This window comes from Sphingomonas degradans (assembly GCF_053502645.1).
This window is the reverse complement of sequence record NZ_CP177172.1, coordinates 111,757-168,204: the sequence shown is the minus strand read 5'-3', so window position 1 is coordinate 168,204 and position 56,448 is coordinate 111,757. Positions and strand designations below refer to the sequence as shown.

General features: G+C 67.2%; 52 protein-coding genes (2 of these 52 cut by a window edge). 32 read left to right on the top strand and 20 right to left on the bottom strand.

The annotated features are described in order from the left end of the window. Window positions 1-868 carry the 3' portion of a peptide MFS transporter gene (locus tag ACG3SL_RS00805; RefSeq protein WP_448663249.1) on the top strand. The gene continues 728 nt to the left of window position 1, outside the view, so the window shows 868 of its 1,596 coding nt (coding positions 729-1,596); its start codon lies beyond the left edge, outside the window; the stop codon is at window positions 866-868. Window positions 869-950: 82 nt separating this feature from the next. Here ACG3SL_RS00805 and ACG3SL_RS00800 read toward each other — a convergent pair whose 3' ends face one another. The 3 genes from ACG3SL_RS00800 to acs form a co-directional block, all read right to left on the bottom strand. Next, window positions 951-1,082: a hypothetical protein gene (locus tag ACG3SL_RS00800; RefSeq protein ID WP_448663248.1), complete on the bottom strand. Its 132-nt coding sequence runs from the start codon at window positions 1,080-1,082 to the stop codon at window positions 951-953. Window positions 1,083-1,235: 153 nt separating this feature from the next. Next, window positions 1,236-3,296: a M13 family metallopeptidase gene (locus tag ACG3SL_RS00795; protein ID WP_448663247.1), complete on the bottom strand. Its 2,061-nt coding sequence runs from the start codon at window positions 3,294-3,296 to the stop codon at window positions 1,236-1,238. Between the two features lie 70 nt (window positions 3,297-3,366). Beyond that, window positions 3,367-5,304 (bottom strand): acetate--CoA ligase, encoded by a 1,938-nt coding sequence (acs, locus tag ACG3SL_RS00790; protein WP_448663246.1) that lies wholly within the window; start codon window positions 5,302-5,304, stop codon window positions 3,367-3,369. 191 nt (window positions 5,305-5,495) lie between these two features. Between acs and ACG3SL_RS00785 the strand changes: the two genes are divergently transcribed. The 4 genes from ACG3SL_RS00785 to ACG3SL_RS00770 are packed head-to-tail and all read left to right on the top strand — an operon-like array spanning window position 5,496 to window position 10,287. Next, window positions 5,496-6,974, top strand: coding sequence for an efflux transporter outer membrane subunit (locus tag ACG3SL_RS00785; protein ID WP_448663245.1), 1,479 nt, complete (start codon window positions 5,496-5,498; stop codon window positions 6,972-6,974). Beyond that, window positions 6,964-8,382 (top strand): efflux RND transporter periplasmic adaptor subunit, encoded by a 1,419-nt coding sequence (locus ACG3SL_RS00780; protein WP_448663244.1) that lies wholly within the window; start codon window positions 6,964-6,966, stop codon window positions 8,380-8,382. Before ACG3SL_RS00785 ends, ACG3SL_RS00780 begins: the two co-directional genes overlap by 11 nt. Continuing rightward, window positions 8,327-9,082: an ABC transporter ATP-binding protein gene (locus tag ACG3SL_RS00775; RefSeq protein ID WP_448663243.1), complete on the top strand. Its 756-nt coding sequence runs from the start codon at window positions 8,327-8,329 to the stop codon at window positions 9,080-9,082. The genes ACG3SL_RS00780 and ACG3SL_RS00775 overlap by 56 nt, the downstream gene beginning before the upstream one ends. Beyond that, a complete protein-coding gene (locus ACG3SL_RS00770; RefSeq protein WP_448663242.1) occupies window positions 9,082-10,287 on the top strand; it encodes an ABC transporter permease in 1,206 nt (401 codons plus the stop codon). Before ACG3SL_RS00775 ends, ACG3SL_RS00770 begins: the two co-directional genes overlap by 1 nt. Before the next feature lie 19 nt (window positions 10,288-10,306). Here ACG3SL_RS00770 and ACG3SL_RS00765 read toward each other — a convergent pair whose 3' ends face one another. Beyond that, a complete protein-coding gene (locus ACG3SL_RS00765; RefSeq protein ID WP_448663241.1) occupies window positions 10,307-10,903 on the bottom strand; it encodes a nucleotidyltransferase family protein in 597 nt (198 codons plus the stop codon). Further along, complete coding sequence (locus ACG3SL_RS00760; protein ID WP_448663240.1) at window positions 10,890-11,804, bottom strand: XdhC family protein; 915 nt, start codon at window positions 11,802-11,804, stop codon at window positions 10,890-10,892. Before ACG3SL_RS00760 ends, ACG3SL_RS00765 begins: the two co-directional genes overlap by 14 nt. A gap of 57 nt (window positions 11,805-11,861) precedes the next feature. On the opposite strand from ACG3SL_RS00760, the gene ACG3SL_RS00755 reads away from it, so the two are divergent. Together ACG3SL_RS00755 and ACG3SL_RS00750 are read left to right on the top strand one after the other, a co-directional pair. Continuing rightward, the gene (locus tag ACG3SL_RS00755) at window positions 11,862-12,935 is read left to right on the top strand and encodes a glycerophosphodiester phosphodiesterase (RefSeq protein ID WP_448663239.1); all 1,074 of its coding nucleotides are present in this window, start codon (window positions 11,862-11,864) and stop codon (window positions 12,933-12,935) included. Next, window positions 12,935-13,207, top strand: a complete 273-nt coding sequence (locus ACG3SL_RS00750; protein WP_448665205.1) for a hypothetical protein — start codon at window positions 12,935-12,937, stop codon at window positions 13,205-13,207. Before ACG3SL_RS00755 ends, ACG3SL_RS00750 begins: the two co-directional genes overlap by 1 nt. On the opposite strand, the gene ACG3SL_RS00745 is transcribed toward ACG3SL_RS00750, so the two are convergent. The 6 genes from ACG3SL_RS00745 to ACG3SL_RS00720 are packed head-to-tail and all read right to left on the bottom strand — an operon-like array spanning window position 13,186 to window position 19,022. After that, window positions 13,186-13,923: an esterase/lipase family protein gene (locus ACG3SL_RS00745; protein ID WP_448663238.1), complete on the bottom strand. Its 738-nt coding sequence runs from the start codon at window positions 13,921-13,923 to the stop codon at window positions 13,186-13,188. The two genes, ACG3SL_RS00750 and ACG3SL_RS00745, sit on opposite strands and share 22 nt — an antisense overlap. After that, window positions 13,920-14,894, bottom strand: a complete 975-nt coding sequence (locus tag ACG3SL_RS00740; RefSeq protein ID WP_448663237.1) for a 50S ribosomal protein L11 methyltransferase — start codon at window positions 14,892-14,894, stop codon at window positions 13,920-13,922. The genes ACG3SL_RS00745 and ACG3SL_RS00740 overlap by 4 nt, the downstream gene beginning before the upstream one ends. Then, window positions 14,894-15,601: a hypothetical protein gene (locus ACG3SL_RS00735; protein ID WP_448663236.1), complete on the bottom strand. Its 708-nt coding sequence runs from the start codon at window positions 15,599-15,601 to the stop codon at window positions 14,894-14,896. Before ACG3SL_RS00735 ends, ACG3SL_RS00740 begins: the two co-directional genes overlap by 1 nt. Beyond that, entirely contained in the window at window positions 15,591-16,289 is a 699-nt protein-coding gene (locus tag ACG3SL_RS00730; protein WP_448663235.1) for an SDR family NAD(P)-dependent oxidoreductase, read from the bottom strand. The genes ACG3SL_RS00735 and ACG3SL_RS00730 overlap by 11 nt, the downstream gene beginning before the upstream one ends. Window positions 16,290-16,327: 38 nt before the next feature. Continuing rightward, window positions 16,328-17,683, bottom strand: coding sequence for a methyl-accepting chemotaxis protein (locus ACG3SL_RS00725; RefSeq protein ID WP_448663234.1), 1,356 nt, complete (start codon window positions 17,681-17,683; stop codon window positions 16,328-16,330). Between the two features lie 13 nt (window positions 17,684-17,696). Beyond that, window positions 17,697-19,022, bottom strand: coding sequence for a methyl-accepting chemotaxis protein (locus ACG3SL_RS00720; RefSeq protein WP_448665204.1), 1,326 nt, complete (start codon window positions 19,020-19,022; stop codon window positions 17,697-17,699). A gap of 203 nt (window positions 19,023-19,225) precedes the next feature. On the opposite strand from ACG3SL_RS00720, the gene sdhC reads away from it, so the two are divergent. From sdhC to sdhA, 3 genes are read left to right on the top strand one after another with little or no spacing between them, the layout of a single operon-like run. Continuing rightward, window positions 19,226-19,648, top strand: coding sequence for a succinate dehydrogenase, cytochrome b556 subunit (sdhC, locus tag ACG3SL_RS00715; RefSeq protein WP_448663233.1), 423 nt, complete (start codon window positions 19,226-19,228; stop codon window positions 19,646-19,648). After that, the gene (sdhD, locus tag ACG3SL_RS00710) at window positions 19,641-20,030 is read left to right on the top strand and encodes a succinate dehydrogenase, hydrophobic membrane anchor protein (RefSeq protein ID WP_448663232.1); all 390 of its coding nucleotides are present in this window, start codon (window positions 19,641-19,643) and stop codon (window positions 20,028-20,030) included. Before sdhC ends, sdhD begins: the two co-directional genes overlap by 8 nt. Continuing rightward, on the top strand, window positions 20,030-21,832 hold the full coding sequence (sdhA, locus tag ACG3SL_RS00705) for a succinate dehydrogenase flavoprotein subunit (RefSeq protein WP_448663231.1): 1,803 nt from the start codon (window positions 20,030-20,032) through the stop codon (window positions 21,830-21,832). The genes sdhD and sdhA overlap by 1 nt, the downstream gene beginning before the upstream one ends. A 269-nt stretch (window positions 21,833-22,101) precedes the next feature. Here sdhA and ACG3SL_RS00700 read toward each other — a convergent pair whose 3' ends face one another. Continuing rightward, window positions 22,102-22,404, bottom strand: a complete 303-nt coding sequence (locus ACG3SL_RS00700; protein WP_448663230.1) for a HigA family addiction module antitoxin — start codon at window positions 22,402-22,404, stop codon at window positions 22,102-22,104. After that, the gene (locus tag ACG3SL_RS00695) at window positions 22,404-22,691 is read right to left on the bottom strand and encodes a type II toxin-antitoxin system RelE/ParE family toxin (protein ID WP_448663229.1); all 288 of its coding nucleotides are present in this window, start codon (window positions 22,689-22,691) and stop codon (window positions 22,404-22,406) included. Before ACG3SL_RS00695 ends, ACG3SL_RS00700 begins: the two co-directional genes overlap by 1 nt. A 119-nt stretch (window positions 22,692-22,810) precedes the next feature. Here ACG3SL_RS00695 and ACG3SL_RS00690 point away from each other — a divergent pair, with 119 nt between their 5' ends. The 13 genes from ACG3SL_RS00690 (at window position 22,811) to ACG3SL_RS00630 (ending at window position 36,213) form a co-directional block, all read left to right on the top strand. Further along, window positions 22,811-23,788, top strand: a complete 978-nt coding sequence (locus tag ACG3SL_RS00690; RefSeq protein ID WP_448663228.1) for a C13 family peptidase — start codon at window positions 22,811-22,813, stop codon at window positions 23,786-23,788. Window positions 23,789-23,822: 34 nt separating this feature from the next. After that, entirely contained in the window at window positions 23,823-24,410 is a 588-nt protein-coding gene (locus ACG3SL_RS00685) for an ATP-dependent Clp protease proteolytic subunit (protein WP_448663227.1), read from the top strand. A 101-nt stretch (window positions 24,411-24,511) separates the two neighbouring features. Further along, the gene (locus tag ACG3SL_RS00680; protein ID WP_448663226.1) at window positions 24,512-25,294 is read left to right on the top strand and encodes a succinate dehydrogenase iron-sulfur subunit; all 783 of its coding nucleotides are present in this window, start codon (window positions 24,512-24,514) and stop codon (window positions 25,292-25,294) included. Next, on the top strand, window positions 25,291-25,749 hold the full coding sequence (locus tag ACG3SL_RS00675) for a PaaI family thioesterase (protein ID WP_448663225.1): 459 nt from the start codon (window positions 25,291-25,293) through the stop codon (window positions 25,747-25,749). The genes ACG3SL_RS00680 and ACG3SL_RS00675 overlap by 4 nt, the downstream gene beginning before the upstream one ends. Then, window positions 25,746-26,858: a cell division protein ZapE gene (gene zapE, locus ACG3SL_RS00670; protein ID WP_448663224.1), complete on the top strand. Its 1,113-nt coding sequence runs from the start codon at window positions 25,746-25,748 to the stop codon at window positions 26,856-26,858. Before ACG3SL_RS00675 ends, zapE begins: the two co-directional genes overlap by 4 nt. Window positions 26,859-27,035: 177 nt before the next feature. Beyond that, window positions 27,036-27,998, top strand: coding sequence for a malate dehydrogenase (gene mdh, locus ACG3SL_RS00665; RefSeq protein ID WP_448663223.1), 963 nt, complete (start codon window positions 27,036-27,038; stop codon window positions 27,996-27,998). Window positions 27,999-28,002: 4 nt separating this feature from the next. Then, window positions 28,003-28,569: a hypothetical protein gene (locus ACG3SL_RS00660; protein WP_448663222.1), complete on the top strand. Its 567-nt coding sequence runs from the start codon at window positions 28,003-28,005 to the stop codon at window positions 28,567-28,569. Beyond that, window positions 28,566-29,456 (top strand): succinate--CoA ligase subunit alpha, encoded by an 891-nt coding sequence (sucD, locus tag ACG3SL_RS00655; RefSeq protein WP_448663221.1) that lies wholly within the window; start codon window positions 28,566-28,568, stop codon window positions 29,454-29,456. Before ACG3SL_RS00660 ends, sucD begins: the two co-directional genes overlap by 4 nt. Window positions 29,457-29,560: 104 nt before the next feature. Next, the gene (locus tag ACG3SL_RS00650; protein ID WP_448663220.1) at window positions 29,561-32,494 is read left to right on the top strand and encodes a 2-oxoglutarate dehydrogenase E1 component; all 2,934 of its coding nucleotides are present in this window, start codon (window positions 29,561-29,563) and stop codon (window positions 32,492-32,494) included. A gap of 1 nt (window position 32,495) precedes the next feature. After that, the gene (gene odhB, locus ACG3SL_RS00645) at window positions 32,496-33,698 is read left to right on the top strand and encodes a 2-oxoglutarate dehydrogenase complex dihydrolipoyllysine-residue succinyltransferase (RefSeq protein ID WP_448663219.1); all 1,203 of its coding nucleotides are present in this window, start codon (window positions 32,496-32,498) and stop codon (window positions 33,696-33,698) included. Between the two features lie 112 nt (window positions 33,699-33,810). After that, a complete protein-coding gene (locus tag ACG3SL_RS00640) occupies window positions 33,811-34,086 on the top strand; it encodes a GIY-YIG nuclease family protein (protein ID WP_448663218.1) in 276 nt (91 codons plus the stop codon). Between the two features lie 172 nt (window positions 34,087-34,258). After that, the gene (lpdA, locus tag ACG3SL_RS00635; protein ID WP_448663217.1) at window positions 34,259-35,653 is read left to right on the top strand and encodes a dihydrolipoyl dehydrogenase; all 1,395 of its coding nucleotides are present in this window, start codon (window positions 34,259-34,261) and stop codon (window positions 35,651-35,653) included. Between the two features lie 197 nt (window positions 35,654-35,850). Beyond that, a complete protein-coding gene (locus ACG3SL_RS00630) occupies window positions 35,851-36,213 on the top strand; it encodes a DUF2314 domain-containing protein (RefSeq protein ID WP_448663216.1) in 363 nt (120 codons plus the stop codon). Between the two features lie 644 nt (window positions 36,214-36,857). On the opposite strand, the gene ACG3SL_RS00625 is transcribed toward ACG3SL_RS00630, so the two are convergent. Then, a complete protein-coding gene (locus ACG3SL_RS00625) occupies window positions 36,858-37,514 on the bottom strand; it encodes a YoaK family protein (protein WP_448663215.1) in 657 nt (218 codons plus the stop codon). 78 nt (window positions 37,515-37,592) lie between these two features. Between ACG3SL_RS00625 and ACG3SL_RS00620 the strand changes: the two genes are divergently transcribed. After that, window positions 37,593-38,231, top strand: coding sequence for a trimeric intracellular cation channel family protein (locus tag ACG3SL_RS00620; protein WP_448663214.1), 639 nt, complete (start codon window positions 37,593-37,595; stop codon window positions 38,229-38,231). 5 nt (window positions 38,232-38,236) lie between these two features. Here the strand turns inward: ACG3SL_RS00620 and ACG3SL_RS00615 are convergent, their stop codons facing one another. From ACG3SL_RS00615 to sppA, 4 genes are all read right to left on the bottom strand, one after another. Continuing rightward, on the bottom strand, window positions 38,237-38,542 hold the full coding sequence (locus ACG3SL_RS00615) for a YdeI/OmpD-associated family protein (RefSeq protein WP_448663213.1): 306 nt from the start codon (window positions 38,540-38,542) through the stop codon (window positions 38,237-38,239). A gap of 45 nt (window positions 38,543-38,587) precedes the next feature. After that, window positions 38,588-38,959: a hypothetical protein gene (locus tag ACG3SL_RS00610; protein WP_448663212.1), complete on the bottom strand. Its 372-nt coding sequence runs from the start codon at window positions 38,957-38,959 to the stop codon at window positions 38,588-38,590. A gap of 62 nt (window positions 38,960-39,021) precedes the next feature. Then, entirely contained in the window at window positions 39,022-39,582 is a 561-nt protein-coding gene (locus ACG3SL_RS00605; protein WP_448663211.1) for an N-acetyltransferase family protein, read from the bottom strand. Further along, window positions 39,579-41,474 carry a signal peptide peptidase SppA gene (sppA, locus tag ACG3SL_RS00600; RefSeq protein WP_448663210.1) on the bottom strand — a complete coding sequence of 632 codons (1,896 nt, stop codon included), beginning with the start codon at window positions 41,472-41,474 and terminating at the stop codon, window positions 39,579-39,581. The genes ACG3SL_RS00605 and sppA overlap by 4 nt, the downstream gene beginning before the upstream one ends. Before the next feature lie 211 nt (window positions 41,475-41,685). Here sppA and groES point away from each other — a divergent pair, with 211 nt between their 5' ends. The 3 genes from groES to pepF all read left to right on the top strand — a co-directional run bounded on the left by groES (window position 41,686) and on the right by pepF (window position 45,723). Next, on the top strand, window positions 41,686-41,973 hold the full coding sequence (groES, locus tag ACG3SL_RS00595) for a co-chaperone GroES (protein WP_315589311.1): 288 nt from the start codon (window positions 41,686-41,688) through the stop codon (window positions 41,971-41,973). 75 nt (window positions 41,974-42,048) lie between these two features. Next, window positions 42,049-43,695: a chaperonin GroEL gene (gene groL, locus ACG3SL_RS00590; protein ID WP_448663209.1), complete on the top strand. Its 1,647-nt coding sequence runs from the start codon at window positions 42,049-42,051 to the stop codon at window positions 43,693-43,695. Between the two features lie 171 nt (window positions 43,696-43,866). Next, the gene (pepF, locus tag ACG3SL_RS00585) at window positions 43,867-45,723 is read left to right on the top strand and encodes an oligoendopeptidase F (RefSeq protein ID WP_448663208.1); all 1,857 of its coding nucleotides are present in this window, start codon (window positions 43,867-43,869) and stop codon (window positions 45,721-45,723) included. A 46-nt stretch (window positions 45,724-45,769) separates the two neighbouring features. Here the strand turns inward: pepF and ACG3SL_RS00580 are convergent, their stop codons facing one another. Further along, complete coding sequence (locus ACG3SL_RS00580; protein WP_448663207.1) at window positions 45,770-46,813, bottom strand: mannose-1-phosphate guanylyltransferase/mannose-6-phosphate isomerase; 1,044 nt, start codon at window positions 46,811-46,813, stop codon at window positions 45,770-45,772. Between the two features lie 179 nt (window positions 46,814-46,992). Here ACG3SL_RS00580 and ACG3SL_RS00575 point away from each other — a divergent pair, with 179 nt between their 5' ends. The 5 genes from ACG3SL_RS00575 to ACG3SL_RS00555 are packed head-to-tail and all read left to right on the top strand — an operon-like array spanning window position 46,993 to window position 54,699. Further along, window positions 46,993-48,381, top strand: coding sequence for a TIGR03013 family XrtA/PEP-CTERM system glycosyltransferase (locus tag ACG3SL_RS00575; protein WP_448663206.1), 1,389 nt, complete (start codon window positions 46,993-46,995; stop codon window positions 48,379-48,381). Then, the gene (gene prsK, locus ACG3SL_RS00570; RefSeq protein WP_448663205.1) at window positions 48,382-50,436 is read left to right on the top strand and encodes an XrtA/PEP-CTERM system histidine kinase PrsK; all 2,055 of its coding nucleotides are present in this window, start codon (window positions 48,382-48,384) and stop codon (window positions 50,434-50,436) included. After that, the gene (gene prsR / locus ACG3SL_RS00565; RefSeq protein WP_448663204.1) at window positions 50,433-51,785 is read left to right on the top strand and encodes a PEP-CTERM-box response regulator transcription factor; all 1,353 of its coding nucleotides are present in this window, start codon (window positions 50,433-50,435) and stop codon (window positions 51,783-51,785) included. The genes prsK and prsR overlap by 4 nt, the downstream gene beginning before the upstream one ends. Next, window positions 51,769-53,847, top strand: a complete 2,079-nt coding sequence (locus tag ACG3SL_RS00560; protein WP_448663203.1) for a tetratricopeptide repeat protein — start codon at window positions 51,769-51,771, stop codon at window positions 53,845-53,847. Before prsR ends, ACG3SL_RS00560 begins: the two co-directional genes overlap by 17 nt. 42 nt (window positions 53,848-53,889) lie before the next feature. After that, the gene (locus ACG3SL_RS00555; protein ID WP_448663202.1) at window positions 53,890-54,699 is read left to right on the top strand and encodes an ATP-binding protein; all 810 of its coding nucleotides are present in this window, start codon (window positions 53,890-53,892) and stop codon (window positions 54,697-54,699) included. Window positions 54,700-54,931: 232 nt separating this feature from the next. Here the strand turns inward: ACG3SL_RS00555 and ACG3SL_RS00550 are convergent, their stop codons facing one another. Further along, window positions 54,932-56,448: the 3' portion of an ABC-F family ATP-binding cassette domain-containing protein gene (locus ACG3SL_RS00550; RefSeq protein ID WP_448663201.1), read on the bottom strand. 268 nt of this gene lie beyond the right edge of the window; only the last 1,517 of its 1,785 coding nucleotides appear in the window; its start codon lies off the right edge, out of view — the gene reads right to left on this strand; its stop codon occupies window positions 54,932-54,934.

The following is a 56,448-nucleotide window of genomic DNA, read 5'->3' as shown; positions in this document are numbered from 1 at the left end:
CGTCGTGGTCGGCATTTCATGGTTGCTGATCCGCGACGAAAGCACGGTGGGGACGCTGCTGCTCGCCTGTTTCGGCATCACTTTCCTCTACATCTTCTATCGCGCGCTGTTCACCCTGCCCAAGGTCGAGCGCCACCGCGTCTTCGCCGCGCTGTACCTGATCGCGATCTGCCCGCTGTTCTGGGCGCTGTTCGAACAGGCGGGCTCGTCGCTCAACGTGTTCACCGACCAACGCGTGGATCGCCATTTCCTGGGCTGGGAAATGCCCGCCTCGTGGTTCCAGTCGGTCAACAGCTTCTGGATCATCACGCTGGCGCCGTTGTTCGGGATGCTGTGGGTGTGGCTGGGCAAGCGCGGGCTGGAACCCAGCGCGCCGCTGAAGTTCGCACTCGGCCTGATCCAGGTCGGGCTGGGCTTTGTCGTGCTGGTGCTCGGTGCCGGACAGAACGGGGCGATGACGCCGATGCTGTTCGTCATCCTGCTCTATCTGCTCCACTCGACGGCGGAACTCTGCTTCTCGCCCGTGGGGCTTTCCAGCATGACGCGGCTGTCGACGGGGTCGATGGTCGGGCTGATGATGGGCACCTGGTTCCTGTCGACCGCGGCGGGCAATTTCCTGGCCGCGCAGATCGCGCAGGCCACCGGGGGCGAGGGTGCCGGACCCGACCGCGTGCTCGAAGTCTATTGGTCGATCGGCTGGTACATCATCGTCGTCGGCGTGATCGCCGTGCCGGTCAGCTGGCTGGTCGCGCGGCTGATGCATCTCGACACGATGGGTCGGGACGAGGCCGGTCATGGACTGGCCGGCGAAGCACAACTCGCCGAGCCGGCGGCGCCCGGCATGCACCCGGAGCGCGAGCGGAAATAGGTCCGCTCCCGCCGCCCAACGAAAAGGGGCGCCGCACACATCGTGCGGCGCCCCTTTTTCATGCCCTTGGGGCAGGGGTGCGTCAGGCCGCGAGCGGCAGCGCGATGTGGTGGTTGTCGACGGCGGGCGCGGACACCTTCGCGGCGGCAACCGGCGCGACGATCGCGGCCTTCTGGCGGCGATAGGAGACGAACAGTGCGATCAGAGAGAACATGGCAACCTCGCAAACGGACAGGATTTGCTGCAATGCAGCATTCACCCTCCATCTGGGTCGGAGTTGCGCTTGTTGCAACTGCAAGGGGCTTCCCCCGCGATTGCGTGAAACGAAACCGAAAAGGGGGAGCATCGCTGCTCCCCCTCGTCGAAATCACCAGATGTGCACGCGCTTTTCGGGCGGCAGGTACAGCGCGTCGCCCGGCTTGATGTTGAACGCCTTGTACCAGGCATCGACGTTGCGGACGATGCCGTTGACGCGGAACACCGCCGGGCTGTGCGGATCGGTCAGCAATTGCTGGACCAGCGCATTGTCGCGCACCTTGGTCTGCCACGCCTGGGCATAGGCAAGGAAGAAACGCTGGTCGCCGGTAAGCCCGCCGATCACCTTCGCCTTGCCATGCTTCGCCTGATAGCGCTGGTACGCGCCGTAAGCCGCCTCGACGCCACCCAGGTCGCCGATATTCTCGCCCAGCGTCAGCGCGCCCTTGATATGCGTGCCGGGCAAGGGCTCATAGGCGTCGTACTGGCCGGAGAGCGCGGCGGTCCGTTGCTTGAACGCAGTCTTGGCGGCGTCGGTCCACCAATCCTCGAACTTGCCGGTCGGGCCGAACTGCGCGCCCTGATCGTCGAAGCCATGCCCCATTTCGTGCCCGATGATCGCGCCGATCGCGCCGTAGTTCACCGCCGGATCGGCATTGGGATCGAAGAAGGGCGGTTGCAGGATCGCCGCCGGGAACGTGATCTGGTTCGACAGCGGGTTGTAATAGGCGTTCACGGTCTGCGGCGTCATTTCCCACAGCGTGCGATCGACCGGCTTGGGGAAGCGTTCCAGCTCCAGCTTGTGCTCGAATTCGCCCGAGCGCATGACGTTGCCGAGCACATCGCCACGATCCACCTTGAGCGTGCCATAGTCGATATATTTGTCCGGGTGCCCGATGCGCGGCTCGAACGCTGCCAGCTTGACCAGCGCCGCCTTTTTGGTCGCCGGGTCCATCCAGGTCGAGGCCGAGATGCGTTCCTGATACGCATCGCGCAGATTCTCGATCAGCTCGCCCATCTGCTTCTCGGCGGCCGGCGGATAATATTTGGCGACATAGATCGCCCCCACCGCCTCGCCCAGCGCGCCGTTGACCAGTTGGACGCCGCGCTTCCAGCGATCGCGCTTTACCTGCACGCCGCTCAGCGTCTTCGAATAGAAATCGAAGCGGGCGTCGTCGAACGCCTTGGGCAGATATTGCGCGTGGTCGCTGACGAAGCGATACGCCAGATAGTCCTTCCAGGTCGAAAGCGGTGTAGCGACCAGGATCTTGCCCATCGCGCTGACCGCCGTGTTCTGGGTCATCAGCACCGTCGGCGAGGAGTCGAGCCCCGCCGTCTTGAGCATCAGCGCCCAGTCGAACTCGGGCGCCTTGGCCTTCAGCCCTGCCAGCGTCTGCGGATCGTTGAGCTTGGCGATGTCGCGGCTCTGCTCGGGCGACCACTGGTCCTTGGCCATCGCGGTTTCCAGCGCGACGATCGCGTCGGCCTTGGCGCTGGCATCGGGGATACCGGCAAGTTCCTGGATGTGCTGGACATAGGCGCGATACGCCTTGCGGAAGGCGACGTACTTCTCCGCCGGCAGCAGATAATAGTCGCGCGGCATGCCCAGCCCGCCCTGGCCCGTCACGGCGGTATAATGCGTCGGGTCGGCGAGACCGGGCGACACGCCCAGCTCGATCGGCGAAGCATAGCCGGTGGTGGCGAACAGCACCTGGAGCGCCGCCAGATCGTTCACGGCGGCGATGCGGCCCAGATAGGGCTTGAGCGGCGCGGTGCCGCGCGCCTCGATCCCGGCCTCGTCCATCCAGCTGGCATAGAAATCGCCGACCTGCTTGCCGCCCGCGCCATAGCTGGCCGGATTCTTCGCCATATCGTCCAGGATCGCGCGGACATTAGCCTCGGCCTCGACGCTCAGCAGCACGCCGAACCCGGCCGATGCACGATCGGGCGCGATCTGGACGCGATCGGCCCAGCCGCCATTGGCATAGGCCCAGAAATCGTCACCCGGCTTCACGCTGGGCTTTTGCGATGTCAGGTCGACGCCGAAGCTGCCATAGCGCGGCGCGCCCGGCGCCGTTGCGGGGGCGGGCGCCTGGGCCTGCGCGAATGCGGGGGCAGCGCCGATCGACAGCGCGGCACCGCCGGCGAGCAGCAGGAACTTCTTGAACGGCATGGGAGGGAGCCTTCTGATACAGTGTATCACTGGACCATAACGCCCTCTCCAACCTACCGCAATCGCCAACTCACCCCACGCGATTGGCGACCAGGTCGTCCACCACCGACGGATCGGCCAGCGTGCTGGTATCGCCCAGGCTCGACACATCGCCCTCGGCGATCTTGCGCAGGATGCGGCGCATGATCTTGCCGCTGCGCGTCTTGGGCAGGCCGGGGGCGAATTGCAGCGCGTCGGGCGTCGCGATCGGCCCGATTTCGTGGCGCACCCAGTCGCGCAGTTCCTTGCGCAACGCCTCGGACGGCACTTCGCCTGCGTTCAGCGTGACATAGGCATAGATGCCCTGCCCCTTAATGTCGTGCGGCATCCCGACCACTGCCGCCTCGGCCACCTTGGGGTGGAGCACCAGCGCGCTTTCGACTTCCGCCGTCCCCATCCGGTGACCGGACACGTTGATGACGTCGTCCACGCGGCCCGTGATCCAGTAATAGCCATCGGCATCGCGGCGGCAGCCGTCGCCGGTGAAGTATTTGCCGCGATAGGTGGTGAAATAGGTCTGGAAGAACCGCTCATGGTCGCCCCACACCGTCCGCATCTGGCCGGGCCAGCTGCGCGCGATGCAGAGGTTGCCGTCGGTCTCGCCGTGCAGGATGTTTCCCTCCGCATCTACGATCTGCGGGTCGACGCCGGGCAGCGGCAGCGTTGCCGAGCCCGGTTTCAGCGCGGTCGCCCCCGGCAGCGGCGCGATCAGCGCGCCCCCGGTCTCGGTCTGCCACCAGGTATCGACGATCGGGCACCGCCCCTCGCCCACCACGTCGTGATACCAGCGCCACGCCTCCGGGTTGATCGGCTCGCCCACGGTGCCCAGCAGCTTGAGCGACGCGCGCGACGTTTTTGCGACAAATTCGTCGCCATCGCGCATCAGCGCGCGCAGCGCAGTGGGGGCGGTGTAGAGAATCTCCACCTTGTGCCGGTCCACCACTTGCCAGATGCGGCTGGCGTCGGGCCAGTTGGGCACGCCTTCGTACATCAGCGTCGTCGCGCCGTTCGCCAGCGGGCCATAGACGATATAGCTGTGCCCGGTGACCCAGCCGATATCCGCCGCGCACCAATAGACCTGGCCGGGCCGATAATCGAACACCAGTTCGTGCGTATAGCTGACCCACAACAAATAACCGCCGCTGGTATGCAGCACGCCCTTGGGCTTGCCGGTCGAGCCCGAGGTATAGAGGATGAACAGCGGGTCCTCCGCGTTCATCGGTTCGGGCGGGCAATCGGTGGAAACCAGTGCCGCTGCCTCGTGATACCAGACGTCGCGGCCCGGCTGCATCGCCACGGCGCCGCCGGTCGCCTGGACCACGATCACCTTCTGCATCGCCGGCGCGTGCTGTTGCGCGGCATCGACATTGGCCTTGAGCGGCACCGTCTTGCCGCCGCGCCGCCCCTCGTCCGCCGTGATGACCACGCGCGAATCGCAATCGGTGATGCGTCCCGCGAGAGCTTCGGGCGAAAAGCCGCCGAACACCACCGAATGCACCGCGCCGATCCGTGCGCAGGCCAGCAGCGCGAACGCCGCCTCGGGGATCATCGGCATATAGATCGTGACGCGGTCGCCCTTCGCCACGCCCTGCGCCTTGAGCACATTGGCGAAGCGGCAGACTTCTTCGTAGAGCTGGAGATAGGTGAAGCTGCGCGGCGCCTCGTCCGGGGCATCGGGTTCCCACAGGATCGCGACGTCGTTACCCCGGCTGGCCAGATGGCGATCGATGCAATTGGCCGACACGTTCAGCGTGCCGTCGGCGAACCAGTTGATGTGGAAATCGGCCTCGTCGAACGACCAGTCGCCGGCCAGTTCGGGGCGCTTGATCCAGTCGAGCCGCCGCGCCTGTTCCAGCCAGAAGCTGCCCGGATCGGCGAGGCTGCGGCCATGGAGCTGGGCATATCCGTCCGCATCGACGCGGGCGTGGCGGGCCCATTCCTGGGGGACGGGATACAGACTGTCGGACATCATGCTCTCCAAAAACGCTTCCCGCGGCGGCGTTCTGCGCCGTCCGCCGGATTCGGCGCCTGTCTAGGACCGCGCGGCGCGGCTGCGCAAGCGAGGCCGGGGAACAAATCTTGCCCCCACGCAGCCCCTTGCGACATTTTGCGACATTATAATGCTGGAACTCGTTGCGCGCCCGGACCATTCAATGCGCCATGCGTTGCCGCCCCTCCCCCCTGATCCTGTCGCTCACGCTGCCCCTGGCGGCGTGTGCGGCCGGCCCGGACTATCACCCCCGCACTGCGGCCCAGCTCGGCGTGCCTGACAGCTACTCGGTCCCCGCCGACCAGCGCGCCCGCGACGATCTGCGCCTGTGGTGGCGCAATTTCGACGATCCGGTGCTCGGCGACCTGGTGGAGCGCGCACAGGCGGCGAACCTGGACGTGGCACAGGCCGTCACCCGGCTGCGCCAGGCGCGCGAATCGCTGGTGCAGCAGCGCGCGTCGCTGTTCCCGTCGCTCAGCGCATCGGGCAGCGCGAACCGCAACGAGCCGATCCGCGGCGGATCGACCAACATCACCCTCGCCGACGGCACCGTGACGTCGTTCTCGCAGGGGGCGACCAACAGCTTCTCTCTGTCCGGCACCGTCAATTATCAGGCGGACATCTTCGGCGGGGTGCGGCGCGGCGTCGAATCGGCGCGGGCAAGCTATGCGGCTTCGGGGTTCGACTATGCCTCGGTGCTGATCTCCGTAGAGGCGGAGACGGCGCGCAACTATGTGCTGGCGCGGCTCGCCCAGACCCAGCTGGCCAATGCCCGCGACACGCTGCGCATCCAGGACGACAATCTCCAGATCGCGCAGTGGCGGGTGCAGGCGGGGCTGGTGACGTCGATCGACGCCGAACAGGCCCGCGCCCAGCGCGCCCAGACCGCCGCGACCATCCCCTCGCTGGAGGCGAGCTACAACAGCTCGGTCTCGCGGCTCGGGGTGCTGACGGGCCAGGCCCCCGGCGCACTGAAGGGATTGCTGGAGGCACCGCGCCCGATCCCGCGCGGCCCCGCATCGGTCGCCGCCGGCATCCCGGCAGAGGCGCTGCGCCAGCGTCCCGACATCCGCTCCGCCGAACGCAACCTCGCCGCCGCCAGCGCGCGGATCGGCGTGGCAAGCGCGCAGCTATATCCCGCGCTGTCGATCGGCGGCAGCATCAGCGCGAGCAGCAGCGCGCTCGAATCGATCTTCGACGTCATCACCGGGCGGCTGTTCGGCAACATCGCCCAGACGCTGTTCGACGGCGGGCGCCTGCGCAGCCAGGTCCGCACGGCGGAGGCGGCCGCCGACAGCGCCTTCATAACTTATAAGCAGACCGTTCTCACCTCGCTCGAGGATATCGAGAACGCCGTGGTCGCACTCCAATCGGCACAACAGCGCGAGACGCAGTTCCGCATCGCGCTCGATGCATCGTCCAACCAGGCGCTGCTCGCGCGGATGCAATATCGCTCGGGCCTCACCGATTTCACGACGCTGAACCAGGCGGAAGCGGGATTGCTTTCGGCGCGTAACGGCCTGTCCCAGGCCCAGTCCGACCAGTCCACTGCCCTGATCCAGCTCTATCTGGCACTGGGCGGCGGCTGGGATTCCAGCGTCACTCCCCAGGCACCCTCCACTTCAGGCAGCACCGCCGATGGCAACTGAACCGACTGCAAACCTCGACGAATTCCTCGGCACGCCTGCGCGGCCCTGGTGGCGGCGCTATCTCAAATGGCTGCTGGTGGCACTCGGCGTGCTGCTCGCCGCGCTGCTGGTGTGGAAGCTGGTGTTCGGCGCCACCACGGTCACGCAATATGCGACCGAAGAGGCCCAGCGCGGCAACCTGACCGTCACGGTCGCGGCGACGGGCAAGCTCGCGCCGACCAACCAGGTCGATGTCGGCTCCGAACTGTCGGGGCTGGTCGAGAAAGTCACCGTCGACGTCAACGACCGCGTGGTGAAGGGCCAGCCGCTGGCGGTGCTCGACACCTCGCGCCTCGACGATGCGATCACCCAGAGCGATGCGGCGCTGAACGCCAATATCGCCCAGGTGGCACAGGCGCAGGCGACCGTCGCCGAATCGCAGGCCCAGCTCGCCCGGCTTGAGGAAGTGCGGCGCCTGTCGGGCGGCAAGGTTCCGGCGGAAACCGAACTCGCCACCGCGCGCGCCACCGTCCAGCGCTCGGTCGCGGCACTGCGCGCGGCGCAGGCCAATGTCGTGTCCGCGCGCGCCGCGCTCTCCTCGAACCAGACGCAGCGGTACAAGGCGGTCATCCGCTCGCCCGTGGACGGCGTCGTCCTGGCGCGGACGATCGACGAGGGGCAGACCGTGGCCGCATCGTTCAACACCCCCACGCTGTTCGTCATCGCCGAGGACCTGTCGGCGATGCAGCTGGAGGTCGCGATCGACGAGGCCGATGTCGGCTCGGTCAAGCAGGGGCAGATCGCCAGCTTCACCGTCGATGCCTTTCCCGGCAAGACCTTCCCCGCCACGATCACGCGCGTCGATCTCGGCTCGAACCTGTCGGCGTCCAGCTCGAGCAGCACGACCAGCACGACGACGAGCAGCCAGGTCGTATCCTATGCGGCACGGCTCAGCGTCGCCAATCGTGACCAGCAATTGCGCCCCGGCATGACCGCGACGGCAGAAATCGTCACCAAATCGCGGCCCAACGTTCTGCTGGTGCCCAATGCCGCGCTGCGCTTCACGCCTGCGGTACCGGAGGCGAAGGGATCTCCCTCCGCCGGGGGGGGCGGCATCACCGGATCGCTGATGATGCGCCGCCCGCGTGGCAGCAGCGGCGCCGACAAGACCGCGACCACGTCGCGCGGCGCGGGCCAGACGCTCTACGTGCTCGGCGACGATGGCCAGCCCCGGGCGGTGCAGGTGACGATCGGCGACACCAACGGCACCGTGACCGAAATCACCGGCGGCGAGCTGAAGCCCGGCATGAAGGTCATCACCGGCCAGCTCGCCAGCGGCAGCGGCCCGCGCAGCGGCCAACGCCGTCAGGGCGGTGGCGCAGGCAACAGCGGCGCAGGCGCCGGTGGAGGCCAGCGTGGCGGACAATGACGCGCCGATCATCCGCCTGCGCAACGTCACCAAGGTGTATGGCGAGGGCGCAACCCAGTTCCAGGCGCTGAAGGGGATCGACCTCGACATCCATGCCGGCGATTTCGTCGCCGTCATGGGCCCCTCGGGCTCGGGCAAGTCGACCACGATGAACATCCTGGGATGCCTGGACGTGCCCAGCGGCGGCGAGTTCCTGTTCAAGGGCGTGCATGTCGAACGGCTCGACCGCGACCAGCGCGCGCTGCTGCGCCGCAAATATCTCGGCTTCGTGTTCCAGGGGTTCAACCTGCTCGCGCGCACCACGGCGCTGGAGAATGTCGAGCTGCCGCTGCTCTATCGCGGCGACGCGAAGAAGGCGCGGCGCGATGCGGCGATGGCCGCGCTCGACAAGGTCGGACTGGCGAAATGGTGGGACCACACCCCCGCCGAGCTTTCGGGCGGCCAGCAACAGCGCGTCGCCATCGCCCGCGCGATCGTGACGAGCCCCGACGTGCTGCTGGCGGACGAACCGACCGGCAACCTCGACAGCGAACGCTCGGTCGAGATCATGCGGCTGCTGACCGATCTCAACCAGACCAGCGGGATCACCGTGCTGATGGTCACGCATGAGCCCGACATGGCGGCATTCGCGCGCACCCTCGTCCATTTCAAGGACGGGCTGGTCGAGCGGATCGACTCGAACGTGACGGAGCCCGCCTGATGCTCGGCACCACTTTCCTCCTCGCCGTGCGCTCGATCTTCCGGCACAAGCTGCGCTCATTCCTGACGACGCTGGGCATCATCATCGGCGTCGCCGCCGTGGTGGCGATGGTCACGCTGGGCAAGGCGACCACTGCCGCCGCGCAGCAACAGGTCGCGAGCCTGGGCACCAACATCCTCCAGATTCGCCCCGGCCAGGGCTTCGGCCGCGGCGGCGGCGGCCCGCGCCCGCCCGATTTCGAGGAAGCCGACGTCACCGCGATCGCCGATCAGGTCGCCGGCGTCACCGCCGTCGCGCCCCAGGCACAGACCACCGGCACCGCGATCTATCAAGGCGCCAACTGGTCCACGACGATCAACGGCACCACCAATGCCTTTTTCGGCGTCCAGCCCTGGCCACTGACGGGGGGACGCATCTTTTCCCGCGAAGAGGAACAGGCGGGCAAGGGCGTGTGCATCATCGGCAACACCGTGCGCACCAACCTGTTTCGCGGCGGCGATGCCGTGGGCCAGCGGATGCGGATCAACGGCATTTCGTGCGACATCATCGGCATGCTCTCGACGCGGGGCCAGGGCGGCTTCGGCGACCAGGACGATGTGGTGCTGATGCCGATCAAGCAGGTCCAGCGCCGCTTCACCGGCAACCGCGACATCCGGCTGATGCTGGTCGGCTTCGACCCGGCCTATGACAGCACCCAGGTCCAGGCATCGATCACCCAGGTGCTGCGCGAGCGGCGCAACATCACCGGCGGCAAGCAGGATGATTTCAACATCTTCGACACCGCGCAGATCAGCGCGACGCTGACCGGAATCACGACGCTGCTGACTTCGATCGTCACCGCCGTGGCCGCGATCAGCCTGGTCGTGGGCGGCATCGGCATCATGAACATCATGCTGGTCTCGGTGACCGAGCGCACGCGCGAAATCGGCATCCGCCTGGCGATCGGCGCGGTGGCGAGCGAAGTGCTGATGCAGTTCCTCACCGAAGCCGTGGTGCTGTCGTGCCTTGGCGGGCTGGTGGGGCTGGTGGTGGCGCAGCTGGTGGTGCTGGGCCTAGCGCCGCTGATGCAGGTGCCATGGATGTTCGAACCGCAGATCAACGTCATCGCCTTTGCGGTGTCGGCGCTGATCGGCGTGGTCTTCGGCTATTTCCCCGCGCGCCGCGCCGCCGGGCTCAATCCGATCGACGCACTGCGGCACGAATAGGCACGGCGACGGTTCCGCGTCAGGAACCGTCGCTGCGCACCCCATACAGCCTGCGCAGCGCGGTCAGATCCTCGCGCGTGTCGATGTCGACCAGTTCCGCCGGGCTCGCCACCACGTGCCGGCCGCGCAGGATCAGGTCGCGCGCGCCGGCATCGCCCTTGAGCGCGAGCAGCGCGTCGAACTGGTCGCTGCCGAACAGCGCCGGCGGCATCGGGCGCACCCCGTCGCTCGATGCCACGATCGTCGCGGCGCCATGGTCGGCATCGAACATCCGATAGATATGCGCCGCCGTCACGCGCGGCATGTCCGCCAGCACGACCAGCACGCCCGCCGCCCCCGCTGCGCGCGCCGCCTCGACGCCGCAGCACAGCGACCGCGCCTGCCCGAGCGACGGATCGGGATTCTCGATCACCCGATACCCGCGCGCCCCGAAATCCAGCGTCGTGCCGGACACGATCGCGATCCGGGTCAGGAACGGCATCTTCTCCAGCGTGGTGACGACATGATAGGCCAGCGGCTTGCCAAGAAACGGCTCCGCCAGCTTGTCGGCATCGGCAAAGCGCAGCGATTGCCCCGCCGCCAGCAGTACGAGCGCGACTGTCTCAGGCGTCAACATGAAAGCGCCGTACCATGGATGCGGCGATCGACAGCGCGATTTCGGCCGGGCCGATCGCGCCGATGTTGAGCCCCGCCGGTCCTTCGATCCGCGCAAGATCCTCCGCCGCCACCCCCTGCGCCGCCAGCCGCTCCAGCCGCGCCGCCTGGCTGCGCCGCGATCCCAGCGCCGCGACATAGCGCGTGGGGTGCGCCAGCGCCGCCAGCAGCGCGGCATCGTCGATCTTGGGATCATGGCTCAGCGTCACCACCGCCGTCGCGCGATCGGGGCGCAGTGCGGCCACGGCCTCGTCGGGCCAGCGATCGTCGAGCGTAACGCCGGGAAAACGCTCAGGCGTCAGGAAGCGCGCGCGCGGATCGATCAGCACCGTCGCGATTCCCATCTCGCGCGCCAGCCCCGCCAGCGTCTGGGCAATCTGCACCGCGCCGACGATCAGCAGCCGGCGCGGCGGATCATAGCGATTGACGAATCCGCCTTCGTCCGCCGCGACGCTCCGCCCGCTCGCAAGGTCGGTCGCCACGTCGAACGGCGTACCCGCCGCGCGCGCCACCGCGATCGCATCGAACAAGGCGGGATCAAACCCCGCCGCCGATACCGGCTGGACCAACACCGAGATCTGGCCGCCGCACGGCAACCCGACTTCCCACGCTGCGGCATCGGCGATGCCATAGTCCTTCACTACGGCAGGCGCGCCGGCGATCACGTCGGCGGCGGTCGCCAATATGTCGGTCTCGACACAGCCGCCCGACACCGATCCCTCGAACCGGCCATCGGCATGGACCAGCATGTGGCTGCCGCGCGGTCGCGGGGCCGATCCCCAGGTCGACACCACCGTCGCGAGCGCCATGGGCGCGCCGCGCCACGCCTGGGCCGCCGCAACCACGCTGTCATTTTCCGCCACGCTTCGCCTCGCTACCGTAATATCCGTGCCCTAACCGCCTACCGCATGGAGAGTTTCATGACGAGATCGTTGCTGGGTTTGGCGCTGGTTCTGCTATCGGGCTGTGCAGGCGTGCAGGAGAGAAAAATGTCGGAGGCCAACCCGGTGATCGTCATCGCGCATCGCGGCGCCAGCGGCTGGCGGCCCGAACATACGTTGCTGTCCTATGCTCTGGCGATCGAGCAGGGCGCCGACTTTATCGAGCCCGATCTGGTGCAGACCAAGGACGGCGTGCTGGTCGCCCGGCACGAAAACAACATCGCCGACACCACCGATGTCGCGGCGCATCCCGAATTTGCGGATCGCCGCACGACCAAGACGATCGACGGCCAGACGATGACCGGCTGGTTCACCGAGGATTTCACGCTCGCCGAGCTACGCACGCTGCGTGCGAAGGAACGGCTGCCCAAATTCCGCCCGGGCAACACCGCCTATGACGGCCAGGCCCCGATCCCGACGCTGGACGAGATCATCGCGCTGGCGAAAAAGGCGACGGCGGAAACGGGCCGCACCATCGGCATCTACCCCGAGACCAAGCACCCCAGCTATTTCGCCTCGATCGGCCTCCCGCTCGAAGCGCGGCTGGTCGACACGCTCAAGGCGGCCGGCTGGGACCGCGCCGATGCGCCGGTGTTCATCCAGTCGTTCGAAGTGGATAACCTCAAGCAGCTCAGGACGATGACCAGGGTGCGGCTGATCCAGCTGCTCGCGTCGGAAAGCGGCCCGGCCGATCATGCCGCGCCCAGCTATGCGGCGATGGTCACCCCCGATGGGCTGCGCGCGATCGCCGACTATGCCTATGGCATCGGCCCCGACACGGCGATGATCCTGCCCGCCTCGGGCACCCCCACGACGCTGGTCGCCGATGCCCATGCCGCCGGACTCAAGCTCCACCCCTGGACCTTCCGCGCAGAGAATTTCTTCCTGCTCCCGCCCTATCGCGTCGAAGGCGGGCCTGCGGTCCATGGCCGGCTGGCGGAAGAGATCGAACGCTTTATTGCGCTTGGCGTCGATGGTTTCTTCACCGATTACCCTGATATTGGCGTAGCGGCCCGCGCAGCGGCGCAGGCCGGGGGTGGAGAAACGAAATGATGCGCAAAGTGTTGATACCCCTCGTCGCGCTGCTGCCGCTGCTCGCGGGCGGGTGCATCGTCAAAGCGGCGGCGGACGTCGTCACGCTGCCGGTGCGCGCAGGCGCCAAGGCGGTCGATTGGACGACGACCAGCCAGGACGAAGCCGATCGCAATTACGGCCGCAAGATGCGCAAGCAGGAGGCGGAGGACGGCAAGGCGCGCCGCAAATACGAAAAGGAATGCCGCAAGCGCGGCGGCGATTGCCCGCCCTATTCCGGCGACCCGCGCTGATCCGCCAGCAGCGCGGCCACTGCGCGTAGGGTCTCGGGCTTCATCTGGACGAACAAATGGCTGCTGCGGATCTCGATCGCGCGGCAATCGCCACCGTCGGGCTCGCGACAGATCAGCCCGTTGACCAGCCCGTCGCTGCGGCTCCACAGCGCCGCCGAGGGCACGGGCAGCGGGCGCGCCGCCTCGGCCAGCCGCTGCGTCACCGCCGCATCGCTGATCCGCTCGCCGGTCAGCCACTGGAACTGGCGCCACACATTGGTCGCGGTGGGCGATCCGGCAAAGGGCGAGCTGATCGTGATGACCTGTCGCACCATGTCCGGGTGCCGGTGCGCGACGATCCGCGCCATGATTCCGCCCAGCGACACGCCGATCAGCGTCAGCGGCACGCCCATTTCGGCATGGACTTCGGCAACCCGCGCGAACAGCCGCGCGCCGTCGCCACCAATCGTCCGCGCGCCCAGATTGCGCCCCAGCCCCCAGCCGATGGCGCGATAGCCCAGCCCGTTCAGATAGCGCCGCAGCACCAGGTTCGAACGATCGGTGTTGAACAGTCCCGGCAGCACCATCACCGGCCGACCGTCGCCGCGCGGCGCATCCTGCAATCCGCGCCATCCGATCGCGAGCCGACCCAGCCCCCACGCAGCGCGCGGCCATTCGGCGAGCAGCGCCAGCCCCGGCGGCGGCAGGTCCGCGCGGGCCGGGACGGGCAGCTTCACCAGCTGCCGAAGCCCGGCGCCTCGCCCTTGCCCCGGCTCGGCCGCGTCACCCGCTCGGCGCCATAGCGCGCGCGCTTGACCAGCCGCAGCGTCGGCCAATGCCCGCGATCGAGCCGCCCGGCGAGCCGCAGCCCCTGCCGGCGATAGGCCTGCGCCACAGCGTCCGCCTGCCCTTCGAGCAGCCCCGCGAGGATCAGCGTGCCCCCTTCGGCCAGCGCCATGCCCACGGTCGGCGCCAGCTCGATCAGCGGCCCGGCCAGGATATTGGCGATGATGAGGTCATAGGGCGCGCGCCCGATCAGCAGCGGATGCTCCAGCCCCGGCGCGGCAGCCAGCGCCAGCTGGTTCGCGCCTTCGCCCAGCGCCACGCCGTTGATCGCGGCATTTTCCTCCGTCACCGTGATCGATCGCGGATCGATGTCGGATGCCGTGGCGTATGCGCGCGGCCACAAATACATCGCGGCAAAAGCGAGCAGCCCGGTGCCGGTGCCAAGGTCGAGCAGGTTGCGCACCACCGCGCCCCGGTCCTTCAGCGCGCCCAGCGTGAGCAGGCAGCCCGACGTCGTCTCGTGCGTGCCGGTGCCGAACGCCAGCCCCGCGTCGATGCGGAATGCCTTGGCGCCTTCGGGCACGGCGCCCTTGTTGGTCGCGGTGTGGACATAGAAGCGCCCGGCATGGACCGGCTCGATTCCCGCCTGGCTCAGCGTCACCCAATCGGCATCGCGGATGCGCTCCGCGACCAGCTTCGAGCCCGCCGCACTCGGCACCAGCGCGGCCACCGCAGCCAGCGCCGCGCTGTTGGGCTTGCCCTCGAAAAACGCCTCCAGCTGCCAGCTGTCGGGATCGTCCTCGACCCGCTCGCTGGTCATCAGCACCGGCAGGGGCGTGATCTCCGCCAGCGCGGGATCTTCGAAATCGAGCGCTTCGGCCTCTGCACGGGTACAGGGGAGCGTGAGTTTCCAACTAGCCATTATCCGATATCCACTGTCTGCGCGGCGACCGACTTGAGCGTGGGCAGGTCGATCGCGCGGTACTGAAGTCTTTTGCCCTGCCGCATCAGAATGCCCATGCGCGTCGGGCTCTGCATCCACAGCCGGTCGAGCCCGTCGATACTTTTGAGTACGAACGCCTGCTGCCCTGTGCGCAGGTCGCCGATCAGCACGTCCTGCGATTTGCGGTCCAGCGCATCGACGACCAGAACGACATAGGCGCGCGGCGGCACCACCGGCTTGCCGCCGTCGGCGGGGTTTTCGCTTGCGACCGTATAGTCGCCCCGGATGGGCTCTTCCGGCCCCTCCAACGCGGGAAGATAATAGCGCGCGGCGATGTGGCGGCTATTGTCGGCAAGGAGCTTGCGGTTCGCGCCCGTGGTCTTGTCTAGCAGGACGACATTGCGTGCGTCGGTGTCCTGACCGCCGGAATAAGGCCCGCCGCTGCCACGCCGGACCGACGCCTCGGTCGCGATGACGATCTCGCTCAGTGGCGTTCCCGCAAGCGCGTTGACCTCGGCCACCGCAAACTGCTCGCCGGGAGTCTTCGCTTCGACCGGCGCGGGGTCAGGCGTACGCCCACCTGCGAGCCGCGTCACCGAAACCGCCAGAAAGAGCACCGCGCCCGCTGCCAGCAAGCCCAGCACGGCAAGTCCCCAGAGAAGGATGCGGCGGGCGCTAGCGGACATAGCTCGCACCATTGATGTCCAATACTGCGCCCGTCATCGATGCTGGCGCCTCCAGCGCGCAGAAGCGGGCCAGTGTCGCGATCTCCGCAGGCTCGGCAACCCGGCCCAGCGGGATGTCGGCGAGCAGCTTGTCGCCGCCGCGGCTCTCCAGATAGTCCTCGGCCATGCCGGTCATGGTGAAGCCCGGGCAGATCGCAAAGGCCAGGATGCCGTCGCGGGCATAGCCGCGCGCGATGCTCTTGGTCATCGCCACCATTCCCGCCTTGGACGCGGCATAATGCCAGTGCGCCGGGCTGTCGCCGCGATAGGCTGCGCGGCTGGCGATGTTGACGATGCGGCCCGGTCGGCCTTCGGCCTGCCAATGGCGCACCGCGAGCCGGCACAGCTCCGCCGACGCGGTCAGGTTGATCCGCAGCGTGCGCTCCCATGCCGCGACCCAGTCGCCATGGTCCATGTCGAGCGGCGCCGCCTCGAACACGCCGGCATTGTTGACCAGCACATCGATCCGCCCGTCCAGCGCCGCCAGCGCCTGGTCCCACAATGCCTGCGGCGCGGCGGGATCGGCGAAGTCCGCCGCGATCCCGCTCGCGGTGCCGTGGCCGATCAGGCGCACCCCGTCACCGCCCAGCGACTGCGCGATCGCCGCGCCGATGCCCCGGCTGCTGCCGGTCAAGAGAATATGCGTCATTCCCCTTCCCTAGCCCAGCCGGGCAGCCAGCGGAAGGATCAGGCGGCGACGGTATTCGAGAAGGCCTCGGCAGCACCGTGGAGCTGGTGCAGCCGCTCGTCGACTTCGGTGACTTCGCGTTGCAGCGTGTCGATCTCGCTCGCCACGCTCTTGGTATCCTCGCGGATCGCGGCGATGGTCAGCGACATCGAATCGGCGGCGAGCGCGGTTTCGTCCACTGCTGCCGTGATCGCGGTCACGGTCTGCGCCTGCACTTCCATCGCCCCCCGGATCCGGTTGGCGCTTTCCTGCACTTCCGCCACGGTCGCGCGGATCGAGGCGTTGGTCTCCACCGTGCTGCGCGTGGCCGACTGGATCGCCGCGATCTTGGCGGCGATATCGTCGGTCGCGCGCGCGGTCTGGCTCGCCAGGCTCTTCACTTCCTGCGCCACCACGGCGAATCCGCGCCCGGCATCCCCCGCCCGCGCCGCCTCGATCGTGGCGTTGAGCGCCAGCAAGTTGGTCTGCCCGGCAATGTCGCGGATGAGCCCCAGGATCGATTCGATCGACTTGGCATGGTCCGACAGCATTTCCGACATGCCGACCGCAGCCCCCGCCTGACCCGAGGCCCGCGTCGCGATTTCGGCGGCAGCCTCCACTTCGTTGCGCGCATCCTCGATCGCGCGGATCAGCCCGGCGGCAGTATGCGCCGCCTCGCGCATGGCAACCGCAGACTGTTCGGCGGCGGCGGCGACTTCGCTCGTCTTGCCCAGCATGCCCCGCGCCGAACTCGACGCGCCCTGCGCCTGCACGCGGATGCGGTTGCCCAGCGCAGTGGCGCCGTGAATCGATTCGGCGATGCTCGCGCGGAACTGGTCCGCGCGCTCCTGGCGCTCGGCCACCACTTCGGCGGCGTCGCGCGCCTCAAGGTGCCCGGCCATCAGCTCGACTTCGGCCATCGCGACGCGCTGGACGATATCGCACAGCCGCGCCAGCCGCTCGGGCTGGTCCGAAAGCTGCTCGGCCAGCGCGCGCATCGTCGCGCTGTGCGCGTGGGCGAACGTGGCGATGATCGGGGGCAGCGGAATGCCGGCATTGTGCGTCATCGCGGCAAAGCTGCACACCATGTCGACCCATTGCTCGGTGAACGCATGGGCATATTTTATCTCGCCATAGCGGGCGCTCAGCTGGATATGCTCTTCGCTGCGGAAGCGGTCGCGCAGCGGCAGGCTGGCGGGCATTTCCAGGAAGCGCGCGGCCATCGTTCGCGCAATCGCTTCCTGTCGCCCCGCCATCAACGTGGCGATCTCTGCGCAGCCGGACAGCAACGCGCCGTCCCAGTCATAGTCGCGCCGATGCATGTCGATCGAACGGCCGTCGCCGCTCCAATGCCCGGTTGCGCGTGCGATACTCATGTCGGTTCCTTGGTTACGCTGCTACTTTCGCCACGAAATCGCTGGCGCTGCCCTTTAGTGCGCCCAGCTGGCCGTCGAGCGCGGCAAAGCCCTGGCCGACGCGATCGATCTCGCTCGCGACGCTTTCGGTATCCTCGCGGATCGCCCCGATCGTCGCCGACATCGAATCGGCGGCGAGCGCGGTTTCGTCCACTGCCGCGGTGATCGCGGTCACGGTCTGCGCCTGCACTTCCATCGCCACGCGGATGCGGTTGGCGCTTTCCTGCACTTCGGACACGGTCGCGCGGATCGAGGCATTGGTTTCCACCGTCGATCGCGTGGCCGACTGTATCGCCGCAATCTTGGCGGCGATATCGTCGGTCGCGCGCGCGGTCTGGCTCGCCAGGCTCTTCACTTCCTGCGCCACCACGGCGAATCCGCGCCCCGCATCGCCCGCCCGCGCCGCCTCGATCGTCGCGTTGAGCGCCAGCAAATTGGTCTGCCCGGCAATATCGCGGATGAGGCCCAGGATCGATTCGATCGACTTGGCATGGTCCGACAGCATTTCCGACATGCCGACCGCAGCCCCCGCCTGACCCGAGGCCCGCGTCGCGATTTCGGCGGCGGCTTCCACTTCGGTGCGCGCATCCTCGATCGCGCGGATCAGCCCGGCGGCGGTGTGCGCCGCCTCGCGCATCGCCACGGCGGACTGTTCGGCGGCAGCGGCGACTTCGCTGGTCTTGCCCAGCATGCCCCGCGCCGAGGCCGAGCTATGCACCGCCTGCACGCGCAACTGGTCGCCCTCGCGCGATGCACGCTCCACCGTCGCGCCGATCGAGTCGTGGAATTCCAGCGCCAGCCGGTCGCGCGCCACCCGCGCGCTGTGCTCGCGGTACAGGTTGTAGATTTCGACTGTAATGTCGCTCTCCAGCGCCGAGAGTCGCATCAGCGTGTCGATCAGCCCCGCCAGCCGCTCGCTTTCGCGGCCGACGCGCCGGAACAGCACGTCCAGTGCCGCGCGGTCACTCGCGTTGATCATCGACAGCAGCGCCATCGGCGGAATGTCGGCGGCATAGGCCGCCGCGACCGAGCGCTCGATCGATTCGATCCAGGCATTGCCCAGCGTATCCAGGAACCGGTCGCGCAGGAACACGACTCCGACATCGACCATCTTGTCATTGTCGGCGGTGGCCCAACTGCGCTGGTCGGCGAAACAGCGCTGCCATTGCTGCCAATAGGCGTCGGAAACCCCGCGAATCTCGGGCTCCAGCGCGTCCCACACCTCGCGGCTGGACTGGACGAGCAGCCCGTCGAAATCGAACACCCGCAACCGGGCGCGCACGTCGATCCGCGCGCTCATCGTGCCGGGTACCGGCAGGTCCTTGGTCGATGCCACCGTCTGGAAACCCCCTGTGCAGCCCGGAGAAAACGGGCCGATCCTGTTGCGCAGCTATGCACCGAAGTGGTTAAGGCGAAGTTAGACACCGTGACTGCGTGAAGCATCCGACTTGCATCCCTGCGCCGCAGGGCTAAGGAAGCCGCGTCGACCCGAAAGGAACGCCCTTGGCAAACGTGCGCAAACCTGCGCGACCCCTGTCGCCGCATCTCTCGATCTGGAAATGGGGCCCCTCGATGGTGGTCTCGATCCTTCACCGCGCCACCGGCTCCGGCATGGCAACGGTGGGAACCGTCCTGTTCGTCTGGTGGCTGAGTGCGCTTGCATCCGGCGCGCCTGCCTATGACGCGTTCGTGGACCTGTTCACGCTCAAGTCCGGCGCGCTCAACATTCCGGGCTATATCCTGGGAATCGGGCTCAGCTTCGCCTTCTTCCAGCACATGGCGTCGGGCGTGCGGCACCTGTTCCTCGATGTCGGCGCGAATTTCGAGCTGGGCGGCAACAAGCGCACGGCGATCGCGACCATCGTGTTCTCGGTGCTCGCCACGGTGGGCTTCTGGATCGTCCTTCTGGAGAAGAGCAATGGGTAACGGTACCGAACTCGGCCGTGTCCGCGGGCTCGGCTCGGCGCATCACGGCGCCGAGGGCTGGTGGCATCACAAGATCAGCGCCGGATCGAATCTGGTGCTGGTGCTGTGGTTCCTCGCCTCGATCGCGCTGCTGCCGGCCTATGACTATGCCACGATCTCTGCCTGGATCGCGCAGCCGCTGGTCGCGGTACCGCTGATCCTGCTGGTCGTCAGCGTCTTCTATCACTTCCACCACGGCCTGACCGTCGTGATCGAGGATTACCAGCATGGCGAATCGCGCCTCGTGCTGACGGTCCTGCTGAAGTATTTCACCATCGCTGCGGCCACGCTGGCGATCTTCTCGATCCTCAAGGTGGCATTCACTGCCGGAGCTGTCGCCTGATGCCGACCGCGTACAAGATCATCGATCACACCTATGATGCCGTCGTCGTCGGCGCCGGCGGATCGGGCCTGCGCGCCACGATGGGCTGCGCCGAAGCCGGCCTGCGCACCGCGTGCATCACCAAGGTGTTCCCCACCCGCAGCCACACCGTGGCGGCACAGGGCGGCATCGCCGCCAGCCTGGGCAACAACACGCCCGATCACTGGTCGTGGCACATGTTCGACACCGTCAAGGGCTCCGACTGGCTCGGCGACCAGGACGCGATCGAATATATGGTCCGCGAGGCACCGCAGGCGGTGTACGAGCTGGAACATGCCGGCGTGCCGTTCAGCCGCAACGACAATGGCACCATCTATCAGCGCCCGTTCGGCGGCCATATGCAGAACATGGGCGAAGGCCCTCCCGTGCAGCGCACCTGCGCCGCGGCGGACCGCACCGGCCACGCGATGCTCCACGCGCTGTACCAGCAGAGCCTGAAGTACGACGCCGACTTCTATGTCGAATATTTCGCGCTCGACCTCATCATGGAAAATGGCGAGTGCCGGGGCGTGATCGCGCTGTGCATGGAAGACGGCTCGATCCACCGTTTCCGCAGCCATGCCGTGGTGCTCGCCACCGGCGGCGGCGGGCGTGTGTACCAGTCGGCGACGTCGGCGCACACCTGCACCGGCGACGGCAACGGCATGGCCCTGCGCGCAGGCATCGCGCTCCAGGACATGGAGTTCGTCCAGTTCCACCCGACCGGCATCTACGGCGCGGGCGTGCTCATCACCGAGGGTGCGCGCGGCGAAGGCGGCTACCTGACCAATTCCGAGGGTGAGCGCTTCATGGAGCGCTATGCTCCCTCGGCCAAGGACCTTGCCAGCCGCGACGTCGTCGCGCGTTCGATGGCGATGGAAATCCGCGAAGGGCGCGGCGTCGGCAAGGAGAAGGATCATATCTTCCTTCACCTCAACCATATCGACCCGAAGATCCTGGCGGAGCGCCTGCCCGGCATCACCGAGACCGGCAAGATCTTCGCCGGCGTCGACCTGACCCGCCAGCCGCTGCCTGTGGTCCCGACCGTGCACTACAACATGGGCGGCATCCCCACGAACTATCACGGCGAAGTCGTCCACAACAAGGACGGCAACCCGGATACCGTGATCCCCGGCCTGTTCGCCGTGGGCGAAGCGGCCTGCGTGTCGGTGCACGGCGCCAACCGCCTCGGCTCGAACTCGCTGATCGACCTTGTCGTGTTCGGCCGCGCCACCGGCCTGCGCCTCAAGGAGATCATCAAGCCCGGCACGGCGCACAAGCCGCTGCCCAAGGGTTCGGAAGAGTTCGCGCTCGGTCGCCTCGATCACTTCCGCCACGCAGCGGGCGGCACGCCGACCGCACAGCTGCGCGCCGAAATGCAGAAGACGATGCAGCGCCACTGCGCCGTGTTCCGCGACAGCGCGCTGCTGAGCGAAGGCGTCACCGAAATGGACCGCATCTATGCCGGTTTCCAGGACGTGCGCGTCACCGATCGCTCGCTGATCTGGAACACCGACCTGGTCGAGACGCTCGAACTCGACAATCTGATCGGCCAGGCCGTGGTGACGATCCGCAGCGCCGAGAACCGCAAGGAAAGCCGCGGCGCCCATATGCACGAGGACTTCCCCAACCGCGACGACGCGAACTGGATGAAGCACACCGTGACGACGTTCGACGGCTGGGGCGGCAAGGGCGGCACCACCGCGATCGACTATCGCCCGGTGCACGACTACACGCTGACCGACGAGATCGAGTACATCAAGCCGAAGAAGCGGGTGTATTGATGAAAGCGAGCCATTGTTTTTGGGTCTATGACAACTGGACCAGAAACAAGGCTCGCGTTCATTATTCGACGTGTAGCTATTGCAACGACGGGCGTGGCATTCACTCGAATCCAAGTGGCAAAAATAGTACCTGGCACGGCCCGTTTGAAACTATTGAGGAAGCCGATCATAAGGCGACGTCGTTGCGCAGAACAATTACGGACCGATGTTGTGCATGTAATCCCGGGTAGGGCGCGGCCCACGGCTATCGTCGAGGTATCGGCGTAGCGTTACGCCGCGTCCCGGAACCGCTCTACGCGAATCTCGTCCTCATGCGCGCGTGCCTGCGCCAGTTCGTGCGCGACCTGCATCCGCAGCAGCGTGTCGGCCTTTACGCCAAACGCCTTTTCAAACCGGATCGCCATGTCGGCGGAAAGCCCTGCGCGGGCATTCAATAATGCGCTCATCGCCTGCCGAGTCACGCCCAGATGCTGCGCCGCCTCGGTTACGCTCAGTCCGTGCGCCTCGACGATTTCCGCGCGCAACCATGCGCCGGGATGCAGGGCGAAGGCGGGAGACAGGGTGATGGCCATCAGTGGTAATCCTCCAGGTCGAGTTCGGCGATGCCGCCATCCTCGGTCACGCGGAATGTCATCCGCCAGTTCTTTGTAACCGTCAGCGACCAAAACCCTGCCCGATCGCCGGTCAGCCTATGAGCGCCCCAGTTGGGCGGCACGTGTAGTTCCTCCGCCGCATCGATGGCCGCCAGGAACGCGATCATTCTGCGCAACCGTTCGACCAGCTTTGCGTCCAGCCCCCGCGGCTGCCCGGTTTCGACGAAATGACGCAACGCCTTGTGCCGGATGCCGTCGATTCGCATCGGGGCACCATATATGCGCGCTTCGTAAAGCGCAACGCGACACTAGACAGGGGAGCCCGCTTGACTCCCCCGCCGCACCCGCGAAACTGGGCCCAGAACATAGCGGGGGTCCATCGCCGATGCGTTTCGCCTTTGTCCTTGCCGGCTGGTGCGCTGCCGCGTTCCTGGCCCTGCCGGCTGCGGCGCAGATACGGCATACGAAGGACTGGCCGAACCTCACCACCGGCGACACACCCGGAGAGATGCGCGAGTCGATCGCCGCCGGTCCCCAACTGGAGACAGGGCGCACGCCGCAATGGCTGCTCGAGGACCATCGCCGCCGGGCCCGCGCGTTCGCTGCGCTGCTGCCCCAGCGCAAGGGCGTGGTCGACGCCTATGTCGTGTCGATCGCGCTCGACAGCGATCCCGTGTTCGGCCGCGAGGCGCGCGAGGCGGGCAAGGTGCTCGCCCGGCGCTACGACGCGGTCGGTCGCACGCTGGTGCTCGGCAGCCCCACTGGTCCCGGTGCCACCGACGCGCTCCCCAATGGCAGCCTCGAGTCGCTCGCACTGGCGCTGGCGCGAGTCGCGGAAGTGATGGACCGGACGGAGGACGTGCTCGTGCTGTACGTCACCAGCCATGGCGCAAAGATCGGCATCGCCTATCACGATGGCGACCAGGGCTATGGGATGCTCCCGCCCGTGCGACTGGCGGCCATGCTCGACGGGCTGGGCATCCGCAACCGGGTGCTGTTCCTGTCCGCCTGCTATTCGGGCATCTTCATCCAGCCGCTGTCGAACGACACGAGCGCGATTCTCACGGCGGCGTCGTCGGACCGCACGTCGTTCGGGTGCCGGGCGGAGAATGACTGGACCTTTTTCGGCGACGCGATGGTCAACCACGCGCTGCGCAAGCCGCAGCCGCTGGACGCGGCGATCGTCGAGGCGCGCGACCTGATCAGCGGCTGGGAACTCAGCGGCAAGCTCACGCCCTCCGATCCCCAGGTGGCGATCGGCGCGGGCATGGCCCCTATCCTCGCCGCGCTGGAGGCGCGGATGCCCGCCACTGCGACCCCACCCGTCGGCGCACCGGCGACCGACGCGCTGGGCGCGCCATAGGGAACCAGCGCTCCGGCGAGGGGTTGCGCAGGCCATGACCGACTCCACCGCCTCGTCCGAAAGCCGCGCCACGCGCTATCCGCTGCTGTCGATGCCGCACGTCCTGCTCCACGGCACCGTGGACCACGAAATGTATGCCGATTTCCGGCGCCAGCTGGCGGCAGCCCCTGCCGAGGGGACGCTGGTCGTGTCGATCTCGACGCTGGGCGGCGACCCCGAAGTCGCCCGGCTGATGGGCGACGACCTGCGGCTGCTGCGCGACTATACCGGGCGCGAGATGCTTTTCCTGGGCAAGGTCGCGGTCTATTCGGCGGGCGCGACGTTCATGGCCAGCTTTCCGGTCGACAAGCGTTTTCTCACGCGCGGCACGCGAATCATGGTCCACGAACGCATCCTGACCAAGGACATCGCGCTGTCGGGCCCGCTCAAGTCGGTGATCGCCAGCCTCAAGGCCAATCTCCACGAAATCGAGCATTCGATCCGCATCGAAGAGGAAGGGTTTCGCGATCTGGTCGCCGGATCGACGATACCGTTCGAGGAAGTCCAGCGCCGCGCCCCCACCAATTGGTATATCGAGGCCGAGGAAGCGCGCGACCTTGGCCTCGTTCTGGACGTGATCTGATACACCAAATCGCGGCTAAGCGCGCCTACGGGGTTGCGCTGCGATTGCGAAAGGCATAGCCGACGCACCGAAAGCCGTGTGGTCAAGAAGGATCTACAGGAATGGCCGAATTCCGCCTGCCCAAGAACAGCCGTATCACCAAGGGCAAGGAGCATAAGGCTGACGCGACGGCAACGCGCGTCAAGACGTTCAAGATCTACCGCTACGATCCCGATAGCGGCGAGAATCCGCGCTACGACCAGTTCCAGGTCGATCTGGACGAATGCGGCCCGATGGTCCTGGACGCGCTGATCAAGATCAAGTCCGAGCAGGACGCCTCGCTCACCTTCCGCCGTTCGTGCCGCGAGGGAATTTGCGGGTCGTGCTCGATGAACATGGACGGGCGCAACGGGCTGGCCTGCACGACCGCGATCGAGGATATCAAGGGCGATATCCGCATCACGCCGCTGCCGCACATGGATGTCATCAAGGACCTCGTCCCCGACTTCACCCATTTCTATGCGCAGTACAGCTCGATCAAGCCGTGGCTGCAGACCGTGTCGACCACGCCGTCGGGCAAGGAGCGGCTCCAGTCCCCCGAACAGCGCGACAAGCTGGACGGCCTGTACGAGTGCATCCTGTGCGCCTGCTGCTCGACCTCGTGCCCGAGCTATTGGTGGAACAGCGACAAGTTCCTGGGCCCGGCGATCCTGCTCCAGGCCTATCGCTGGCTGGCCGACTCGCGCGACGAGATGACCGGCGAGCGGCTCGATGCGCTCGAGGATCCGTTCCGCCTGTATCGCTGCCACACGATCATGAACTGCGCGAACGTCTGCCCCAAGGGCCTGAACCCGGCAAAGGCAATCGCGGAGATCAAGAAGATGGAAGCCGAGCGCGCGCTTTGACCGAGGGCGCGGGCATCCCGCACTTCCGGTACGAGGACGAACCGGGCCATCCCGGCTGGAAACGCTGGGAATTGCGGGAAGCCACGCGGTTCAACGGCTTTCTCGGTCCCATCCTCGTCCGGCGTGAAGGCGATGTTGCTCGCGTCCGGATGGTGCCGGGGCACCAGCATTCGAACCTGCGCGACCAGGTCCATGGCGGCGCCCTTCTGGGCTTTATCGACATTGCGCTGTTCGCCGGCGCGCGCGGGCTGGACGTCATCACTGCCGGCCCCGCTTCCACCATCGACGTGTCGGTGCAATTCGTCGCGGGCGCGCCGATCGGCGACGCGATCGAGGCGCGCGTCGAGCTGGTGCGCGAGACCGGGCGGATGCTGTTCCTGCGCGGCCTGATCGTCCAGGGCGACTCCACCATCGCCAGCTTCCAGGGAACCGTGCGCAAGCCTTCGCAACAATGACCAAGCTTCTTGAACGTTATGCCGCGCTGGTCGCGGGCGGCGAGCTTCGCCCCGATCCCGAGCAACAGGCCGCCGCGACTCGCCTCGCCGCCCTGGCCCGCGAACTGGAAGAAACGCCGAAACGGGGCAGCATCCTGTGCCGCCTCGCCGGCCGCCGGCCCGAGCCGCCAAAGGGCGTCTATATGTGGGGCGGCGTCGGGCGCGGCAAATCGATGCTGATGGACCTGTTCTTCGACAGCGTCGCCATCACCGCCAAGCGCCGGGTGCATTTCCACGAATTCATGATCGAGGTGCACCAGCGCCTCAATGTCGAGCGGCAAAAGGAAACCGCCGACCCCATCGTCGTCGTCGCCGCCGAGCTGGCGCAGGACATGCGCCTGCTCGCGTTCGACGAAATGGTGGTCAACAACCCGCCCGACGCGATGATTCTGTCGCGGCTGTTTACCGAGATGATGCGCCACGGGCTCACCATGGTCGCCACGTCGAACCGCGCGCCCGATGATCTGTACAAGGACGGGCTCAACCGCGCGCTGTTCCTGCCGTTCATCGCGCTGATCCACGCGCGGATGGACGTGCTGACGCTCAACGGCCCGGTCGATTACCGGCTCAACCGGCTGGGCCGGATGGATACCTGGCTCGTCCCCAACGGGCCCGAGGCGACGGCTGCGCTGTCCGCCGCATTCTTCCGCCTGACCGACTATCCGGTCGAGGACCGCGCGCATGTGCCCGCGTGCGAACTGCCGATTCAGGGCGGGCGCGAGATGCACGTGCCCAAATGCCTGAAGGGCGTGGCGGTATTCTCGTTCAAGCGGCTGTGCGCCGAGGCGCGCGGCGCGCCCGACTATCTGGCGATCGCGCGGCGATTCCATACCGTGATCCTTGTCGGAATCCCGCGCCTGGGGCCTGAAAACCGCAACGAGGCGGCGCGTTTCGTGACGCTGATCGACGCGCTGTACGAACATCGGGTCAAGCTGCTCGCTGCTGCCGATGCCGAGCCGCAGCACCTGTACGACTCGGGCGACGGACGCTTCGAGTTCGACCGGACAGTGTCGCGGCTGATGGAAATGCAGTCCGACGACTATCTCGCCCAGGGCCACGGCGCGCAATAACCCACGGCTTCCTGCGGCGCACACGCCTTATTGCTCCTGCGAACCATTTGCAAAGATAATCGGCCCGTGATTCCCATCACGGGTTGTGGCACGTCTATTATGGGTTTAAGCCGCCCCCGCTTTCAGGGCGCCGAACACCGCGCCCGCGGTTGGTTTGTACAGACCCAAGGAGAATTCATGGCTCGCAAGAAGATCGCGCTGATCGGCTCTGGCATGATCGGTGGTACGCTCGCGCATCTCGCCGCGATGAAGGAGCTGGGCGACATCGTCCTGTTCGACGTCGCTGAGGGGCTGCCGCAGGGCAAGGCGCTCGATATCGCCCAGTCTGGCCCGGTCGAAGGCTTTGACGCCACGATGCGCGGCGCCAACAGCTATGAGGACATCGCCGGCGCCGACGTCTGCATCGTCACCGCCGGTGTCGCGCGCAAGCCCGGCATGAGCCGCGACGACCTGCTCGGCATCAACCTGAAGGTCATGAAGGCCGTGGGCGAGGGCATTGCCGCCCACGCACCCGACGCCTTCGTCATCTGCATCACCAACCCGCTCGACGCGATGGTGTGGGCGCTGCGCGAATTCTCGGGCCTCCCGCATCACAAGGTCGTCGGCATGGCCGGCGTGCTGGATTCGGCGCGCTTCCGTACCTTCCTGGCCGAAGAGTTCCAGGTCTCGGTCGAGGACGTCACGGCCTTCGTGCTGGGCGGCCATGGCGACACCATGGTCCCCGTCGTCGAATATTCGACCGTTGCCGGCATCCCGATCCCCGATCTCATCAAGATGGGCTGGTCCACTCAGGAGCGCATCGACGCGATCGTCCAGCGCACCCGTTCGGGCGGCGGCGAGATCGTCGGCCTGCTCAAGACCGGCTCGGCCTTCTACGCCCCCGCCACCAGCGCGATCGCGATGGCCGAGAGCTATCTGAAGGACAAGAAGCGCCTGCTGCCCTGCGCCGCGCACCTGACCGGCCAGTATGGCGTGGACGACCTGTACGTCGGCGTGCCGATCGTCATCGGCAAGGACGGCGTCGAGAAGATCGTCGAGATCGAGCTGAAGGATGAGGCCAAGGCCAATTTCCAGACCTCTGTCGATGCGGTCAAGGAACTGCTCGTCGCCTGCAAGGCGATCGACTCGAGCCTGAACTGATCCGATGCGTCGGGCCCTCTGCCTCGCTGTGTTGCCCGTGTCGCTGCTGTGCAGCGGCGGGGTGGCCTATGCGCAGGACGGGCTCGACGATCCGGTGACGCTGTTCAACACCGCCTGCCTTTCGGGGCAGGCGCGGCTGTCGCGGACCAAGTTCGACGACATCGCCTATGGCGCGCTGCCCGCGCCGGTGCGCACCGTCTATGGCCTGGCGATCGACGGTGCCCGCGCCACCCCCCCGGCGGCGCCGGGCGACCTTGAGGTGCCCAACCGGGTGCTGGTGTCCTTGCCTGACAAGGACATGTACCTGCTGCTCCCGGCCAGCGGCGCGCCGGGCCGGGCGGCGGAATATTGCAGCGTGATCTGGCAGGGCGAGCATCAGGACATTGCCGAAGCTGCCGCCAAGGCCGCGATCGGCGATACCAAGCCGCTTCCCGTGCCCGCACTGCGGCCCGACACGCGCTATTTATCCTATCGCCACAGCGGAACGGTCATCACCGCCGCGCAACTCGATCGATGGACGGTGCTCAGCATCGTCTCCGACCCATCCACGAAGGAGCGAACCACTCCATGAGCATTCTCGTCGACAAGAACACCAAGGTCATCACCCAGGGGATGACCGGCAAGACCGGCACGTTCCACACCCGTGCGGCGCTGGATTACGGCACCCAGATGGTCGGCGGCGTGACGCCGGGCAAGGGCGGCACGATCCATGACGAACTGGGCCTGCCCAATTTCGACACCGTCGCCGAAGCGGTGAGCAAGACCGGCGCCAATGCGTCCGTGATCTATGTTCCGCCCCCCTTCGCAGCCGATTCGATCCTGGAAGCGATCGACGCCGAAGTGCCGCTGATCGTCGCGATCACCGAAGGCATTCCGGTGCTCGACATGGTCAAGGTGAAGCGCGCGCTGTCGGGCTCGAAGTCGCGCCTGATCGGCCCGAACTGCCCCGGCGTGCTGACCCCCGGCGAGTGCAAGATCGGCATCATGCCGGGCAGCATCTTCTCCAAGGGTTCGGTCGGCGTCGTGTCGCGCTCGGGCACGCTGACCTATGAGGCGGTGTTCCAGACCACGAACGCGGGCCTCGGCCAGACCACTGCAGTCGGCATCGGCGGCGATCCGGTCAACGGCACCAACTTCATCGACGTGCTGGAACTCTTCCTGGCGGACGAAGCCACCCAGTCGATCATCATGATCGGCGAGATCGGCGGCTCGGCCGAAGAAGAAGCCGCGCAGTTCCTGATCGACGAGGCCAAGCGTGGCCGCAAGAAGCCGATGGCCGGCTTCATCGCGGGCCGCACGGCGCCTCCGGGCCGTCGCATGGGCCATGCCGGTGCGATCGTCTCGGGCGGCCAGGGCGGCGCCGAAGACAAGATCGCGGCGATGGAAGCAGCGGGCATCCGCGTTGCTGCCAGCCCGTCCGAACTGGGTTCGACCCTTGCAGAAGTGCTCAAGGGTTAACAACTAGGCCGTCATCCCGGCGCGAGCCGGGATCTCGTGCCATGGGCCGTGTGCTTGCGGCTTGAGACCCCGGCTTTCTCGGGGTGACGCGTGAGGAATTGATCATGGGCTATGAGGGCCTCGACTTCGACGATATCGCGGGCGGCGTAAGCCCGGCTTTCGTCGAGACACTGTACCGCCGTTACAAGGCCGATCCGGCTTCGATCGAACCGGGCTGGCGCCAGTGGTTCGAAGGATTGGAAAACACAGCGCAAGGGCCCAGCTGGGCCAATCCGCGCTGGCCGATCTTCGATACCGATGCCCTCACCGCCGCGCTCGATCCCACGCAGATGGAGCCCGCGCCCAAGCCCGCCAAGGGCGGCGCCCCCGCTCCCAAGGCGGCAGCCCCGGCCGCGTCCGAGGCGGACATCGCCAAGGCGGCCGGTGATTCGATCCGCGCGATGCTGCTGATCCGCACCTATCGCGTGCGCGGCCATCTTGCGGCAAATCTCGACCCGCTGGGCCTTGCGCGGCAGGACGTGCCCGCCGACCTGACGCCCGAATATCACGGCTTCTCCGCCGCCGACCTCGATCGCCCGATCTATCTGGGCGGCACGCTGGGGCTGGAAAAGGCGACGGTGCGGGAGATCGTCGCGATCCTCCAGGCCAATTACTGCGGCAATGTCGGCCTTGAGTACATGCACATCTCGGACGTGGAGGAGCGCCGCTTCCTCCAGGACCGGATGGAGGGCAAGGACAAGGAAATCAACTTCACGCCCGACGGCAAGAAGGCGATCCTGTCCAAGGTCATCGAAGCCGAGCAGTGGGAAAAATTCCTCGGCAAGAAATATGTCGGCACCAAGCGCTTCGGCCTCGACGGCGGCGAAGCGATGATCCCGGCGATGGAATCGATCATCAAGTACGGCGGCCAGATGGGCATCCGCGAGATCGTGTACGGCATGGCCCATCGCGGCCGGCTCAACATGCTCGCCAACGTCATGTCCAAGCCGTTCCGCGTGATCTTCCACGAATTCGGCGGCGGTTCGGCGAACCCGGACGACGTCGCCGGCTCGGGCGACGTGAAGTACCATCTCGGCACCTCGACCGACCGTGAGTTCGACGGAATCAGCGTCCATATGTCGCTGACCGCCAACCCCTCGCACCTCGAAGCCGCCGATCCGGTCGTGCTGGGCAAGGTCCGCGCGCTCCAGACGCTGCGCAGCGATCTGGCCGAACATACCCAGGTCCTGCCCGTGCTGATCCATGGCGACGCGGCATTCGCGGGCCAGGGCATCGTGTGGGAATGCCTCGGCTTCTCAGGCATTCGCGGGTACAACACCGGCGGCTGCATCCATTTCATCATCAACAACCAGATCGGCTTCACCACCAGCCCGCAATATGCGCGCTCGTCGCCCTATCCGAGCGACGTGGCGAAGGGTGTCCAGGCGCCGATCCTGCACGTCAACGGCGACGATCCCGAAGCCGTGACCTTCGCGTGCAAGGTCGCGATCGAATTCCGCCAGGCATTCAAGCGCGACGTCGTGATCGACATGTGGTGCTATCGCCGCTTCGGCCACAACGAAGGCGACGAACCGAGCTTCACCCAGCCGCTGATGTACGCCAAGATCAAGCAGCATCCGCCGGTGAGCGAAGTCTATGCCGCGCGGCTGAAGGCCGAGGGCGTGGTCGACCAGGCTTTCCTGGACGAAAAGACGCACCAGTTCACGACGCTGCTCGAAGGCGAGTTCGAGGCCGGCAAGACCTATCTGCCCAACAAGGCGGACTGGTTCGCGGGCCGCTGGTCGGGCCTCGGCGCGCCTGCCGATCCCGAAAGCGCGCGCCGCAGCGTGGATACCGGCATCGAGAAGAAGCTGTTCGACAGCCTCGGCCGCACGCTGACCACGGTTCCCGAAGGGCATGACATCCACAAGACGCTGGCGCGCGTGCTCGACGCCAAGCGCGAGATGTTCAAGTCCGGCGCCAATTTCGATTGGGCCACGGGCGAGGCGCTGGCGTTCGGCTCGCTGCTGTCCGAAGGCTATTCGGTGCGCCTGTCGGGCCAGGATTCGGGTCGCGGCACGTTCAGCCAGCGGCACGCCGTCTGGATCGACCAGAAGACCGAGGCGCGGTACATCCCGCTCTCGACCATCCCGCACGGCAGCTTCGAAGTACTCGACAGCCCGCTGTCCGAATATGGCGTGCTCGGCTTCGAATATGGCTATGCCTCGGCCGACCCCAAGGCACTGGTGCTGTGGGAGGCGCAGTTCGGCGATTTCGTCAACGGCGCCCAGATCATGATCGACCAGTTCATCGCATCGGGCGAGTCCAAGTGGCTGCGTGCCAACGGCCTCGTGATGCTGCTGCCCCATGGCTATGAAGGCCAGGGGCCGGAGCACAGCTCGGCGCGTCCCGAACGCTTCCTCCAGCTGTGCGCACAGGACAATATGCAGGTGGTGAACATCACCACGCCTGCGAACTATTTCCACCTGCTGCGCCGCCAGATGCACCGCAATTTCCGCAAGCCGCTGGTGCAGATGACGCCGAAGTCGCTGCTCCGCCACAAGCTGGCGGTGTCGACCAGCGACGAGTTCCTCGGCGACAGCCATTTCAAGCGCATCCTGTCCGATCCTTCCGCCCCGGCCGATGCCGACGTGCGGCGCCTGATCCTGTGCACCGGCAAGGTCGCCTATGACCTGATCGAGGCACGCGACGCGGCGGGCGACAAGAACACCGCGATCGTCCGCATCGAGCAGCTGTATCCCTTCCCGGGCGAGCCGCTGACCGCGCGCCTCAAGCGCATGGTCAATGTCGAGGAAGTGATCTGGGCGCAGGAAGAGCCGAAGAACAACGGTTACTGGTTCTTCGTCGAACCGTTCATCGAGCAGTGCCTGGTCGATGCCGGGGTGAAGCCGCAGCGTCCGCGCTATGCGGGCCGCGCCGCCGCCGCATCGCCCGCCACGGGCCTGATGAAGCGCCACCAGACCGAACAGGCCGCGCTCGTCGCCGACGCGCTTGGCCATAATGTCCGCGAAGAAATCCGCCGTACCCGGAAGGCCTGATATGACCGACGTAAAAGTGCCCGTGCTGGGCGAATCCATCACCGAAGCAACGCTGGGCGAGTGGCTGAAGAAGCCCGGAGACGCCGTGCAGGTTGACGAGCCGATCGCCAGCCTCGAGACCGACAAGGTCTCGGTCGAAGTCCCCTCGCCCGTCGCGGGCATCCTGGGCGAGCAGCTCGTCAAGGTGGGCGACACCGTCGAAGTCGGCGCCGTGATCGCGACCGTCGGCGAAGGCGGCGCGGCTGCGTCGCCCGCCCCGGCGCCTGCCGCAGCGCCCGCGCCCGCATCGGCCCCCGCGCCTGCCGCCGGTGGTGAAGCCGCCGCGCTCTCGCCGTCGGTGCGCCGTGCGGTGCTGGAAACCGGCGTCGATCCCTCGACCGTGCAAGGCACCGGCAAGGACGGTCGCCTGACCAAGGACGACGTCGTCGCCGCCGCCGCCGCCAAGCCCGCAGCGGCCGCCCCGGCAGCATCGCCCGCCGCCGCCCCGGCTCCCGCCGCATCGGGCCGCAAGGAAGAGCGCGTCCGCATGACGCGCCTGCGCCAGACGGTCGCCAAGCGGCTGAAGGAAGCGCAGAACACCGCCGCGATGCTGACGACGTTCAACGACGTCGACATGACCGAAGTCATCGCCGCGCGGACCAAGTACAAGGACCTGTTCGAGAAGAAGCACGGCGTCCGCCTCGGCTTCATGGGCTTCTTCGTGAAGGCCGCCGTCCAGGCGCTGCGCGACATCCCCTCGGTCAATGCCTCGATCGAAGGCGATGAGATCGTCTATCACGACTATGCCGACATCTCGGTCGCGGTCTCCGCGCCGCAGGGCCTGGTCGTTCCCGTGATCCGCGACGCCCAGGACCTGTCGGTCGCCGGCATCGAAAAGACGATCGGCGACTTCGGCAAGCGCGCCAAGGACGGCACGCTCAAGATGGACGAAATGAAGGGCGGCACCTTCACCATCTCGAACGGCGGCGTGTTTGGCTCGCTGATGTCGACCCCGATCATCAACCCGCCCCAGTCGGCCGTGCTGGGCCTGCACCGCATCGAGGACCGCCCGGTCGTCCGCGACGGCCAGGTCGTCGTCCGCCCGATGATGTACCTCGCGCTCAGCTACGACCACCGCCTGATCGACGGCCGCGAGGCGGTGACGTTCCTGGTGGCGCTCAAGAACGCAATCGAGGATCCGACGCGCCTGCTGATCGACCTCTAACCGTGCCCCTGCGAAAGCAGGGGCCCAGGGTTGCGGCGTACTGCGCTCGCCTTGGGCTCCCGCTTCCGCGGGTGCGCAAAGACCAAGGAGAAGCCCGACGAAATCCGGCTGCGTGTACATCATGGCGAACCAGCGCAACGGCACCATCTATGTGGGGTCGACCAGCGACTTGGCCGCCCGGGCGTACCAGCATCGCAACGGGATAATCGACGGCTTCACCAGGGAACATGGCTGCAGGCTCCTCGTCTGGTACGAGGCGCATGAGGATCTGGACGGGGCGCGGCTTCGCGAACGCCAGGTGAAGAAATGGAAGCGGGCGTGGAAGATCGAACTGATCGAACGCGACAACCCGCTATGGAAGGATTTGTACGGGACGCTCTTCGGCTGATCGGCGCAACGGTGCCGGATCGAGGAACGACCTTCGCAACCCTGGGCTCCTGCGTTCGCAGGAGCACAGTTATGGCTGGACCCGCCCGTTCCCCTGCGAAAGCAGGGGCCCAGAGCCCCGGGCGACACGGCCGATAGTTTAAGCGCCCGCACGCGCACGCATGGAGCGGAAAATGGCTGAATATGATTTCGACGTCCTGATCATCGGTTCCGGCCCCGGCGGCTATGTCGCGGCGATCCGCGCGGCGCAGCTGGGCCTTCGCACGGGCTGCGTCGAGGGGCGTGAGACTCTGGGCGGCACCTGCCTCAACGTCGGCTGCATCCCGTCCAAGACGCTGCTGAACGCGTCCGAGCTGTTCTACGAAGCCGCCTCGGGCGCGCTGGCCAAGCATGGCGTCAAGCTCGGCGCGGTCGAACTCGACCTGCCGGCGATGATGGCCGACAAGGACAAGGCCGTGAAGGGCCTGACCGGCGGCATCGAATTCCTGTTCAAGAAGAACAAGGTCGAATGGATCAAGGGCTTCGGCACCTTCGTCGACGCGCACACCGTCCAGGTGGGTGAGCGGACGGTGACCGCCAAGGACATCGTCATCGCCACCGGCTCGTCGGTCACCCCGCTGCCCGGCGTGACGGTCGACCAGAAAGTTGTCGTCGATTCCACCGGTGCGCTCGCGCTGGAGAAGGTGCCGGCGAACATGGTCGTCATCGGCGGCGGCGTGATCGGGCTGGAACTCGGCTCGGTCTGGCAGCGCCTCGGCGCCAAGGTGACCGTGGTCGAGTATCTCGATCAGCTGCTGCCCGGCATGGACGGTGAAGTGCGGAAGGAAGCCGCCAAGATCTTCAAGAAGCAGGGCATGGAGATCAAGCTCTCCACCAAGGTGACCGGCGTCGCCGTCAACGGCGACAAGGCCAGCGTCACGATCGAGCCCGCCGCCGGCGGCGCCGCCGAGACGCTGGAAGCCGATGTCGTGCTCGTCGCGATCGGGCGTCGTCCCAACACCGACGGCCTCGGCCTCGACAAGGTCGGCCTGTTCACCAACGCGCGTGGCCAGATCGAAACCGATTCGCGCCTCCAGACCGCCGTCCCCGGCATCTGGGCGATCGGCGACGTCATCCCCGGCCCGATGCTCGCGCACAAGGCCGAGGACGAGGGCATTGCGGTGGCCGAGAATATCGGCGGCCTCACCGGCATCATCAACCATGCGGTGATCCCGAGCGTCGTCTATACCCACCCCGAAATCGCCGGCGTCGGCCTGACCGAAGAGCAGGCCCGCGAAAAGGGCGAGGTCAAGGTCGGCAAGTTCCCGATGGCGGGCAACAGCCGCGCCAAGGCGATCGACGACACCGTGGGCTGGGTGAAGGTGATTGCGGATGCGACCACCGATCGCGTGCTCGGCGCCTGGATCATCACGGCCCCCGCCGGCACGATGATCGCCCAGGTCGCGCAGGCAATGGAATTCGGCGCCACGTCCGAAGACATCGCGTACACCTGCCACGCCCACCCGACGCATTCCGAGGCGATCAAGGAAGCGGCGATGGCAGTGCGCGGCAAGGCGATTCACGTCTGAGCCGAGCCGGCAAAGGGATTAGCGAAGCTAATCGCGAGCATATTAGGCTCGGCCGGCCGGCGGCGCCCAAGCGCCGACCGACGGCGGCCCGGCTTTGCCGGGTCGCAGCCGCCCCCCTTCTCCTGCTGGCGCCGCTGGTCACCCATGCGGCGCCCCAGGACGACCCGACGGTCAGCGTCCCCGCCACCGACCCCGAAATGCGCGCCGCCATCGTGCAGGCACGGCGCGGGCTGCCGGTATTCTTCGGCCATGTGACCGCCCCCGGCCCCGGCGAGACCGGCTTCATCGTCAAATACGACCTCGTCCCCGAGGAGCGCGCCGAGTTCATCTGGGCAGAGATCATCTCCCATCGCGGCGACGTGACCATCGCCCGGCTGGTCAACACGCCGCGCGATCCCCGCTTCGCCAAGGGCGACCAGGTGACGATCCGTGACAACCAGATCATCGACTGGGCCTATTTCCGCGACGGCACGCTTCAGGGCGGCGCGACGATGCGCGTGCTGATCGCGCGGATGGATGCCGCAGAAGCGCGCGAGATGCTGGATCGGCTGGGCTGGTAGGCAGAATAATGCCCTCGTGGGCGAGTACCGTATGCTATGGGAGCGCAATGGGCTCTTGAGGAAGCGCAATATCGCTTACAAATCCAGAACCGCGTATCGATATTTTTCCGTTTAGAAATTGCACCTCGATGCATAACCTCTCGAGGTTTTGCGCAACCTCACGAAACAGTCTTGCCTGATCCTCGAGTACTTCTACCGTAAGCTCATACAAATTCATATCGCTAAAACTAATGACGTCATTTCTCTTTGCCAGAGATTCTATGTCTGCGTAGCAAAGCCTGTCTGGCGCTGCGTGTACCCAATTCGAGTGGGCATACTGATTTCGGATTTTAAGACATTTCCTCATGCGAGCGATCGTATGCTCGTAAATGTCCCTGAGGGCGGGATTAATACGATTTCGGATCATGGCATCCGCGACGTTGATACGCTGAGTTTCACCCCTTGATCGATATAAAGACTTCAAGGATAGGTCGAAGTCCTCGAAAATATGCCCCGCGAGAAGGCACAACGACCACTCCATTTCGCCGTATTCGACTACCATCCTACCAATCAGGTCGCCCTGGCATTTAAACCTTTCGAATGGAGACGGCGTGTAGATACTGTCGGTCATATTCAATCCGCCCTGCTATGATGCAGCCTCGCGCTCAAACCACCCGCACCACGCGCCGCCCAACCCGCGCCACCGCCAGCGTCAGCAGCGCCGACACCAAAGGCGCCAGCCACAGCGCGTACCAGCCCCAAAGTCCCTGCGCCGCCGCGCCCAGCACCACGCCCGACACGAATCCCGCCCATAGCGTGCAATAGGGCAGCCACGCCCAGCGATCGGCATCGCCCATCAGCGCGCCCGCCAGCTTCTGGCCCATCCGCACCAGCGATCCGGTCATATAGGTCAGCCCGATCGAAACCTCGCCGTCGCGCTGGAACACGCCGTTCTCGGTCCCCATCGCAGCCGCGAGCAGCAACAAGACGATCGGCCCCGGCGCAAAGGTGCCGAGCAGCGCGGCGGCGAGCAGCAGCAGCGTCACTGCCGCCATCACCGCGTGGCGCTGTCCCTCGCCCGCCGCGCGCGCGATCACGCTCGACAGGATCACCCCGCTGACAAAGCTGAGGATCAGCGCCCCCGCCATCGCCGCCACCGCGCCGTCGCCGGTGCCCAGCCCCACGCCGAGCCGCGTGGAATTGCCGCTCATGAACGAGGCAAAGAACCCGCCCAGGCTGGTAAAGGCCAGCGCGTCGACAAAGCCCGCGAGCGCCGCCAGCAGGACGGCGATCACGACGAGCGGCGATTCAGTGCGATGCATGAGCCCCTAATGCCGCACCCCTGCCGCCATCGCCAGTCCCCGTTTGACGCGGACGCGCCAAGGCGTGAAACAGCGGCGATGCCCAGCCCAGATACCGCCCAGATCGGCACGCTCCTTCCCTGGCTCGACTTGTTCGGGATCGCGGTGTTCGCCGCCACCGGCGCGCTGGCCGCGACGCGGCGGGCGCAGACGCTGGTGACCGCCACCTTCTTCGCGCTCATCACCGGCGTCGGCGGCGGCACGGTGCGCGACCTGCTGATCGGGGCGCCGGTATTCTGGGTGCACGACGCGACCGTCGCGGCCCTGTGCCTGGGCGTCGCCGCCTCGATCTGGGTCACGCCGCAACATTGGTGGAGCGATCGCACCTTCGCCTGGCTCGATGCGCTGGGGCTGGCCGCCTATGCCGCGTTCGGCGCGGCCAAGGCGCTGGGCTATGGCATCCCGCCGGTGCCCGCCGCCGTCATGGGGGTGGTCACCGCGTGCGTCGGCGGGATCATCCGCGACGTGCTGGCGGGCGAGCCGTCGATCCTGATGCGCCCGGAACTATACGTCACCGCAGCCGCGCTCGCCTCGTCGGTCTATGTCGCGCTCAGCCTGCTCGGCCTGCCGCCGCTCGCCGCCGGGCTGGTCGCCGCCGTCGCCGGTTTCGCGCTGCGCGCCGCCGCGATCGTATGGCAACTGGGCCTGCCCGCCTATCGTGGGGGGCGAAAGGCGTAGCGCGGTTATCGCGCCTTGCCGTCGATCAGCACCGCCTGCTGCCAGCGCCCCGGCGCCTTGTCGGTGCGATGGATGCAGCCCGCCCAGCAACAGGGCCGCTTCCTGCCCTCGACCAGTTCCTGACAGGTCCGTGCGATCCGGCGCTCGCGCGTCTTGGCCTGCTTGGCGTCGTCGACCCAGCAGAGGAATTCGTTCCGGCCCAGCGGCGTCAGCGCTCCCCACAGCAGCAACACCGCCGGATCGGCGCGCACCGCCCGTTCCAGATCCTCGCCCGCGCGATGTACCGTGCCCTGGGGGAAATCCTCGTCCACAACGCCTCCGCGCCTGCCGCAGCGCCGGGTATACCGAAGTGCCGGCTATGCTTCCAGCAGCCAGGCCAGTGCCGATTCCCGATCGGCGTAAATGCCGAAATCGGGTCGCACTTCCAGCAGCCGCTGGAGTTGCAATCGCCCCAGCGCCGAGGGAGTCGCAAACGCCACCTTGCGCGCCCATAGCGGTCGTACCGCGGGGTTGAGGAAGCTCTGCTGCGTCTGCACCAGCGTCGCCTGCGGCGCGACCAGCATCTCCGTCAGGTCGTACAGCGTCACGTGCTGCCCGATCGCATCGCCGAACGTGCGGATATGCGCGCGCACTTCTTCGCCCAGCCAGCCGGAGTCCTCGGGGTTCAGAAACCCCCGGACACGCACGTCGATGAAAAGCCGCTCACGATCTACCTCGATGCTGTGCATCCGTCCTCCGGCACAGACGGTAGCGCGGCAATCTTTCCGAGTGGTTTCCGCACGTCCGCGCCTCAGACGCGCACGACGCCCACTTCGCTGAACGGGCGCGGCTCGGCAGGGGGCACCTGCGGTTCGTTGAGTTCGCACTGCCAGATGCCGACATCGATCCAGCGGCCCTGCTTGAACCCCACTTCGCGGTACACGCCGGCGCGACGGAACCCCACCGATTCGTGCAGCCGGATCGAGGCGTCGTTGGGCAGCGCGATCGCGCCGATCGCATGGACGAAGCCCTGCGCCCGCAGCGTGTCGATCAGCGCCTCGTACAGCAGCCGCCCGGCGCCCTGCCCCTGCGACACGTCCGCCATGTAAACGGTGGTCTCGACGACATAGCGATAGGCGGGCCGTTCGCGAAAGCGCGTGGCATAGGCATAGCCGATCACCCCGCCCTCGCTGTCGCCATTGGTCGCGACGATCCACGGGTACAGCCCGTCGCTTGCCGCCATCCGCGTACGCATCGTCCGCGCCTCGGGCGGGTCGGTCTCGAACGATGCCGTGCCGGTCAGCACATGCGGGGCATAGATGGCCGCGATGGCGGCGGCGTCCTCGGGCGTGGCTGCGCGAATGCCGATCATCGCGTCACTCCTGCAATCAACATCTCGAACAGGCTGCGGTCGCTCGGCCGCGCCACTGCCGGGGCCAGCGCCATGCACTCCAGGCAGCGTGCCTGCACCGAACCGCCCATCGCCATCCGCCGCGCATCGCCCAGCGCCTGCGCCACCAGCGCGCGGCGCTCGTCGGCGATACGGCCGACCAGGTCGGTGCCCGCAGGCTGATCGGCCCAGCCGTCATCCTCTCCGCCGCTGCCGCCGGCAAAGCCCTCGACGAACTTCACCCACGCGCTCGGCTCTTTCTCCAGATACACGGCATGGACCTTGGCGGGGTCCAGCTTGGCGCGGCGCGCCGCCTCGTCGATCGCGTCCTGCAATCCGCCGAAGCGATCGACCAGCTTCAACTGGTGCGCCACGCCGCCGATCCACACCCGGCCCTGCCCGATTTCGTCCACCCGCTGCGGCGTCAGCTTGCGCGAGTCCGCCACCAGCTTGATGAAGCGGGCATAGCCGCTCTCGATCGCCGATTGCAGGATACGGTCGGTCACCGGATTGATCCCGCCGGTCACGTCGGGCTGACCCGACAGCGGCGTGGTCTGCACGCCGTCGCTGGTCACGCCGATCTTGGCCAGGCTGTTCTCGAAGCTGGGGAGCAGCCCGAAAATGCCGATCGACCCGGTGATCGTGTTGGGCTCGGCAAAGATCGCGTCACCCGCCGTGGACACCCAATATCCGCCGCTCGCGGCCAGGCTGCCCATCGAGACCACCACCGGCAGCCCCTGTGCCTTGGCCTGGAGGATCGCCTGGCGGATCTTTTCCGATGCCATCGCCGATCCGCCGGGCGAATCGACGCGGACCACCAGCGCCTTGAGGTTCTTCTCGGCCAGCCCTTTCAGCACCAGCGTGCTGATCGTGTCGCCGGCGGCGGTGCCGGGGCCCGCCTTGCCATCGACGATCTCGCCCGCGACGGTAATCACGCCGATCGCGTCACCCGTCGGCTTGACCGGGTTGGCCGCGATCCAGTCGGCCAGCTTGATCGCATTGAAATTGCCCGCCGGCTTGCCTGCGGGAGCGCCGGCGATCTCGGCCACGCGCTTGCCGAACGCCATGCGATCGCCCAGCTTGTCGACCAGCCCGTAGGACAGGTTGGCGGCGGCGATATCGCCCCCCGTGCTGGCGATGACTTCGTCGGGCTTGGTCAGGTAATCGGCGATCCGCGCCTTGGGCCGCGCCTTGGCGACGGCGCCCTTCCACTGATCGAACAGCGCGCCGTACAGCGCGACATTCGCCTCGCGCGCCTCGGGCGACATGTCGCTGCGGATATAGGGTTCGACCGCCGACTTGAACTTGCCGACCTTATAGACGTGCGCGGTCACGCCCAGCTTGTCGAGCAGCCCCTTATAGTACAGCCCCGTGCGGCCGGGCCCGGAAAACAGCGTGCCGCCCAGCGGATTGACCCACACTTCGCTGGCATTCGCCGCGATCAGATAGCCGCTGTCGGTATAGCCGGTCGCATAAGCGAGCACCGGCTTGCCGCTGGCGCGCACCCGCGCCACGGCGGCGGCCACATCGCTGACGGCAGCGGGATAGCCGCCGGCAAAGCTGTCCAGGTCGAGCACCACGGCCTTGACTCGCGCATCGCCCTTCGCCGTATCGAGCGCGCGCACCACGTCGCGCAGCCGCTGCTGGCTGGCCATGCCCTGCCCGCTCAGCCGGGCGACGGGATCGCCCTCTTCGGGCTGTTCCACCAGCGTGCCATCCAGCGCGATCACCAGCGCGCCGTCGCGCACCGAGGCGACATTGGGCTTGTGCGACAGCGCCGCGAACAGCCCCGTGAAGAACAGGAGCATCAGCACCAGGACCAGGAAATCCTTGATCCCGACGAGTAATTTCCAGGCGCCCCGAACCAGCTTCACGTGCCCGCTCCATCCATGATTGCGGCATGCGTGCTACCGGATGCGCAGGGCCGAGTAAACGCTGTCCTATCGGCCCAATACGCCTGCGGATTTTTCTGCGGGGGCACCCGTTGACGAATCCCCATGGGCTACGCATATCCCAGCGCGTTAGCACTCGGGCCAACTGAGTGCTAAGACCCGTTCAACCTTCTCTAAAGAGGAACATGGCGCAATGAACTTCCGTCCGTTGCACGATCGCGTGCTCGTCCGCCGCGTCGAGGCCGAAGAAAAGACCGCCGGTGGGATCATCATCCCCGACACCGCCAAGGAAAAGCCGCAGGAAGGCGAAGTCGTCGCCGCCGGTGCCGGCGCCAAGAGCGAGGACGGCAAGGTGACGCCGCTCGACGTCAAGGCCGGCGACCGCATCCTGTTCGGCAAGTGGTCGGGCACCGAGGTCAAGGTGAACGGTGAGGACCTCCTCATCATGAAGGAATCGGACATCCTCGGGATCGTCGGTTAATTCAGACAAGCGCGCGAAAGCGCCTTGTCCTAGCCTAAACTTCATCAACATTTTCGAACGGAAAGGTCAGCCAACATGGCAGCCAAGGACGTAAAATTCAGCCGCGACGCGCGTGAACGCATCCTGCGCGGCGTCGACATCCTCGCCGACGCGGTGAAGGTCACGCTGGGGCCCAAGGGCCGCAACGTCGTGATCGACAAGTCGTTCGGTGCGCCCCGCATCACCAAGGACGGCGTCACCGTCGCCAAGGAAATCGAACTTAAGGACAAGTTCGAGAACATGGGCGCCCAGATGATCCGCGAAGTCGCGTCGAAGACGAACGACCTCGCCGGTGACGGCACCACCACCGCGACCGTGCTCGCCCAGGCGATCGTGCGCGAAGGCATGAAGTCGGTCGCCGCCGGCATGAACCCGATGGATCTGAAGCGCGGCATCGATCTCGCCGTGACCAAGGTTGTCGAGGACATCAAGTCGCGCTCGAAGCCCGTCTCGGGCTCGAACGAAGTCGCCCAGGTCGGCATCATCTCGGCCAATGGCGACACCGAAGTCGGCCAGAAGATCGCGGAAGCGATGGAGAAGGTCGGCAAGGAAGGCGTCATCACCGTCGAGGAAGCCAAGGGTCTCGATTTCGAGCTCGACGTCGTCGAAGGCATGCAGTTCGACCGCGGCTACCTGTCGCCGTACTTCATCACCAACCCGGAAAAGATGACGGTCGAACTCAACGATCCGTACATCCTGATCCACGAGAAGAAGCTCTCGAACCTGCAGGCGATGCTCCCGATCCTGGAAGCAGTCGTCCAGTCGGGCCGTCCGCTGCTCATCATCGCAGAGGATATCGAGGGTGAGGCTCTGGCCACGCTCGTCGTCAACAAGCTGCGCGGCGGCCTGAAGGTCGCAGCGGTCAAGGCACCGGGCTTCGGCGATCGTCGCAAGGCGATGCTCGAAGACATCGCCGTCCTGACCAAGGGCGAAGTCATCAGCGAAGACCTGGGCATCAAGCTCGAGTCCGTCACGCTCGGCATGCTCGGCACCGCCAAGCGCGTCACGATCGACAAGGACAACACCACCATCGTCGATGGCGCCGGTGAAGCCGAAGCGATCAAGGGCCGCACCGATGCGATCCGTCAGCAGATCGAGCTGACCACCAGCGACTATGACCGCGAGAAGCTCCAGGAGCGTCTGGCGAAGCTCGCCGGTGGCGTGGCCGTGATCAAGGTCGGCGGCGCGTCGGAAGTCGAAGTCAAGGAGCGCAAGGACCGCGTCGACGACGCGCTGCACGCAACCCGCGCAGCCGTTGAAGAAGGCATCGTCCCCGGTGGCGGCACCGCGCTGCTGTACGCAACCAAGGCGCTCGAAGGCCTCAAGGGTGCGAACGACGACCAGACCCGCGGCATCGACATCATCCGCAAGGCGCTCTACGCGCCGGTCCGCCAGATCGCGCAGAACGCCGGTCATGACGGTGCGGTGATCTCTGGCAAGCTGCTCGACGGCAACGATTCGAACCTCGGCTTCAACGCCCAGACCGACACCTACGAAAACCTGGTTGCGGCCGGCGTGATCGACCCGACCAAGGTCGTGCGCACCGCGCTCCAGGACGCAGCATCGGTCGCCGGCCTGCTCATCACGACGGAAGCCGCCGTGTCCGAGCTGCCGGAAGACAAGCCCGCCATGCCGATGGGCGGCGGCGGCGGCATGGGCGGCATGGGCGGCATGGACTTCTAAGTCCACGACCGTCCGGCAGCCTTGCCGAACAGCTTTGGGGCCGGGAGAGCGATCTCCCGGCCCTTTTGCTTTTGGCGCGCCGAAAGCCCTTCCCTTCGCGCAGCGACCGCGACAGACTGGGTGCATCCACTCCGCGCCGTGCGTCCGCCGGCGCCGCATCTTGGGAAACCCATGGTCGAAATGTCCCGCCGCGAAGCCCTGACCACCGCCGCCCTTGCCACGCTCGCCACCGCCGCGCCCGCCTGGGCGCAGGGCACCCCTTCGGGCCCGGCATGGGACCTCACCGAAATCTATCCCGACGACGCCGCCTGGGATGCCGCGCGCAAGGCTGCGCTCGCGGCGCTGCCGGGCATCGCGCAGTTCAAGGGCAAGCTGGGCGACAGCGCCGCGACGCTGGCCAAGGCGCTGGTGCTCCAGTCCGATCTGGGGCGCACGATTTCGCGCATCTATGTCTATGTCTCGCTGAAAAGCGACGAGGACGTCCGCGCCGCCGCCTATCAGGAGAAAAAGGCGCAGGCGATCGACCTGTACACTGCGTTCGGCGAGGCGACCGCATGGTTCTCGCCCGAAATCCTGACGCTGGGCAAGGCCAAGGTCGGCGCCTTCCTCGCCGAGGATGCGACGCTGCGCACGCGCTTCGATTTCTACCTCGCCAACATCGTCCGCCAGGCGCCGCACACGCTTTCGGCCGAAAGCGAGGCGCTGCTGGCCAGCGCCGGTGCCCCGCTGTCCGCACCCGGCGACATCGCGGGCCAGCTGCGCTCCTCCGACATTCCCTGGCCGACGATCACGCTGTCCACCGGCGAGCAGGTGCGGCTCGATTCGCAGGGCTATTCGCTCTATCGCGACGCCCCGAACCGCGCCGATCGCAAGGCGGTGTTCGATGCCTTCTGGACCGCGCACGGCCATTTCCAGAACTCGTTCGGCGCGACCTACAGCGCGCAGGTAAAGAGCGACATCTTCTACGCCAAGGCGCGCAAATACCCGACCGCGCTGGCCGCCGCGCTATCGGGGAACAACGTGCCCGAGGCCGTCTATCGCACGCTGGTGGCAGAGGCGAATGCGGGGCTGCCGCAGCTTCACCGCTATTTCGATCTGCGCCGCCGGATGCTCAAGCTGCCCGACATCCATTATTACGACATCTATCCGCCGCTGGTCGCGCTCGACAAGCGCGTGTCGCTGGACGAAATGCGCACCACGACGCTGGCGGCGGTGATGCCGCTGGGGCCGGACTATCAGAAGCGGATCGCCACCGCGACGGCGGCCAAGTGGATGGACCCGTGGCCGCGCCCCGGCAAGCGGCCCGGCGCGTACATGAACCCCGGCGCCTATGACGTGCATCCCTATCTGCTGCTCAACCTGTCCGAGAAATATGACGGGATGAGCACTTATGCCCATGAATGGGGCCATGCGCTCCACTCGCTGCTCGCCAACGCGGCCCAGCCTTATGACAAGGCCGACTATCCGATCTTCCTCGCCGAGATCGCCTCTACGCTCAACGAACAGCTGCTCGTCGCGCATCTGCTCAAACAGGCGAAGACGAAGGAGGAAAAGCTCTTCTATCTCGGCCAGCAGATGGAGAATTTCCGGGGCACCTTCTTCCGCCAGACGATGTTCGCCGAATTCGAGCTGAAGGCCCATGACCTGGCCGAAGCGGGCGAAGGGCTGTCGGGCGCGCGGTTCACGCAGGTCTATGGCGACCTGCTGCGCCGCTATCACGGGCCGGCAATGGGGCTGGACCCGGCCTATTCCAACGAATGGGCGTATATCCCGCACTTCTACAACAGCTTCTACGTCTATCAGTACGCGACCTGCATCGCCGCCGCCGCCTATTTCGCGCAGGCGATCCTGAAGGGCGGGCCGAAGGAGCGCGACAATTACCTGTCGGTGCTCAAGGCCGGCGGATCGGACTATCCGGTCGACATCCTCAAGCGCGCGGGCCTCGATATGGCGAGCCCCGCGCCCTATCGCGCGCTCGTCGCGAGCTTCAAGGACACGCTGGACCAGGCGGAAGCGCTGCTGGCGTAAGGCACGGCGGCCCCGGCGTGGCGCTGCGCCGCGCCGGGGCGCGCGTTCAGCGCTTCATCGCCTCGATGATCTGCTTCACGTCCTGGCTGCGCCCGCGCGGCAGCACCAGGATGTCGTCGCCCGATGCCACGACGATCAGGTCGCTTACTCCCACCAGCGCGATCCGCTTGCCGCCGTCCGCGCGTACCAGACTGTTGGTCGTGTCGATCGCGATCACGTCGCCCCGGCACACATTGCCCTGGGCATCGCATGCGCTGATCGCGTGGAGCGCGTCCCAGCTGCCGACATCGCTCCACCCCATCGACACGGGGACCACGGCGACGCGCTCGGCCTTTTCCATCACCGCATAGTCGATCGAGTCCGACGGGCACGCCGCGAACGCCGCCGCTTCGGGCCATACGCGCGTGCCGTCATGCCGCGCCTTGTCCATCGATTCGCGCGCCGCATCGACCATGCCGGGCGCGAACTGGTCCAGCGCGGCCAGATAGGCGTCGGCGCGGAACAGGAAGATCCCGCCGTTCCACGCATGGTCGCCCGAGGCGAGCATCGCCTGCGCCTTGTCGAGCGGGGGCTTCTCGACGAAGCGGGCGACGCGGTGCACCCCTTCGATCAGCGGCTCGCCGATCTTGATCCAGCCATAGCCGGTTTCGGGCGCATCGGGCGCGATGCCGAACGTGATGAGCCACCCGTCCTCGACCAGCGGCATCGCCGCGTGGATGGCGGCATGGAACGCCTCGACATCGGCGATCACATGGTCGGACGGCATGATGAGCAGCGGCTGCGCGCCGCTCCCCGCCGCGATCGCCGCCAGCGCGATGGCGGGCGCGGTGTTGCGCCCCATCGGCTCCAGGATCAGCGCCTGCGCGACCGATTCGACATGCGCGAGCTGTTCCTCCACCGCGTCCACATGGGTCGCGTTGGCGACGACGATCGGCTTGGCAAAGCGTTCGCCGCTGGCGCGCGACGCGGTCAGCTGGAGCATCGTCAGCTCCGCCGTCAGCGGCAGGAGCTGTTTCGGACGCTCGGGCTGCGACATCGGCCACAGGCGGCTGCCCGATCCTCCCGACAGGATGACAGGAACGATCGGCATCGAATTCGGCATTGCGAATGGTTCCCCTGGGCAGCGATGAACATAGAAGTTTGCCCCATGCGGTCAAACGGCGCGCGCGCGAAAGGGTTTCGCGCAACCGGCGTCATTGCAGTCGAAAATCGCGTCGCCCACGATCTCCATGTCGGATTTGTTTACACTTGCGCGTTAAGCATGGGGGCATGATCCGGCTGTTCAAGCATTATGTGCCCAATGCCGTGCTGTTGCTCGGGGTGCTCGACCTTATCCTGTTGCTCGTTGCGGGCGAATTGGGCTGGATTCTCCGCGCGAATCAGGTGGGCATGGCACCCACCCCGATGGTGTCGCGCCTGCCCCAGCTGGTCAGCTTTGCCTTCACGATCCAGACCGCGATGATCGCGGTCGGCGTCTATGGCGCCGATGCGCTGCAATCGCTGCGCTACGCCACTGCCCGACTGATCGTCGCGGTCGCGCTAGGCGTCATCGCGCTGTCGGGCCTGTATTTCGCGATTCCCCAGATCGGCTTCTGGCGATCGAACCTGCTCTACGCGATGGGCGTGTCGATGGCGCTGCTGGTGTTCCTGCGCATCCTGCTGGGCAAGACGCTGGGCAGCCAGGCGTTCAAGCGCCGCATCGTCGTGCTGGGCGCGGGCGCCCGCGCGGCCCGGCTCAAGCTGCTGGCCCAGACACCGGGCGCGGGGTTCGTCGTCGTCGGCTATGTCGCGATGAGCGAGGCAAACCGCGTCATCCCGGAAGCGATTTCGCGCGACGCGATCTACAACCTTGCGGACCATGTCGTCCTGCTCAACGCCAGCGAAGTCGTGCTCGCGCTGGAGGAACGCCGCAACGCCCTCCCGCTCAAGGACCTGCTGCGGATCAAGACCACGGGCGTCCATGTCAACGAAATCTCGACCTTCCTCGAACGCGAGACAGGACGGGTCGACCTGGACAGCGTCAATCCCAGCTGGCTGATCTTTTCCGACGGCTTCTCGTCGGGGCGGATGTTCTCCAGCGCGTTCAAGCGGCTGTTCGACATCGTCGCCAGCGTGCTGCTGCTGATCCTCACGCTGCCGCTGGTGCTGTTCACCGCGCTCCTCATCAAGCTCGAAAGCCGCGGCCCGGCCTTTTACCGGCAGCGGCGCGTCGGGCTGTACGGACAGGGCTTCGACGTCATCAAGCTGCGGTCGATGCGCCAGGACGCCGAAGTCGCGGGCCAGGCGGTATGGGCCGAAAAGAACGATCCGCGCATCACCCGAATCGGCCGCGTCATCCGCAAGCTGCGCATCGACGAGCTGCCCCAGTGCTGGACGGTGCTGAAGGGCGAGATGAGCTTTGTCGGCCCCCGCCCCGAACGCCCGCAATTCGTCGAGGATCTCGAACAAAAGCTCCCCTATTACGCCGAGCGCCACATGGTGAAGCCGGGCATTACCGGCTGGGCACAGGTCAACTATCCCTACGGCGCGTCGATCGAGGATTCGCGGCAGAAGCTGGAATATGACCTGTTCTACGCCAAGAACTACTCGCCCTTTCTCGACATCCTGATCCTGCTCCAGACGCTGCGTGTGATCCTGTTCCCCGAGGGCGCGCGGTAGATGGCGGCGACGCTGACCCTGTGGAGCCACGCGCTTGCCGCGCTGCTGTTCGGTGCGCTGGCGCTCTGGGCGCTGCGGTCCGGGGCCCATGGGGTGCCACGCCGGCCGCTGGCGGCGGCACTGACGCTCACGGCATTATGGGCATTGGCGGTGGCGGGAATCGGCGCCGACGATCTGGTGACGCGCGGCGCGGAGGCGCTGCGCAACATTGCATGGCTCGGCTTCATGCTCGCGCTTTATCGCCGCAGCGACGGCGAGCGCCCCGCATTGGCGGTAGCGACCGTCTATGGCGTGGTCGTGCTGGTGGCACTGGCCGGGCTGGCGGCGCAGCTCGTCGTCGCCGAAGCGCCGGCTGGCAGCGGCATCGAAAGCGGCGTGCTGCTGCTGCGGATGCTGGTCGCGGTGGCGGCGCTGGTGCTGGTCCAGGAACTGCACGCCGCGCTCCGTCCGGCAGCGGGTGGCGGTCTCCAATGGGTCGTGCTGGCGCTCGCGGCGCTGTGGAGCGTCGATTTCACGCTGTTCACGCTGGCCTATCTGATCGACCGCAGCTCGATGGTCCTGTCGGTCGCGCATGGCATCGCAATGGTCCTCGTCGCGCTGGGCATGGCCGCCGGGCTGCAGCGCAAGGGCGAATGGACGGTCCAGGTCTCGCGCACGGTAACCTACCAGTCGCTCTCGCTCGCCGCGATCGGCGCCTATTTCGCGTTCCTCGCGCTCGGCACCAGCGCACTGGCGACGCTGGGGGGCGCGCATGCGCGGCTGCTCCAGACCGCCTTCGTGCTGGGATCGACCGCCGCGATCCTGACGCTGGTGTCGAACAGCTGGCTGCGCGCCTGGGCGAAAGTGAAGCTGGCCAAGCACCTGTTCCGCCACCGCTATGACTATCGCACCGAATGGATGCGCTTCACCGAAACGCTGGGCGCGCCCGACGGCGCCGTCCCGCTGGACGAGCGCATCGTAAAGGCGATCGCCGACCTGACCGATTCGCCCGCCGGGCTGCTGCTGGTGCCCGATGGCGCTGCGCTGGGCCCCGGCGCGAGCTGGAACTGGGATCGCATGACCCTGCCCGTTACCAGCGATGCCGCGCTGGCGGCCCATCTGGGCGGCACCGGCCGGATCGTCGAGATCGATCCGATCCGGCAGGGGGACCAGGACACCGCCGATGCGCGCGCGGTGCCGCAATGGATGCTGGACCTGCCCGATGCGTGGGTGCTGGTGCCGCTGCTCCACATGAACCGGCTGCTGGGCGCGATCCTGCTCGCCCGCCCGCCGGTGGGGCGCGCGCTCGACTGGGAAGATTTCGACCTGCTCAAGGTCGCGGGCCGCCAGGTCGCCGGGCATCTGGCCGAGGCGCGCGCGCAGGAGGCGCTGGCCGACGCCCGCCGCTTCGACGAATTCAATCGCCGCTTCGCCTTCATCCTCCACGACATCAAGAATCTGGTGAGCCAGCTCACCCTGACCGCGCGCAATGCCGAGCGCCATGCCGACAACCCCGAATTTCGCGCCGACATGATCGTCACACTCAAGGAATCGGCGGAGCGGATGAACGGCCTGCTCGCCCGCCTGTCCCAGCATCATCGCGGCCGTCGCGACGCCCCCCATGCCGTGGAAGTCGTGCCGCTGGTCGAGCGCGTCGCCGCCGCACGCCGCAACCAGCACCCGGTGGTGACCGCCGGCGTCTCCGGCGCGGTCGCCCATGCCGAACCGGCCGGGCTCGAACAATTGCTGGGCCACCTCGTCCAGAACGCGATCGACGCCAGCCCGCTCAACGAACCCGTCACGCTGTCGGTCGACAGCGTGGGCGAATATGTCACGATCGACGTGATCGATCGCGGGTGCGGCATGTCGCCCGCGTTCGTCCGCGACCAGCTGTTCAAACCCTTTGTCTCGTCCAAGCCGGGCGGCTTCGGCATCGGCGCGTTCGAGGCGCGCCAGCTGGCCGATGCGATGCAGGGCCGGCTGGAAGTCACCTCGCGCGAGGGGCTGGGCACGCGCTTCCGCCTCGTCCTGCGCGCGGCCCGGACCGACGACCTTTCCCAAGAGCGTGCCGCATGACCGACCCAAAGAAGCTGCTGATCGTCGAAGACGATGCCGGGCTCCAGCGCCAGCTCCGCTGGGCCTATGAAGGCTATGCCATCCACAGCGCGGTCAACCGCGACGAAGCCATCGCGCTGATCCGCGCCGAGGAGCCGCAGGTGGTAACGCTCGACCTGGGCCTGCCGCCCGACCCCGACGGCACGACCGAAGGCTTCGCCACGCTGGAGGCGATCCTCAAGCTGCGCCCGGATACCAAGGTGATCGTGGCATCGGGGCACGGCGCGCATGAATCGATGCTCCGCGCGATTTCGCTGGGCGCGTGGGATTTCTATCAGAAGCCGATCGACGTCGATGCGCTGGGCATGATCGTCGCCCGCGCCTTCCACGTCCACGCGCTGGAAGCCGAGAATCGCCGGCTGGCCGAGCGGGCGGACGCGGGCATGGTGCTGGGCGGGATGATTACCGGCGCGCCCGAAATGCTGAAGGTCACGCGCACGATCGAGCGCGTCGCGGGCGCCGACGTATCGGTCATGCTGCTGGGCGCCAGCGGCACCGGCAAGGAACTGCTGGCGCGCGGCGTGCACGATGCCTCGCCCCGCAAGCGCGGCGCGTTCGTCGCGATCAATTGCGCGGCGATTCCCGAAACCCTGCTCGAATCCGAGCTGTTCGGCCATGAAAAGGGCGCGTTCACCGGCGCGGTGAAGACGTCCGAGGGCAAGATCGAACAGGCGCAGGGCGGCACGCTGTTCCTCGACGAAGTCGGCGACATCCCCCTGCCCCTCCAGGTCAAGCTGCTCCGGTTCCTGCAGGAGCGCGTGATCGAGCGGATCGGCAGCCGCAAGCCGATCGCCGTCGACACCCGCGTCGTGTGCGCGACGCACCAGGATCTCGACGCGATGGTCGCGGACGGGCGCTTTCGCGAAGACCTCTATTATCGCCTCGCCGAAATCGTGATCCGCATCCCCTCGCTGGCGGAGCGCCCCGGCGATGCCGGGCTACTCGCGCGGCATTTCCTCAAGAAATACGCCGCCGCGATGCACACCGGCGCGCGCAGCTTCGCTCCCGATGCGCTGGCCGCGATCGACGCCTGGGGCTGGCCCGGCAATGTCCGCGAGCTGGAAAACCGGGTGAAGCGCGCGGTCATCATGGCCGATGGCAAGGCAGTGACCGCCGCCGATCTCGACCTGGCCGACGCTGCCGACCCGTTCCCCGTCAATCTCAAGGCGGCGCGCGAACTGGCCGATCGCAAGGCGATCCGCCACGCGCTGGCCCGGGCCGAGGGCAATATCTCCGGCACCGCCCGCCTGCTCGGGATCAGCCGCCCCACTTTGTATGACTTGCTGAAAGCCTATGACCTCCAGCCGTAAGCGCCGCACTTTTCCGCCGATGCTCCGCCGCGCGCTGGTCGTCGGCGCCGGGCTTGCCGTGTTCGCCGCGATTCTGGTCGGCTGGTTCGCGATGGCGCCCACGCGCGCCGATCCGGCGGCGGCGCAGGCCGCGACCGCGCGTTCGGTGGCGCTGCTCCAGAACGACAACGCCACCGCCGCCCGCGACGCCGCGTTCGATGCCGTGCGCGCCGATCCGGCCAATGCACAGGCGCATCTGGCGCTGGCAAAGGCGATGCTGGCGCTTGAGGACGGGCTGGGTGCCGAGGCGGAGCTGCAACGCGCCGTCGATACCGGCTATCCTGCCGCGCTGGTGGCGCATCTGCGCGCCGAGGCGCTGCTGCTGCAGGGCGACGCCGACAAGGCGCTGGCGCAGGCGGACAAGACCGATCCGCGCTTCCGCGCCGACGGCCTGCGGATACGCGGCCGGGCGCTGACTGCGAAAGGCGACTATGCCGGTGCGCTCGCTGCGCTGGACGAGGCGGCGCGGATTGCGCCCAATGACGCCGATGTCTTGGTCGATACGGGCCGGTTCAAGCTGACCGCCGGCGACGTGCTGGGCGCGATTCAAGCGTCCGAACGCGCGGTCAAGCTGGCGCCGGGGCATGTCCCCGCACTGCTGCTGCGCGGGCTGATGGTGCGCACCCAATATGGGCCGGTCGCCTCCCTCCCCTGGTTCGAGAGCGCGCTGCGCCGCGACCCGGCCTATACGCCTGCGCTGATCGAATATGCCGCGACGCTCGGCGATGTCGGGCGCACCGTCGATGCGCTGGCGGTCACGCGCCGCGCGCTCGATGCCCGCCCCGGCAGCCCGCAGGCGCTGTACCTTCAGGCCGTGATCGCCGCCCGCGCGGGCAATACCGAGCTGGCGCGCACCCTGCTCGACCGGACCGATGGCGCGCTGGCGGCGCTTCCCGGCGCGCAGCTGCTTTCGGCCACGCTCGACCTGCAGGCAGGCGCCAACGAACAGGCGATCGACACGCTGCGCGGGCTGCTCGGCACCCAGCCGATGAACCTGACCGCGCGCAAGCTGCTCGCCATCGCGCTGCTGCGCACCGATTCGGCGCGCAACGCAATCGACACGGTGCGCCCGGTCGTCGCGCGCGGCGATGCCGACAGCTATGCGCTGGCGCTGGTCGCGCGCGGGTTCGAGCGGATCGGTGATCGCGCCGCCGCCGCGCGCCTGCTCGATCGCGCCGCCTATCCCGCGACCGCCGCTCCCACCGCATTCAGCGCCGACGACAGCGCCGAGGTGCTGGCCGCCGATGCCGCGCTGCGCCCCGACGATCCCGGCGCGACGCTGCCGATGCTCCGCGCGTTGATCGACCAGGGCAACACCGCCGGCGCGCTTGCCCGCGCACAGGCCATTGCCGCGAAGAACCCGGGCGCCCCCGCCGCACAGCTGCTGGTGGGCGACACGCTGATGCTGCTGAACCGCCCCGCCGACGCCGCCACGGCCTATCGCCGCGCCGCCGATCTGCGCTTCGACCAGCCGGTGATGCTGCGGCTGGTCGACGCGCTGGACGGCGCGGGCCGGCGCGAGGATGCGGCCAATGTGCTGGCGCTGTATCTGTCGCAGAACCCGATCGACATCGCCGCGCTGCGCCTGTCGGGCCAGTGGCAGCTGGCGGCGGGTGACTATGACGCGGCGATCGACACGCTCGAGACGCTGCGCGGTCGCATCGGCGATGGCGACGCCGTGCTCAACGCCGAACTCGCAACGGCCTATGCCGAGGCGGGCGAAGTCGAAGCCGCGCAGGAACTGGGCGAGGCCGCCTATGCGCTCGCCCCGTCGAACGTGGCGGTGGTCGATGCATTTGGCTGGGCGCTGTATCGCGGCGGCGACCTGACCGGCGCGGCGGAGCTGTTGCAAAAGGCCGTGGCGCTCGCCCCGCGCCACGCCGGGCTGCGCTGGCACCTGGCACAGGTCTATGCCGACATGCGCCGCCCCGCCGATGCGCGGGCGCAGGTCCAGGCGGCGATGGCGGACCCCGGTTTCGCCGATCGCGCGGCGGCGACCGCGCTGCTCGCAAAGCTGGGCTAAGCCACGCTTCGCAGCCCGGCGAATTGGGCTATAGCCGCGCGGATGACCGACGCCCTTTCCCGCATCGCCGACGCGCTCGATCGCCTCGCCCCGCCCCCGCCGCCCGCCGCCGATCCGCTGGCGCATCCGGCCTATGTCTGGCGTGGGCACGGGCTGACGGCGGCGCGCGCCTTTGCGCCCCTGCCGCTGGATCGGCTGCGCGGGGTCGAGGCGCAGCGGGCGGCGCTGCTCGCCAATATGCAGCGGCTGTCGGCGGGCCATGCCGCGCAGGACGTGCTGCTCTGGGGCGCGCGCGGCACCGGCAAGTCGGCGCTGGTGAAAAGCACCGTCGCGGCGGTGCAGGCACAGGGCGGCGCGCTGGCGCTGGTCGAGGCGGCGACCCCGCATCTGGAGACGCTGCCCGCACTGTTCGCCGCGCTGGCCTCCACCGGGCGGCCCTTTGCGATCTTTCTCGACGATCTCGGCTTCGATGCGGCGGGCGACGCGCGGGCGCTGCGCTCGCTGCTGGAGGGCGGGGCCGAGGCGCGGCCCGCCAATGCCCGGCTGATCGTCACGTCCAATCGCCGCCACCTGGTCCCCCGCAATCTGGAAGAGCAATCGAGCGCGATCAACCCGCGCGATTCGATCGACGACAACCTCGCGCTCGCCGACCGCTTCGGGCTCAGCCTGGGCTTTCACGCGATCGACCAGGACACCTATCTCGACATCGTCCGGGGCTATGCCGACGGATACGGACTGGCGTTCGATCCGGCAGAAGCCGTCAAATGGGCAACCCGGCGCGGCAGCCGATCGGGGCGCGTGGCGTGGCAGTATGTCGTCGATCTGGCGGGGCGGCAGGGGAAAGCGGTGTAGCGTTTTGGGTTTCACGCGAAGGCGCGAAGATTTTTTAGAAGATTTTTCGCGCAGAGGCGCGGAGGACGCAGAGGTGGCGCGCCCGCGGCAGCGTCTGCCTAATGCGCAGCCTTCATCGCGCGAGGCCTTTGGATGCGAGTCCTGCGCTTCGCGCAGGGAACCACTCTCTCTGCGCCTCTGCGCCTCTGCGCGACTAAAAAATCTTCGCGCCTTCGCGCCTTCGCGTGAAATTCTACCCCAGCGCCTCGACTTGCTCCGCCAGTTCCAGCCAGCGCATTTCCGCCGCGTCCTTTTCGTCGCGCAGCTTGGCGATGCCGTCGGTCAGCGCGGCGAACTTCTTCGGATCGCGCGTGTAGAGCGCAGGGTCGGCCAGCGCCGCTTCGTCGCGGGCGATCTGCGCCTCGATTTCCTCGATCCGCTTGGGCAGCAGGTCGTAATCGCGCTGGTCCTTGTAGCTCAGCTTGGTCGCCTTGGGCTTGGGCGCCTCGGCCACCGGCTTGGCCGCAGCCGGCGCCTTGCGCGCCTCGCCGCGCCGCGCCTTGCGCTGGGCTTCCCACTCGGCATAGCCGCCCGCCACCACGTCCACGGCGCCGCTGCCGTCCAGCCCCAGCGTGACCGTGACCGTGCGGTCCAGGAAGTCGCGGTCATGGCTGACGATCAGCACGGTGCCCGCATAGTCCGCGATCACTTCCTGCAGCAGGTCCAGCGTCTCGAGATCGAGGTCGTTGGTCGGCTCGTCGAGCACCAGCAGATTGCTCGGCCGGGCAAATTCGCGCGCCAGCAACAGCCGCGAGCGCTCGCCGCCCGACAGCGTGCCGATCTTGGCGTCGGCCAGCCCCGGCTCGAACAGGAATTCCTTCAGATAGCCATGGATATGCTTGCGCACGCCCAGCACGTCGATCCACTCGCCGCCCTGCGTCAGCACGTCGCGCACCGACTTGGCCGGGTCCATCAGGCTGCGCTGCTGGTCGATGAACACCATGTCCAGCGTCTTGGCCAGCCGCACGCTGCCTTCGTCGGGGGCCAGTTCGCCGGTCAGCAGCTTGAGCAGCGTCGTCTTGCCCGCGCCGTTCGCACCGACCAGGCCGATCCGGTCGCCGCGCGTCACGCGCAGCGTCAGGTCACGGATGATCGTGCGGTCGCCGAAGTTCTTCGTCACGCCCTTGGCGTCGATCACCACCTTGGTCTGCGCGCCATCCGATCCGATCGCCAGCTTCGCCGCGCCCTGCGGCCCCAGCATCGATGCGCGTTCGGCGCGCATTTCCTTCAGCTTGGTCAGCCGCCCCTGGTTGCGCCGACGCCGCCCGGTGACGCCGCGCAACAGCCAATGCTCCTCGATCTTGAGCTTGGCATCCAGCTTCTGCGCATTGCGTTCCTCGTCGGCATAGACCTGCTCGGTCCACGCCTCGAACCCGCCAAAGCCAATTTCCGCCCGCCGCACCGCACCGCGATCCAGCCACAGCGTCTGCTTGGTCAGCCGCGTCAGGAACGTACGGTCATGGCTGATCGCGACGAACGCGCCGTTATACCGGCTGAGCCAGGTTTCCAGCCAGTCGATCGCGGCGATGTCGAGATGGTTGGTCGGCTCGTCCATCAGCAGCACGTCGGGGTTCTGCGCCAGCGCGCGCGCGATCGCCGCGCGCCGCCGCTCGCCGCCCGACGCCGTCGCCGCCTCGCGCCCCAGGTCGATGCCGAGCTGGTCGGCGATCGCCTCCACTTCATACCGTTCGGGCGCGTCATCACCCTTCA

Bases quoted from the DNA above. Each gene is read 5' to 3' on its own strand.
- ACG3SL_RS00800 (WP_448663248.1), bottom strand. From the start codon at position 1,082: ATGTTCTCTCTGATCGCACTGTTCGTCTCCTATCGCCGCCAGAAGGCC.
- ACG3SL_RS00795 (WP_448663247.1), bottom strand. From the start codon at position 3,296: ATGCCGTTCAAGAAGTTCCTGCTGCTCGCCGGCGGTGCCGCGCTGTCG.
- acs (WP_448663246.1), bottom strand. From the start codon at position 5,304: ATGTCCGACAGTCTGTATCCCGTCCCCCAGGAATGGGCCCGCCACGCC.
- ACG3SL_RS00785 (WP_448663245.1), top strand. From the start codon at position 5,496: ATGCGTTGCCGCCCCTCCCCCCTGATCCTGTCGCTCACGCTGCCCCTG.
- ACG3SL_RS00780 (WP_448663244.1), top strand. From the start codon at position 6,964: ATGGCAACTGAACCGACTGCAAACCTCGACGAATTCCTCGGCACGCCT.
- ACG3SL_RS00770 (WP_448663242.1), top strand. From the start codon at position 9,082: ATGCTCGGCACCACTTTCCTCCTCGCCGTGCGCTCGATCTTCCGGCAC.
- ACG3SL_RS00765 (WP_448663241.1), bottom strand. From the start codon at position 10,903: ATGTTGACGCCTGAGACAGTCGCGCTCGTACTGCTGGCGGCGGGGCAA.
- ACG3SL_RS00755 (WP_448663239.1), top strand. From the start codon at position 11,862: ATGACGAGATCGTTGCTGGGTTTGGCGCTGGTTCTGCTATCGGGCTGT.
- ACG3SL_RS00750 (WP_448665205.1), top strand. From the start codon at position 12,935: ATGCGCAAAGTGTTGATACCCCTCGTCGCGCTGCTGCCGCTGCTCGCG.
- ACG3SL_RS00740 (WP_448663237.1), bottom strand. From the start codon at position 14,894: ATGGCTAGTTGGAAACTCACGCTCCCCTGTACCCGTGCAGAGGCCGAA.
- ACG3SL_RS00735 (WP_448663236.1), bottom strand. From the start codon at position 15,601: ATGTCCGCTAGCGCCCGCCGCATCCTTCTCTGGGGACTTGCCGTGCTG.
- ACG3SL_RS00730 (WP_448663235.1), bottom strand. From the start codon at position 16,289: ATGACGCATATTCTCTTGACCGGCAGCAGCCGGGGCATCGGCGCGGCG.
- ACG3SL_RS00725 (WP_448663234.1), bottom strand. From the start codon at position 17,683: ATGAGTATCGCACGCGCAACCGGGCATTGGAGCGGCGACGGCCGTTCG.
- ACG3SL_RS00720 (WP_448665204.1), bottom strand. From the start codon at position 19,022: ATGAGCGCGCGGATCGACGTGCGCGCCCGGTTGCGGGTGTTCGATTTC.
- sdhD (WP_448663232.1), top strand. From the start codon at position 19,641: ATGGGTAACGGTACCGAACTCGGCCGTGTCCGCGGGCTCGGCTCGGCG.
- sdhA (WP_448663231.1), top strand. From the start codon at position 20,030: ATGCCGACCGCGTACAAGATCATCGATCACACCTATGATGCCGTCGTC.
- ACG3SL_RS00700 (WP_448663230.1), bottom strand. From the start codon at position 22,404: ATGGCCATCACCCTGTCTCCCGCCTTCGCCCTGCATCCCGGCGCATGG.
- ACG3SL_RS00695 (WP_448663229.1), bottom strand. From the start codon at position 22,691: ATGCGAATCGACGGCATCCGGCACAAGGCGTTGCGTCATTTCGTCGAA.
- ACG3SL_RS00690 (WP_448663228.1), top strand. From the start codon at position 22,811: ATGCGTTTCGCCTTTGTCCTTGCCGGCTGGTGCGCTGCCGCGTTCCTG.
- ACG3SL_RS00685 (WP_448663227.1), top strand. From the start codon at position 23,823: ATGACCGACTCCACCGCCTCGTCCGAAAGCCGCGCCACGCGCTATCCG.
- ACG3SL_RS00680 (WP_448663226.1), top strand. From the start codon at position 24,512: ATGGCCGAATTCCGCCTGCCCAAGAACAGCCGTATCACCAAGGGCAAG.
- zapE (WP_448663224.1), top strand. From the start codon at position 25,746: ATGACCAAGCTTCTTGAACGTTATGCCGCGCTGGTCGCGGGCGGCGAG.
- mdh (WP_448663223.1), top strand. From the start codon at position 27,036: ATGGCTCGCAAGAAGATCGCGCTGATCGGCTCTGGCATGATCGGTGGT.
- ACG3SL_RS00660 (WP_448663222.1), top strand. From the start codon at position 28,003: ATGCGTCGGGCCCTCTGCCTCGCTGTGTTGCCCGTGTCGCTGCTGTGC.
- sucD (WP_448663221.1), top strand. From the start codon at position 28,566: ATGAGCATTCTCGTCGACAAGAACACCAAGGTCATCACCCAGGGGATG.
- ACG3SL_RS00650 (WP_448663220.1), top strand. From the start codon at position 29,561: ATGGGCTATGAGGGCCTCGACTTCGACGATATCGCGGGCGGCGTAAGC.
- odhB (WP_448663219.1), top strand. From the start codon at position 32,496: ATGACCGACGTAAAAGTGCCCGTGCTGGGCGAATCCATCACCGAAGCA.
- lpdA (WP_448663217.1), top strand. From the start codon at position 34,259: ATGGCTGAATATGATTTCGACGTCCTGATCATCGGTTCCGGCCCCGGC.
- ACG3SL_RS00630 (WP_448663216.1), top strand. From the start codon at position 35,851: ATGCGCGCCGCCATCGTGCAGGCACGGCGCGGGCTGCCGGTATTCTTC.
- ACG3SL_RS00625 (WP_448663215.1), bottom strand. From the start codon at position 37,514: ATGCATCGCACTGAATCGCCGCTCGTCGTGATCGCCGTCCTGCTGGCG.
- ACG3SL_RS00620 (WP_448663214.1), top strand. From the start codon at position 37,593: ATGCCCAGCCCAGATACCGCCCAGATCGGCACGCTCCTTCCCTGGCTC.
- ACG3SL_RS00610 (WP_448663212.1), bottom strand. From the start codon at position 38,959: ATGCACAGCATCGAGGTAGATCGTGAGCGGCTTTTCATCGACGTGCGT.
- ACG3SL_RS00605 (WP_448663211.1), bottom strand. From the start codon at position 39,582: ATGATCGGCATTCGCGCAGCCACGCCCGAGGACGCCGCCGCCATCGCG.
- groES (WP_315589311.1), top strand. From the start codon at position 41,686: ATGAACTTCCGTCCGTTGCACGATCGCGTGCTCGTCCGCCGCGTCGAG.
- groL (WP_448663209.1), top strand. From the start codon at position 42,049: ATGGCAGCCAAGGACGTAAAATTCAGCCGCGACGCGCGTGAACGCATC.
- pepF (WP_448663208.1), top strand. From the start codon at position 43,867: ATGGTCGAAATGTCCCGCCGCGAAGCCCTGACCACCGCCGCCCTTGCC.
- ACG3SL_RS00580 (WP_448663207.1), bottom strand. From the start codon at position 46,813: ATGCCGATCGTTCCTGTCATCCTGTCGGGAGGATCGGGCAGCCGCCTG.
- ACG3SL_RS00575 (WP_448663206.1), top strand. From the start codon at position 46,993: ATGATCCGGCTGTTCAAGCATTATGTGCCCAATGCCGTGCTGTTGCTC.
- prsK (WP_448663205.1), top strand. From the start codon at position 48,382: ATGGCGGCGACGCTGACCCTGTGGAGCCACGCGCTTGCCGCGCTGCTG.
- prsR (WP_448663204.1), top strand. From the start codon at position 50,433: ATGACCGACCCAAAGAAGCTGCTGATCGTCGAAGACGATGCCGGGCTC.
- ACG3SL_RS00560 (WP_448663203.1), top strand. From the start codon at position 51,769: ATGACCTCCAGCCGTAAGCGCCGCACTTTTCCGCCGATGCTCCGCCGC.
- ACG3SL_RS00555 (WP_448663202.1), top strand. From the start codon at position 53,890: ATGACCGACGCCCTTTCCCGCATCGCCGACGCGCTCGATCGCCTCGCC.